55 protein-coding genes, 1 tRNA gene and 2 pseudogenes (1 of these 58 running past the window's edge) are annotated in these 55,703 nt (G+C 70.1%); 40 read left to right on the top strand and 18 right to left on the bottom strand.

The window, feature by feature from the left end:
- The 3 genes from H577_RS0112195 to H577_RS16400 all read right to left on the bottom strand — a co-directional run.
- A protein-coding gene (locus H577_RS0112195; RefSeq protein WP_036284983.1) for a sensor histidine kinase crosses the window boundary here: on the bottom strand, positions 1-1,484 show its 5' portion. 193 nt of this gene lie to the left of the window's left edge; the window shows 1,484 of its 1,677 coding nt (coding positions 1-1,484); it begins with the start codon at positions 1,482-1,484; the stop codon falls past the left edge of the window.
- 85 nt (positions 1,485-1,569) lie between these two features.
- Positions 1,570-2,262: a response regulator transcription factor gene (locus tag H577_RS0112190; protein WP_029146182.1), complete on the bottom strand. Its 693-nt coding sequence runs from the start codon at positions 2,260-2,262 to the stop codon at positions 1,570-1,572.
- 7 nt (positions 2,263-2,269) lie between these two features.
- Positions 2,270-3,001 carry a helix-turn-helix transcriptional regulator gene (locus H577_RS16400; RefSeq protein ID WP_051191998.1) on the bottom strand — a complete coding sequence of 244 codons (732 nt, stop codon included), beginning with the start codon at positions 2,999-3,001 and terminating at the stop codon, positions 2,270-2,272.
- Positions 3,002-3,101: 100 nt separating this feature from the next.
- On the opposite strand from H577_RS16400, the gene folE reads away from it, so the two are divergent.
- Genes folE through H577_RS16395 form a run of 4 tightly spaced genes read left to right on the top strand, consistent with a single transcriptional unit; the run spans position 3,102 to position 6,558 of the window.
- Positions 3,102-3,695, top strand: a complete 594-nt coding sequence (gene folE, locus H577_RS0112180; RefSeq protein ID WP_029146181.1) for a GTP cyclohydrolase I — start codon at positions 3,102-3,104, stop codon at positions 3,693-3,695.
- A gap of 19 nt (positions 3,696-3,714) precedes the next feature.
- Positions 3,715-4,938 (top strand): NAD(P)/FAD-dependent oxidoreductase, encoded by a 1,224-nt coding sequence (locus H577_RS0112175; protein ID WP_029146180.1) that lies wholly within the window; start codon positions 3,715-3,717, stop codon positions 4,936-4,938.
- Entirely contained in the window at positions 4,938-5,831 is an 894-nt protein-coding gene (gene folP, locus H577_RS0112170) for a dihydropteroate synthase (RefSeq protein ID WP_036285003.1), read from the top strand. The genes H577_RS0112175 and folP overlap by 1 nt, the downstream gene beginning before the upstream one ends.
- Positions 5,832-5,850: 19 nt before the next feature.
- Positions 5,851-6,558, top strand: coding sequence for a pyrimidine reductase family protein (locus H577_RS16395; protein WP_036284980.1), 708 nt, complete (start codon positions 5,851-5,853; stop codon positions 6,556-6,558).
- Here the strand turns inward: H577_RS16395 and H577_RS16390 are convergent.
- The 4 genes from H577_RS16390 to H577_RS0112145 are packed head-to-tail and all read right to left on the bottom strand — an operon-like array spanning position 6,546 to position 11,130.
- Positions 6,546-7,409: a class I SAM-dependent methyltransferase gene (locus tag H577_RS16390; protein ID WP_211217930.1), complete on the bottom strand. Its 864-nt coding sequence runs from the start codon at positions 7,407-7,409 to the stop codon at positions 6,546-6,548. The genes H577_RS16395 and H577_RS16390 overlap by 13 nt on opposite strands.
- 59 nt (positions 7,410-7,468) lie before the next feature.
- Positions 7,469-9,112 (bottom strand): DNA repair helicase XPB, encoded by a 1,644-nt coding sequence (locus tag H577_RS0112155; protein ID WP_029146178.1) that lies wholly within the window; start codon positions 9,110-9,112, stop codon positions 7,469-7,471.
- A gap of 11 nt (positions 9,113-9,123) precedes the next feature.
- Positions 9,124-10,854 carry a helicase-associated domain-containing protein gene (locus H577_RS0112150; RefSeq protein WP_029146177.1) on the bottom strand — a complete coding sequence of 577 codons (1,731 nt, stop codon included), beginning with the start codon at positions 10,852-10,854 and terminating at the stop codon, positions 9,124-9,126.
- Complete coding sequence (locus H577_RS0112145) at positions 10,855-11,130, bottom strand: hypothetical protein (protein WP_029146176.1); 276 nt, start codon at positions 11,128-11,130, stop codon at positions 10,855-10,857. It abuts the gene before it with no gap.
- 121 nt (positions 11,131-11,251) lie between these two features.
- Between H577_RS0112145 and H577_RS0112140 the strand changes: the two genes are divergently transcribed.
- Entirely contained in the window at positions 11,252-11,632 is a 381-nt protein-coding gene (locus H577_RS0112140; protein ID WP_029146175.1) for a cold-shock protein, read from the top strand.
- The gene (locus H577_RS16385) at positions 11,616-12,212 is read left to right on the top strand and encodes a DUF3027 domain-containing protein (protein ID WP_084516200.1); all 597 of its coding nucleotides are present in this window, start codon (positions 11,616-11,618) and stop codon (positions 12,210-12,212) included. The genes H577_RS0112140 and H577_RS16385 overlap by 17 nt, the downstream gene beginning before the upstream one ends.
- A 29-nt stretch (positions 12,213-12,241) precedes the next feature.
- On the opposite strand, the gene serC is transcribed toward H577_RS16385, so the two are convergent.
- Complete coding sequence (serC, locus tag H577_RS0112130) at positions 12,242-13,360, bottom strand: phosphoserine transaminase (protein WP_029146174.1); 1,119 nt, start codon at positions 13,358-13,360, stop codon at positions 12,242-12,244.
- Positions 13,361-13,637: 277 nt separating this feature from the next.
- On the opposite strand from serC, the gene H577_RS17715 reads away from it, so the two are divergent.
- A complete protein-coding gene (locus H577_RS17715; protein ID WP_156876648.1) occupies positions 13,638-15,110 on the top strand; it encodes a hypothetical protein in 1,473 nt (490 codons plus the stop codon).
- 164 nt (positions 15,111-15,274) lie between these two features.
- Here the strand turns inward: H577_RS17715 and H577_RS18290 are convergent.
- Positions 15,275-15,460, bottom strand: a pseudogene (locus H577_RS18290) (IS1634 family transposase); the annotation flags it as partial.
- A gap of 109 nt (positions 15,461-15,569) precedes the next feature.
- On the opposite strand from H577_RS18290, the gene H577_RS0112120 reads away from it, so the two are divergent.
- From H577_RS0112120 to H577_RS17100, 4 genes are all read left to right on the top strand, one after another.
- Positions 15,570-16,352: an AbiTii domain-containing protein gene (locus H577_RS0112120; protein WP_029146172.1), complete on the top strand. Its 783-nt coding sequence runs from the start codon at positions 15,570-15,572 to the stop codon at positions 16,350-16,352.
- A 66-nt stretch (positions 16,353-16,418) separates the two neighbouring features.
- The gene (locus H577_RS0112115; protein ID WP_029146171.1) at positions 16,419-17,231 is read left to right on the top strand and encodes a GIY-YIG nuclease family protein; all 813 of its coding nucleotides are present in this window, start codon (positions 16,419-16,421) and stop codon (positions 17,229-17,231) included.
- 8 nt (positions 17,232-17,239) lie between these two features.
- Positions 17,240-17,980: a DUF5677 domain-containing protein gene (locus tag H577_RS0112110; protein ID WP_029146170.1), complete on the top strand. Its 741-nt coding sequence runs from the start codon at positions 17,240-17,242 to the stop codon at positions 17,978-17,980.
- A gap of 48 nt (positions 17,981-18,028) precedes the next feature.
- Entirely contained in the window at positions 18,029-18,376 is a 348-nt protein-coding gene (locus H577_RS17100) for a hypothetical protein (RefSeq protein ID WP_029146169.1), read from the top strand.
- Between the two features lie 61 nt (positions 18,377-18,437).
- On the opposite strand, the pseudogene H577_RS18285 reads toward H577_RS17100, so the two are convergent.
- Positions 18,438-18,883 (bottom strand): annotated as a pseudogene (locus tag H577_RS18285) (IS1634 family transposase); the annotation flags it as partial.
- Between the two features lie 110 nt (positions 18,884-18,993).
- Between H577_RS18285 and H577_RS0112095 the strand changes: the two are divergent.
- From H577_RS0112095 to H577_RS0112070, 6 genes are all read left to right on the top strand, one after another.
- Positions 18,994-19,692, top strand: coding sequence for an iron-dependent transcriptional repressor DtxR (locus tag H577_RS0112095; protein ID WP_029146167.1), 699 nt, complete (start codon positions 18,994-18,996; stop codon positions 19,690-19,692).
- Between the two features lie 225 nt (positions 19,693-19,917).
- On the top strand, positions 19,918-20,757 hold the full coding sequence (locus H577_RS0112090; RefSeq protein WP_029146166.1) for a M23 family metallopeptidase: 840 nt from the start codon (positions 19,918-19,920) through the stop codon (positions 20,755-20,757).
- A gap of 259 nt (positions 20,758-21,016) precedes the next feature.
- Entirely contained in the window at positions 21,017-21,514 is a 498-nt protein-coding gene (locus H577_RS0112085) for an HNH endonuclease (protein ID WP_029146165.1), read from the top strand.
- 143 nt (positions 21,515-21,657) lie between these two features.
- Entirely contained in the window at positions 21,658-22,338 is a 681-nt protein-coding gene (locus H577_RS0112080) for a hypothetical protein (RefSeq protein ID WP_245570396.1), read from the top strand.
- A gap of 1 nt (position 22,339) precedes the next feature.
- Positions 22,340-23,875, top strand: a complete 1,536-nt coding sequence (locus tag H577_RS0112075; RefSeq protein WP_029146163.1) for a Y-family DNA polymerase — start codon at positions 22,340-22,342, stop codon at positions 23,873-23,875.
- A 27-nt stretch (positions 23,876-23,902) separates the two neighbouring features.
- Positions 23,903-27,406, top strand: a complete 3,504-nt coding sequence (locus H577_RS0112070; RefSeq protein ID WP_029146162.1) for an error-prone DNA polymerase — start codon at positions 23,903-23,905, stop codon at positions 27,404-27,406.
- Positions 27,407-27,426: 20 nt separating this feature from the next.
- Here H577_RS0112070 and H577_RS0112065 read toward each other — a convergent pair.
- A tRNA-Arg gene (locus H577_RS0112065) sits at positions 27,427-27,499 on the bottom strand.
- A gap of 483 nt (positions 27,500-27,982) precedes the next feature.
- Between H577_RS0112065 and prmC the strand changes: the two genes are divergently transcribed.
- The 13 genes from prmC (at position 27,983) to H577_RS0111995 (ending at position 39,381) form a co-directional block, all read left to right on the top strand.
- Entirely contained in the window at positions 27,983-28,858 is an 876-nt protein-coding gene (gene prmC / locus H577_RS0112060; protein ID WP_029146161.1) for a peptide chain release factor N(5)-glutamine methyltransferase, read from the top strand.
- 340 nt (positions 28,859-29,198) lie between these two features.
- A complete protein-coding gene (locus tag H577_RS0112055; RefSeq protein ID WP_029146160.1) occupies positions 29,199-29,882 on the top strand; it encodes an L-threonylcarbamoyladenylate synthase in 684 nt (227 codons plus the stop codon).
- Positions 29,879-31,021, top strand: coding sequence for an MraY family glycosyltransferase (locus H577_RS16375; protein WP_036284975.1), 1,143 nt, complete (start codon positions 29,879-29,881; stop codon positions 31,019-31,021). Before H577_RS0112055 ends, H577_RS16375 begins: the two co-directional genes overlap by 4 nt.
- A 25-nt stretch (positions 31,022-31,046) precedes the next feature.
- Positions 31,047-31,538 carry a Cg1360 family ATP-synthase-associated protein gene (locus tag H577_RS16370; protein WP_036284972.1) on the top strand — a complete coding sequence of 164 codons (492 nt, stop codon included), beginning with the start codon at positions 31,047-31,049 and terminating at the stop codon, positions 31,536-31,538.
- A gap of 131 nt (positions 31,539-31,669) precedes the next feature.
- Positions 31,670-32,494, top strand: a complete 825-nt coding sequence (atpB, locus tag H577_RS0112040; RefSeq protein ID WP_051191997.1) for a F0F1 ATP synthase subunit A — start codon at positions 31,670-31,672, stop codon at positions 32,492-32,494.
- A gap of 44 nt (positions 32,495-32,538) precedes the next feature.
- Positions 32,539-32,778: an ATP synthase F0 subunit C gene (gene atpE / locus H577_RS0112035; protein WP_029146158.1), complete on the top strand. Its 240-nt coding sequence runs from the start codon at positions 32,539-32,541 to the stop codon at positions 32,776-32,778.
- A gap of 26 nt (positions 32,779-32,804) precedes the next feature.
- Positions 32,805-33,356: a F0F1 ATP synthase subunit B gene (locus H577_RS0112025; protein WP_029146157.1), complete on the top strand. Its 552-nt coding sequence runs from the start codon at positions 32,805-32,807 to the stop codon at positions 33,354-33,356.
- Positions 33,356-34,144, top strand: coding sequence for a F0F1 ATP synthase subunit delta (locus H577_RS0112020; RefSeq protein ID WP_029146156.1), 789 nt, complete (start codon positions 33,356-33,358; stop codon positions 34,142-34,144). The genes H577_RS0112025 and H577_RS0112020 overlap by 1 nt, the downstream gene beginning before the upstream one ends.
- 63 nt (positions 34,145-34,207) lie before the next feature.
- A complete protein-coding gene (gene atpA, locus H577_RS0112015) occupies positions 34,208-35,848 on the top strand; it encodes a F0F1 ATP synthase subunit alpha (RefSeq protein ID WP_029146155.1) in 1,641 nt (546 codons plus the stop codon).
- Positions 35,849-35,868: 20 nt separating this feature from the next.
- A complete protein-coding gene (locus H577_RS0112010) occupies positions 35,869-36,768 on the top strand; it encodes a F0F1 ATP synthase subunit gamma (RefSeq protein ID WP_029146154.1) in 900 nt (299 codons plus the stop codon).
- 23 nt (positions 36,769-36,791) lie between these two features.
- Positions 36,792-38,240 carry a F0F1 ATP synthase subunit beta gene (gene atpD, locus H577_RS0112005; RefSeq protein WP_029146153.1) on the top strand — a complete coding sequence of 483 codons (1,449 nt, stop codon included), beginning with the start codon at positions 36,792-36,794 and terminating at the stop codon, positions 38,238-38,240.
- Between the two features lie 2 nt (positions 38,241-38,242).
- Entirely contained in the window at positions 38,243-38,503 is a 261-nt protein-coding gene (locus tag H577_RS0112000) for a F0F1 ATP synthase subunit epsilon (RefSeq protein ID WP_029146152.1), read from the top strand.
- 128 nt (positions 38,504-38,631) lie between these two features.
- Positions 38,632-39,381: a YaaA family protein gene (locus H577_RS0111995; protein WP_029146151.1), complete on the top strand. Its 750-nt coding sequence runs from the start codon at positions 38,632-38,634 to the stop codon at positions 39,379-39,381.
- 11 nt (positions 39,382-39,392) lie between these two features.
- Here H577_RS0111995 and H577_RS0111990 read toward each other — a convergent pair whose 3' ends face one another.
- Positions 39,393-39,902, bottom strand: a complete 510-nt coding sequence (locus tag H577_RS0111990) for a DUF4870 domain-containing protein (RefSeq protein WP_029146150.1) — start codon at positions 39,900-39,902, stop codon at positions 39,393-39,395.
- Between the two features lie 113 nt (positions 39,903-40,015).
- On the opposite strand from H577_RS0111990, the gene H577_RS0111985 reads away from it, so the two are divergent.
- Complete coding sequence (locus H577_RS0111985; protein ID WP_036284993.1) at positions 40,016-40,984, top strand: aldo/keto reductase; 969 nt, start codon at positions 40,016-40,018, stop codon at positions 40,982-40,984.
- Positions 40,985-40,993: 9 nt separating this feature from the next.
- Here H577_RS0111985 and H577_RS0111980 read toward each other — a convergent pair whose 3' ends face one another.
- Complete coding sequence (locus H577_RS0111980) at positions 40,994-41,587, bottom strand: TetR/AcrR family transcriptional regulator (protein ID WP_425411320.1); 594 nt, start codon at positions 41,585-41,587, stop codon at positions 40,994-40,996.
- 55 nt (positions 41,588-41,642) lie between these two features.
- On the opposite strand from H577_RS0111980, the gene H577_RS0111975 reads away from it, so the two are divergent.
- The 3 genes from H577_RS0111975 to paaZ are packed head-to-tail and all read left to right on the top strand — an operon-like array spanning position 41,643 to position 45,279.
- Positions 41,643-42,398, top strand: coding sequence for an enoyl-CoA hydratase/isomerase family protein (locus H577_RS0111975; protein WP_211217929.1), 756 nt, complete (start codon positions 41,643-41,645; stop codon positions 42,396-42,398).
- Entirely contained in the window at positions 42,395-43,246 is an 852-nt protein-coding gene (locus tag H577_RS0111970; protein WP_029146147.1) for a 3-hydroxyacyl-CoA dehydrogenase family protein, read from the top strand. The genes H577_RS0111975 and H577_RS0111970 overlap by 4 nt, the downstream gene beginning before the upstream one ends.
- On the top strand, positions 43,243-45,279 hold the full coding sequence (gene paaZ / locus H577_RS0111965) for a phenylacetic acid degradation bifunctional protein PaaZ (protein ID WP_029146146.1): 2,037 nt from the start codon (positions 43,243-43,245) through the stop codon (positions 45,277-45,279). Before H577_RS0111970 ends, paaZ begins: the two co-directional genes overlap by 4 nt.
- Positions 45,280-45,348: 69 nt before the next feature.
- Here the strand turns inward: paaZ and H577_RS0111960 are convergent, their stop codons facing one another.
- The 5 genes from H577_RS0111960 to paaI all read right to left on the bottom strand — a co-directional run bounded on the left by H577_RS0111960 (position 45,349) and on the right by paaI (position 50,836).
- The gene (locus tag H577_RS0111960) at positions 45,349-46,794 is read right to left on the bottom strand and encodes an MFS transporter (RefSeq protein ID WP_029146145.1); all 1,446 of its coding nucleotides are present in this window, start codon (positions 46,792-46,794) and stop codon (positions 45,349-45,351) included.
- A gap of 233 nt (positions 46,795-47,027) precedes the next feature.
- Positions 47,028-48,503: a DUF222 domain-containing protein gene (locus H577_RS16365; protein WP_281166864.1), complete on the bottom strand. Its 1,476-nt coding sequence runs from the start codon at positions 48,501-48,503 to the stop codon at positions 47,028-47,030.
- A gap of 401 nt (positions 48,504-48,904) precedes the next feature.
- Positions 48,905-49,114, bottom strand: a complete 210-nt coding sequence (locus H577_RS17710) for a hypothetical protein (RefSeq protein WP_156876647.1) — start codon at positions 49,112-49,114, stop codon at positions 48,905-48,907.
- A 26-nt stretch (positions 49,115-49,140) separates the two neighbouring features.
- Positions 49,141-50,394, bottom strand: a complete 1,254-nt coding sequence (gene paaK / locus H577_RS0111945; protein ID WP_084516204.1) for a phenylacetate--CoA ligase PaaK — start codon at positions 50,392-50,394, stop codon at positions 49,141-49,143.
- A gap of 22 nt (positions 50,395-50,416) precedes the next feature.
- Positions 50,417-50,836: a hydroxyphenylacetyl-CoA thioesterase PaaI gene (gene paaI / locus H577_RS16360; protein WP_051191995.1), complete on the bottom strand. Its 420-nt coding sequence runs from the start codon at positions 50,834-50,836 to the stop codon at positions 50,417-50,419.
- An 88-nt stretch (positions 50,837-50,924) separates the two neighbouring features.
- Here paaI and paaA point away from each other — a divergent pair, with 88 nt between their 5' ends.
- The 6 genes from paaA (at position 50,925) to H577_RS0111910 (ending at position 55,559) form a co-directional block, all read left to right on the top strand.
- A complete protein-coding gene (gene paaA / locus H577_RS0111935) occupies positions 50,925-51,878 on the top strand; it encodes a 1,2-phenylacetyl-CoA epoxidase subunit PaaA (RefSeq protein ID WP_029146143.1) in 954 nt (317 codons plus the stop codon).
- Complete coding sequence (gene paaB / locus H577_RS0111930) at positions 51,875-52,180, top strand: 1,2-phenylacetyl-CoA epoxidase subunit PaaB (RefSeq protein ID WP_029146142.1); 306 nt, start codon at positions 51,875-51,877, stop codon at positions 52,178-52,180. Before paaA ends, paaB begins: the two co-directional genes overlap by 4 nt.
- On the top strand, positions 52,177-52,992 hold the full coding sequence (paaC, locus tag H577_RS0111925) for a 1,2-phenylacetyl-CoA epoxidase subunit PaaC (protein ID WP_029146141.1): 816 nt from the start codon (positions 52,177-52,179) through the stop codon (positions 52,990-52,992). The genes paaB and paaC overlap by 4 nt, the downstream gene beginning before the upstream one ends.
- Before the next feature lie 143 nt (positions 52,993-53,135).
- Complete coding sequence (gene paaD, locus H577_RS0111920) at positions 53,136-53,588, top strand: 1,2-phenylacetyl-CoA epoxidase subunit PaaD (RefSeq protein WP_029146140.1); 453 nt, start codon at positions 53,136-53,138, stop codon at positions 53,586-53,588.
- Positions 53,588-54,778, top strand: coding sequence for a 1,2-phenylacetyl-CoA epoxidase subunit PaaE (gene paaE, locus H577_RS0111915; RefSeq protein WP_036284965.1), 1,191 nt, complete (start codon positions 53,588-53,590; stop codon positions 54,776-54,778). Before paaD ends, paaE begins: the two co-directional genes overlap by 1 nt.
- A gap of 10 nt (positions 54,779-54,788) precedes the next feature.
- A complete protein-coding gene (locus H577_RS0111910; RefSeq protein ID WP_029146138.1) occupies positions 54,789-55,559 on the top strand; it encodes an enoyl-CoA hydratase/isomerase family protein in 771 nt (256 codons plus the stop codon).
- The last annotated feature ends 144 nt before the right edge of the window (positions 55,560-55,703 follow it).

Here is a 55,703-nt window from a genome sequence, read left to right as displayed (position 1 = left end):
CCGGTCTCACGGGTGCGGGAGGTGTCGGCGCGCCAGAACCGCTGGAAGATCTGCTCCCGGATCTGCGGCGGGATGCCGTCGCCGTGGTCGGCGATCGCGATCCAGCCCATCCCGGCGGTGCCGTCCACGCCCACCGCCAGGTCGATGGGGGAGTCGTCGGGCGTGTACCGCCGGGCGTTGGCGAGCAGGTTCGCCACCACCTGCCGGATGCGGTTCTCTTCGCCCAGCACGATCGGCGGGGCTCCGGCCGGCTGCGGTGCCGGTACCGGCGCGGTGGCCGCGGGCTCGGCCGGTGCCGGCTGCTTGGGTCGCCGGCGCAGCAGGTTACGAGCGGATGCCACCCGCCGTGGCGCCGATGACGGCTTCTTCGCGCCCGCGTCCGCCACGGTGGCGGTGATCGGCGCGGTGGGCAGCTGCAGCGCCGGCAGCTCGTCGGCGACCGCCGTGGTGGTGTCGGTCACCGACACCTGGCGTCGTGGCGAGGCCGCCCGCACGTCCAGCGCCGCATCGCGGGCGATCGGGCGCAGGTCGACCGGGGCGAACGCGATCTCTTCGCGCCGCTCGTCGAGCCGGGTCAGCGCCAGCAGGTCCTCGACCAGCGACCCCATCCGGATCGCCTCTTTCTCGATGCGTTCGAACGCCGTGGCGACGTCGTCGTCGCTGCGGATCGCGCCCATGCGGTACAGCTCGGCATAACCGCGCACGGTGACCAGTGGCGTGCGCAGTTCGTGGCTGGCGTCGCCGACGAACCGGCGCATCTGCCGCACGGCGGCGTCCCGCTGGCCGAGCGCGGCGTCCAGCCGCGCCAGCATGGCGTTGATCGCGATCTTCAGCCGCCCGACTTCGGTGTGCTCGGGCTCGACCTTCGTCATCCGCTGACTGAAATCACCCGCCGCGATCGACATCGCCGTCGCCTCGACCTGCCCGAGGCTGCGGAACGCGAGCGTGACCAGGCCGCGCGTGACCAGCGCCCCGATGAAGATCGTCAGCAGCGCCAGCACGCTGTAGATGCCCAGGAACGTGCCCACGATGCGGTTCACCGACGAGGTCGGCAGCGCCACCAGCTGGGTGAACAACGGGGCGTTCGTGCCGAGCACGAACGAGGTCACGCTCGCGCGGAAGTCCACGCCCGCCGTGCCGGGGATGCTGAACGGCGCCGTGCCCTGGATCGTGGCCTGCCGGGTGGACATCTTCTGCGGGAACACCGGGGTGTTCTCGCCGTGCGGGCCGACCGAGGCCAGCATCGACCCGTCGGCGGCGTAGACCGCCACGTAATAGCCCGAGTAGTCGATCGGCCCCGACGTGTTCGGTGTGAACCGGATGTCGCTGCCGTCCACCGTCACGTCGAACGCGCTGCGTGCGACATCCGTCGTCGCCAGCTGCTGCACCTGCGAGTCGAGGCTGGCATCCAGCGCCCCGCGCAGGAAGATCATCGTGCCCATGCCCGCGGTGAACAGGCCGATCGCCAGCACCGCGACGGTCACCCCGGTGACCTTCGCGCGCAGGCTCAGCCCACGCCACCACCCGGTGACCGCATCGGGCTCACGCTCTGACAGGGCCCCTCCCGTCTCAGGCGGGCTTTCCGGCCTTCAGCATGTAGCCGAAGCCGCGCTTGGTCTGGATGAGCGACTCGGACGCGTGCGGGTCGATCTTGCGACGCAGGTACGAGATGTAGCTCTCGACGATGCCGGCGTCGCCGTTGAAGTCGTACTCCCACACATGGTCGAGGATCTGCGCCTTGCTCAGCACCCGGTTGGGGTTGAGCATCAGGTAGCGCAGCAGCTTGAACTCGGTGGGGCTCAGTTCGATCTGGGCGTCGCCGACGAACACGTCGTGGGTGTCCTGGTCCATGGTCAGCTCGCCCGCACGGATCACCGACTCCTCGTCGGTCTGCATGGTGCGGCGCAGGATCGCCTGGATGCGGGCGACGATCTCGTCGAGGCTGAACGGCTTGGTGACGTAGTCGTCGCCGCCGGCGTTGAGACCTTCGATCTTGTCCTGCGTCTCGTCCTTCGCGGTCAGAAACAGGATGGGGGCGGTGTAACCGGCCCCGCGCAGCCGCTTGGTGACGCTGAACCCGTTCATGTCGGGCAGCATGACGTCGAGGATGATGAGGTCGGGTTCCTCTTCGAGGACGGCCGAGATGGTCTGCGCGCCGTTGGCGACGGCCCGCACCTGGAAGCCTGCGAACTTGAGGCTGGTGATCAGCAGGTCGCGGATGTTCGGTTCGTCGTCGACGATGAGGATGCGCGGTGCGGTCATGTGCCCATTATGGTGACCCGGACCGTGTGCGTGTGGGATGTTCGCCGGAAGCGGCACGATTGTGCGCCTGTGCCGAGGGGTCGGGGAGCGCCCGCACCTGCACGCAGCAGTGCCCTTCGCGCGGGCTCAGCTGCGGGGTGCGCCGATCGCCGGTGGCCGCGACCATGCCCTGCACCAGGGCGAGGTTCGCCGTGCACACCAGGTCGGTGTGCCGGGCGGCGAGCGCATGGAACGGGCAGTTCTGCAGCAGCACCCCGCCGCAGCCGTCGTCGGCCGGCTCGTACCCGCACGCGGTCAGCGCGGCCTCGGTGCTCGCGCAGTCGGCGCCGATCTGGGCGCCCAGGCCGTGCGCCTGTGCGGCGATGGCCTCGCGCACCGGGATGCCGTCGGCGTCCGCCTGCTCGGCGGCCCGGGCGAGCAGTTCGCCGGCCAGTTCGTAGTGCCGTTCCGGGATGGAGCCGGCCAGTTCGCCCGCCACCGCACGGTAGAGCTTGGCCGGACGCCCGGCGCCCGGTCCGCTGCGCCCTGACAGGCGCCGGTACTCCACGGCGAGCAGTCCCGCCGCGGCGAGCCGGTCGAGGTGGAACGCCGCGGTGGAACGGGGGACGCCGGCGGCGGAGGCCGTGGCATCCCGCCCCATCGGCTCGGTCGCCTCGGCGACCGCCGCGTACACGCGGCGCCGCACCGGATCGCCGAGCAGGCCAAGCGCCTGTGCCCGGTTGTGCGAGATCACGCCCATGACCCCACCCTACTCTAAAAAAGCGAATCTTGACAGAAGAATCTGCAGGGCCTAGCGTCGGACGTGGGTCGCTTCCGCCGCGGCCCGGAAGGGGGTCGTCATGTCCGTGTCCGTCCCGCCGTTGGCGGCGCTCGAGGATGTCGCCGACGAGGACTGCGTCGACGTGGCGGCGGCCGAGCAGGCCGTCGCCGATCTGCTGCGCGCACTCGGCCGCGACATCGACTCCCCACATCTGGCCGACACCCCGCGTCGCGTGGTCGCCGGGCTTCGCGAGATGATCGAGCCGCGCCCGTTCACGCTGACCACGTTCCCCAACGACGCCGGGTACGACGAGCTGGTGCTGGTGCGTGACATCCCGTTCTCGTCGCTGTGCGAGCATCATCTGCTGCCGTTCCGCGGCGTCGCCCACGTCGGCTACCTGCCCGCCGAGCGCATCGTGGGACTGTCGAAGCTCGCGCGGGTCGTCGAGCTGTTCGCCCGCGACCTGCAGGTGCAAGAGACCCTCACCGCGCAGATCGCCGACCATCTGCAGACGCACCTGGCGCCGCGCGGTGTGGGTGTGGTGCTCGAGGCCGAGCACCTGTGCATGTCGCTGCGCGGAGCGCGCGTGGCCGGCAGCACCACGGTCACCAGCGCGTTCCGCGGCGCGCTGCAGGCCGACCAGACGCTGCGGGCGCGCTTTCACGCCCGCTGATCGATCGAGAGGAGACACCATGGCAGGCATGGTCATCATCGGAGGAGGACTGGCCGCCGGCAGCGCCGCCCAGACACTGCGCGAGCAGGGCTACGACGGCGAGGTGACGGTGATCGCCGACGAGCCGTACACGCCGTACCAGCGCCCGCCGCTCTCGAAGGGGTTCCTGAAGGGCGACGAGGGGCTGGATGCCGTCATCCTGCACCCCGACGACTGGTATCGCGAGCAGCGGGTGGACGTGCGCACCGCGACCGCGGCGACCGGGATCGACGTCGTCGCGCACACCGTGACGCTCGCGGACGGGTCGACGCTCGGCTACGACAAGCTGCTGCTGGCCACCGGTGCCACACCGCGCGCGCTGCCCATCGCCGGACACGACCTGCCCGGCGTGCACATGCTGCGCCGGCTGGACGATTCGAAGGACCTCCACGCGCAGCTGGCCGGCGGCGGCAAGCGGCTCGTGCTCATCGGGTCGGGCTGGATCGGCATGGAGGTCGCGGCCACCGCGCGGCAACTGGGCAACGAGGTCACCATCCTCGAGCGCGACCCGGTGCCGCTGGCGGTCGCGCTCGGCGACGAGATGGGCACCGTGTTCCGGCGGCTGCACGAAGAGCACGGCGTCGACCTGCGCACCTCGGTGAACGTCGAGCGCATCGAGGGCACCGACCGGGCCACCGGTGTGGTCGTCGACGGCGAGACGGTGCCCGCCGACCTGGTGCTCATCGGCGTCGGTGCCGTGCCGAACACCGCGGTGGCCGAAGCGGCCGGCATCGAGGTGGACCGCGGCATCCTCACCGACGCGTCGCTGCGCACCAGCGCGCCCGACGTGCTCGCCGCCGGCGACGTCGCCAACGCGATGCACCCCGTGCTGAAGCAGCGGCTGCGCAGCGAGCACTGGGCGAACGCGCTGAACTCCGGTCCGGTCGCGGCGCGCGTCATGCTCGGTCAGGAGGCGGTGCACGACGCGATCCCGTACTTCTACACCGACCAGTACGATCTGGGCATGGAGCTCAGCGGCTACGCGCCCCTGATGAAGGACGCGCGGCTGGTGACCCGCGGCGACGTGGGAGGGCGCGAGTTCATCGCGTTCTGGGTCGCCGACGGAAAGGTCGTCGCCGGCATGAACGTCAACGTCTGGGACGTGAACGAGACCGTGCAGAAGCTCATCGCGTCGGGCGCGCGCATCGACACCGCAGCGCTCGCCGATGCGGATGTGGCCTTGGACTCGCTGGTGCCCGCGTGATCGTCACGCCGCGGCTGCGGCATCCGGTGCGCCGCATCGGTGATCGCGACATCGACTTCTCGCGGCGGCTCGCGGTGATGGCGATCGTCAACCGCACCCCCGACTCGTTCTACGACCGGGGCGCGACGTTCGCGCTCGAGGCCGCGGTGGCATCGGGGCGCGCGGCGTTCGAGGCGGGCGCCGATGTGGTCGACGTCGGCGGGGTGAAGTTCGCGCCCGGGCCGCCGGTGCCGGTCGCCGAAGAGATCGACCGCGTGGTGCCGGTGGTGCGGGCGCTGGCACCGTTCGGGCCGGTGAGCGTCGACACGTTCCAGCCCGAGGTGGCCCGGGCGGCGATCGACGCCGGTGCGGCCGTGATCAACGACACCACCGGCGTGCACGATCCGCGGATCGCCGACGTCGTCGCCGACAGCGACGCGACGCTGGTGGTGGCGCACAGCCTGGCCGCGCCGCGCACCCAGCTGCCGCTACCGCACTACGACGATGTGGTCGCCGAGGTGCGCGACTTTCTCGAGCACCGTGTCGCGGTGGCACGCGAGCACGGTGTGCCGGCCGAGCGGATCATCGTCGACCCCGGGCACGACCTCAACAAGAACACCCGGCATTCGCTCGAACTGACCCGGCGGTTGGGCGAGTTCGCCGACATCGGTCTGCCGATGCTCGTCGCGTTGTCGAACAAGGACTTCATCGGCGAGGCGCTCGGCCGCGACCGTGACCAGCGCCTGCACGGGTCACTGGCGGCGGCGGTGTTCTGCGCGACCCAGGGGGCGCGCATGGTGCGGGTGCACAATGTGCGCGAGACAGTCGACGCGCTGCGGATGGTCGAGGCGATCCTCGGCTGGCGCGAACCGGCGTACCTGCTGCACAACATGCGGTCGGAGGGAAACGAATGACCGGCCCGGAGGGAAACGAATGAACCCGACCCGTGACCAACTCTTCGCCGCCTACGCGCTGGACGACCGGCGCACGCCACGGGTGCGCATGAACTTCGTGTCGAGTGCCGACGGCGCCGCCACCCTGCACGGGCGCAGCGGGGAGCTGGGCGGGCGGACCGACCGTGCGCTCATGGAGGTGCTGCGCGCGCAGGCCGACGTGATCCTCGTCGGAGCAGGGACCGTGCGGGTCGAGGGATACGGCGGGGTGGCGCCGCAGGAGGAGGATGCCGCGTGGCGGCGCGCGCACGGGCTCTCGCCCGCGCCGCGGCTGGCCGTCGTCAGCGGCGAGCTGAACCTTGCTCCGGGCGATGCGGTCTTCGCCGACGCTCCCGTCCCGCCGATCGTGGTGACCCGGGCGTCCGCGCCCGCGGCGCGGCGGGCAGAGCTCGAGTCGGTGGCCGAGGTGCTGGTCTGCGGGGATGCCACGGTGGACCTCGTCGCGATGACCCACGCCTTCACGGCGCAGGGGATGCCGCAGGTGCTGTGCGAGGGCGGACCGCACCTGTTCGGCTCGCTGCTGGACGCCGGGCTCGTCGACGAGCTGTGCCTGACCGTGGCGCCGCACGTGGTGGGCGGGGGAGCGGGCCGCATCGTGCAGGGCGCCGCCGAAGCGCAGCACGACCTCGCCTTGCGGGGCGTGCTGCGCGACGACGACGGCTTCGTGTTCCTGCGCTACGCGCGCTGAGCCGGCGCGCCGGTCGTCTCGCGCACCGCGTGGACGAGGCGCACCAGCCGCATCGGCGTGAGTGCGTCGGAGCGGGGCCAGAAGCCCGGGCCCGCGGCATCCGTCTCGTCGCACGCCTCGCGCACCGCCCAGCCGGCGTCGGCCAACCAGTCGGTGATCTGGTCGGGCGAGGGTGTGCAGTGCCACGGCTCACCGGAACGCCCGGCGACCGCGGCCACCGCCTGGGCATACCCGGCACCGGCCGCGTCGCGCAGGGCGGGCGGCACGATGTGGTCGAAGACCAGGTGGGAGCCGCCGGCCAGAGCGCGTAGGCCGGCGAGCACCCCGCGGACGGCGGCCGCGTCGAGGTACATGCTCACCCCGAGCCATGACACGAACGCGGGTCGATCGGGGTCGAACCCGGCCGCGCACAGGGCGTCCACCGGCGAAGCCGAGGCGAGGTCGACCGGCACCGGGGTGCCCGCGTCGGCCAGGCCGGCCCGCGCGAACAGCGCGCGCCGGTGTGCGAGCACCCCGGGAAGGTCGACCAGCCACGCGTGCGTTCCCACCGGCATCCGGTGCGCGGCGGTGTCGAGCCCGGCGCCGAGCACGACCAGCTGATCCACCCCGGACTCGGCCAGGCGGGCTTCGGCGAACGCGCTGCGCACGCAGGCGGCCAGCCGGGCCGACGCCAGGACGGGGGCGTCCGGCTGCGCTCGGTGATAATCCAACGGCGAGGGATGGTCGTGGTCGACCAGGGCGGCGGCGATCTCGTCGATCAGCAGATGCGGGGGCGCGTCGACGAGAGGATGCGCGGCCCGGGCCGCGGCCGACATCAGGGCGGTGGTACTGACGGTGGTGTTCGGTTCCATCTCAACCTATTACCAGACCTGCACCGCACCGCCGGCGTGCCACGCCGCCGGCGCTCGGATCAGGCCGCGGCGAGGGTGTCGGCGTCGAGGATCGTGTAGCTGTAGCCCTGCTCGGCGAGGAACCGCTGCCGGTTCTGCGCGAAGTCCTGGTCGACGGTGTCGCGGGCGATGAGCGTGTAGAAGCTCGCGGTGTGCCCGGACTGTTTCGGCCGCAGCAGGCGGCCGAGCCGCTGCGCCTCCTCCTGGCGGGATCCGAACGACCCCGACACCTGGATGGCGACGGATGCCTCGGGCAGGTCGATCGAGAAGTTCGCGACCTTCGAGACCACCAGCAGCTCGATCTCGCCCTCGCGGAACGCCCGGTACAGTTCCTCGCGCTCGTCCACCGGCGTCGCACCGGTGATCTTCGGCGCGCCCAGCGCCTCGGCGAGCACGTCGATCTGGTCGAGGTACTGGCCGATGACGAGGATCCGTTCACCCCGGTGCCGGGCGACGAGCTCGCGCACCACGCCGATCTTCGCCGGAGCGGTCGCCGCCAGCCGGTACCGCTCGTCGTCGGCCGAGGCCGCGTACTCCAGCCGGTCGCCTTCTGGCAGATCCACCCGCACCTCGTAGCAGACGGCGGGTGAGATGAAGCCCTGCGCCTCGATCTGCTTCCACGGCGCGTCGAACCGCTTCGGCCCGATCAGGCTGAACACGTCGCCCTCCCGACCGTCTTCGCGCACCAGCGTCGCCGTCAGCCCCAGCCGGCGCCGCGCCTGCAGGTCGGCGGTGAGCTTGAACACCGGCGCCGGCAGCAGGTGCACCTCGTCGTAGACGATGAGCCCCCAGTCCAGCGCGTCCAGCAGTGCCAGGTGGGCGTACTGGCCCTTTCGCTTCGCGGTGAGGATCTGGTACGTCGCGATGGTGACGGGCTTGATCTCTTTGACCTGCCCGGAGTACTCGCCGATCTCGGCCTCGGTCAGCGACGTACGCCGCAGCAGCTCGTCGCGCCACTGCCGGGCGCTGACCGTGTTGGTCACCAGGATCAGCGTCGTCGTCTTGGTCTGCGCCATCGCCCCGGCGCCCACGAGCGTCTTTCCGGCCCCGCACGGCAGCACCACCACGCCCGAGCCACCCTCGGTGAACGTCGAGACCGCGGTGCGCTGGTACGGCCGCAGGTGCCAGCCGTCCTCGACGAGGTCGATGGGATGCGGCGTGCCCGGCGTGTACCCGGCACGGTCCTCGGCGGGCCAGCCGATCTTCAGCAGCTCCTGCTTGATGGCGCCGCGCGCCCAGGCGTCCACGACGAACGTGTCGGGCGAGGGGTGGCCGATAAGCAGCGGTTGGATGCGCTTGTTCTTCGACACCTCGGTCAGCACCGCGGCATCCGTCGACCGCAGCACCAGGTCGCCGTCGTCGCCGCGCTCGATGACCAGGCGCCCGTACCGGTTCACCGTCTCGCGGATGTCGACGGCGACCGAGGTGGGAACCGGGAACTTCGAGAAGCGGTCGAGGGTCGCCAGCATGTCGTCGGCCTCATGCCCGGCCGCCCGCGCGTTCCACAGCCCCAGTCGGGTGATCCGGTAGGTGTGGATGTGCTCGGGTGCGCGCTCGAGCTCGGCGAAGATCGCCAACTCGTGCCGCGCGGTCTCGGCATCCGGGTGCGCCACCTCGAGCAGCACCGTGCGGTCGCTCTGGACGATGAGGGGGCCGTCGGACATAAGGGTCCATTCTACCGGGGTCGTACCCGGACGATCCCCGAGACCGGCAGGGTGCGCTCGATGTCGGCCGCACGGTCCAGCCCCCGCAGTCGGCCGCCACCGAGGCCCGTCGCCTCCATCGTGAAGTCGCGTTCGGTGCCGTCGGGCATGCGCACGGTGACGGTGATCTCGCCGCGGGTGCGCACCGCCTGTTCGAGTTCGCGCACGAGCCATGCCGCGTCGGCGTCGTCGGCGCTGTGCGCCAGCAGCCGCTCGGCCACCGGCAGCAGGGCGGCGGCCGCTTCGTCGGCCGGCACCGGCACCGGGTCGCGGCGGCGGCGCAGTGGCTCGGCGCGGCCGGCGGCATCGCGCGCCACCACCGGATAGCGGGCGTCGGCGAGCGTGAAGAACACGGCGTCGCGCCCCACCCGCGAGACCAGCGCGTCACCGTCCTCGGTCAGCCCGATCGCGTGCAGCGACTGGTCGACCGCGATGGTGCGCAGCAGCTGCGGATCGGAGCTGGTCACGCGTGTGCGGCCGGTCGCGGCATCGGTGGCCACCTGCACCGAACCGTGTCGCGCGGTGGCCTCGGCGATGAGGTAGTCCAGCGGCTGCGGGATGCCGGTCAGCGACAGGCCGGCCAGGAACGTGCGCAGGGATGCCGCGTCCTCGCCACCGGCGACGGCCGCCGCGATCGTGTCGGCGGTGAACCGGTACGTGGATGCCTGGGCCCGCGACTCGCGGGTCGCCATCGTCTGCAGGCGCAGATCCAGTGGCGAGCGCAGGGGACCGGGGGCGATCGCGGTGAGGTCGGCCTGCAGGTAGATGCGGTCGATCTCGGCGGGCAGCAGCGTGGTGAGGGCTGCCTGATCGGGGGTGGCGCCGGTCCGCAGCGGGGCGGTCCAGGCGGGCTCGGTGCCGTCGGCCGCGTACAGTCCGGCCCGCACCGCCTGCCGCCACAGCGTCGCCGCCAAAGCCTGCCAGGTCTCATCGAGCGGGGCGGCGTGCGGCCACTGGGTCGGAGGCGGGTAACCGCCGCCGTCGGTCCGAAGCGGCCCGGGCAGCGCCGCAACCCAGCCCGTCGCGAGCGCCGCCCAGCGATCCGCGATCGTGCCGCGCAGCCACGCGGCGCCCACCGTGGTCTGACGCCACTGCCGGTCGACCAGGGCGAGCAGACGGGCATCGGCGGCCAGCGCGACCAGATCGTCGAGCTCGGCCGGGCTCTCGACCAGGTGGCCGTCGACCAGACGGCGGCGGTCGACGGCGGTGATCGCGCCGGTGCCGGTGACGTTCACGGGGTCGTCGGCCGCCCGGGCGACGAGGTCGGTGACGGCGCGGACGGTGTCGGCGGCACGCTCGGCCGCCTGCGCGGCGGCGACGGCATCGCCGCCGGCCGGTTCGGCCGTGGCGACGGCCTCGAACGCCTCGGGATGCGCGGCCCGGGCGGCGTGCACCCGGTCGGTGACCGCACCCAGGGCCGTGCCGTCGGCCCGCAGCAGCGCGGCCGCCTCGAGCCTGTCGCGCACCCCGGGGTCGGCGGCGGAGCTGGCTGCGGCATCCACCCCCTGCAGCGCGACGCGGGGCAGCTGCCGCAGCGCCGCATCGATCGAGGCGGGCTCGAGCAGCCCCTCGGCCGCGTCGAAACAGTCGCGCCAGCCGACCTGGGCGGACACCCCCCGTGCGTGCAGCACCTCGGCCAGCCGTTGCGCACGGAGCCCGGCCAGCAGCGTCGCCAGCTCCCGCGCGTCGGACAGTGCGGCCACTCAGCGCGTCCGGTCGGCCTTGTTCGCCCGGGACCGGCGCACGAAGCTCATGATCACGACCGTCAGGATCATCAAGAAGGCGGCGATCGGGGCGACGTAGACGATCGTGCCGATGGTGCGCCACAGCGGCGTGCTCTGGTCGGTGTGCACAGCCGTGCCGATGATGATGGCGAAGAACAGGATGACCGACACGGCCAGCAGGCCGAGGGCGGTGTACGAGAGGATGCGGTCGATCCGGCGGACCGGGACGTCCCCGGACGGTGTGGGCGCGCTCATCGGATCCAGCCTACCGCCGCGCGCACGTGCCGTAGGCTGGAGGCCGGGACCTTCGGGTCCTTCCACATTCCCATGCACGTCTGCGCGCGGAAGGCGCGCGCACCGTTCCAGCGAGGTAGTCATGCCCACCGGCAAGGTCAGGTTCTACGACGAAGAGAAGGGCTTCGGCTTCATCTCTTCGGATGACGGTCAGGATGTCTTCCTGCACGCCACAGCCCTGCCCGCAGGAGCGACGGTCAAGACGGGCACGCGGGTCGAGTTCGGCATCGCCGACGGCCGCCGCGGCCCGCAGGCGCTGTCGGTGCGGCTGCTCGAAGCCCCGGTCAGCCTGGCGAAGAAGTCCCGCAAGCCCGCCGACGACATGGCCGTGATCGTCGAAGACCTCGTCAAGCTCCTCGACACGATCGGCGGTGACCTGCGCCGCGGACGCTACCCCTCGGGTGCGCACGCCACGAAGGTCGCCGCCCTGCTGCGCAAGGTCGCCGATGACTTCGATGTCTGACCCGGCGTCCGACGGCGCGCCCGAGGGGGGTACGGCCTTGCCCGTCGACGGGGCGGCGACGGATGAGGCGGCGACGCCCATTCCGGATGAGCGGCTGCTGGCCGCGCACGATCTGGCCCTCGCCGCGCTGCACGAGATCACCGCACCGGCGACGGTCGGCGACCCCGCCGGCTACACGGTCGAGCCCGACGGTGTGGTCTCGCTGCTGTTCGACAATCGGATGCCGGGATACCCGGGCTGGTTCTGGACCGTGAGCCTGGCCGCGGCCGGGGAGGCCGAGCCGACCGTGCTCGAGGCCGAGCTGCTGCCCGGCTCCGGCGCGCTGCTGGCTCCGGAATGGGTGCCGTGGGCGGTGCGTCTGGCCGAGTACCAGGCCCAGCAGCGGGCGGCGGCCGACGAGGATGCCCGGGCCGAGGCATCCGTCGACGCGGACGACGAGCTCGACGACGTCGACGACCTGGATGCGGCCGACTTCGACGAGGACGGCTCACCGATCCTGCACTCGGGCGACCTGGACGGCGTCGACATCGACGAGCTCGACGAGCAGCCCGGCGACGGGCCGGACGACGACGAGGACTGACGCCGCTCGACGACGAGGACCGACGACTCTCAGCGGGCCAGGTGCTCGACCGTGTAGTCGATGCAGCGGGTGAGCGCGCGCACGTCATCGGGCTCGATCGCCGTGAACGTCGCGATGCGCAGCTGGTTGCGGCCGAGCTTGCGGTACGGCTCGGTGTCGACGATGCCGTTCGAACGCAGGCTCTTGGCGACGGATGCCGCGTCGACCGCGTCGTCGAAATCGATGGTCACCACCACCGGTGAGCGATCCTCGACCCGGGCCGCGAACGGGGTCGCGAAGCTCGACGCCTCGGCCCACGCGTACAGCACGTCGGACGACTCGCGGGTGCGCGCGGCCGCCCAGGCCAGGCCGCCCTGGCCGTTCATCCAGTCGATCTGCGCGTCCATCAGCAGCAGGGTGGCCAGCGCCGGGGTGTTCAGCGTCTGATTCAGCCGGGAGTTGTCGACCGCGGTCTTCAGGTCGAGGAACGCGGGGATGTAGCGGTCCGACGCGGCGATCCGCTCGATGCGCTCGATCGCAGCGGGCGAGACCGCGGCGAACCACAGCCCGCCGTCGGCGGCGAAGTTCTTCTGGGGGGCGAAGTAATACACGTCGGCCTGCGTGATGTCGACGTCGATGCCTCCGGCGGCGCTGGTCGCGTCGATCACGGTGAGGGCGCCGGCGTCGCCGTGCACGCGTCGCACCGGGGCCGCCACACCGGTCGAGGTCTCGTTGTGCGGCCAGGCGTACACGTCGACGCCGTCGACCGGCTCGGGCTCGGCGCGCGTGCCCGGCTCGGCGCTGCGCACATCGGGCGCCTGCAGCCAGGGGGCCGCGGCGGCCTTGGCGAACTTGCCGCCGAACTCGCCGAACACCAGGTTCTGCGCGCGCTGCTCGATCAGGCCGAAGGCCGCGGCATCCCAGAACGCCGTCGACCCGCCGTTGCCGAGGATGATCTCGTACCCGTCGGGCAGCCGGAACAACTCGGCCAACCCGCTGCGCACGCGCCCGACGAGGTCCTTGACCGGTGCCTGCCGGTGGCTGGTGCCCAGGATCGCCGCCCCCGGGCCGGCCAGGGCCTGCACCTGCTCGGCCCGCACCTTCGACGGGCCGCACCCGAAGCGTCCGTCGGCGGGCAGCAGGTCGGCGGGCAGCGCAACGTGGGTCATGGCTCGATTGTAGGCGGGACGGATGCCCCGGCCCGGCCGCATGACGGCGCCATACGCCTGGGTAAGGACGCGATCACCAGCGCGTTCGCCGATGAGCTGGCGCGAAGCGCCGGCCACGAGGAATGGGTTGACCCCACAGGGAGGCAACGAAGTGTACGCGTCTGTCAGCCCATCGGTACGAGTCGCCGCGGAACACCACTCAGTAAGATTGAGGCCAAGGCATCGCGGTTGCGAGTGCCTGAATTGAGGCGGTTGATGGGGTGGCCAAGGGGGAACCGTGGGGATAATCAAGCAGAGTCGCTCAGCTCTTGCCATCGTGGATGCGCTTCCCGACCGCCTCGAGACTGGGCTGTGGGAATTCCTGAAGACACCGAACGGGACACCGTTCTTTCGCTTCTCAATGCGACCACCAGCGCAAGCATCGCTGCTTCCGATGCGACGTTCGTGGAAGTTCATTGCGATGATCCCGGGGATGCCCGAGGTCGCGTCGGACATTGCTCTGATCTCGACAGATGGAGCGAACATCGTGGCAGCCCTCGCCCGTGCACTTGGTCGGCTGGCACGTGAGGCAAAGCACACAAGCCCTGAGTACTCAGCTGGACTGCTGCTCCACTCATATCTGTACGGAGTCGCTGTGAGGGAAGCAGAAACCGTCCTCCTGTCGGGCGAGAGCCTGGCTGATGATGAAATGGCTCACAATCGACTTGATTCAGCCCGTGAGCTCTTGTCTGAGTGTCTCTTGGCCGCGCAAGGGCTCTCGGACAATAACTCTGCGGCGCGCCTGCGCCAGAAGATGAGCTGGATCGCAGACACCCAAAGAGCCGGGGCGTTGAAGGCCGGGGTGGAACGTGAGAGGCATGTGCTCGCGGAAGACGCTCCATCATTGATCTCCGCTCAGCATGTGGAGCTGGCGGGAACAGTCACGCCCGCTTCCAGCCGCGCTGCGCACCAGGCTCAGCACATACCTTTGCCGAAGACAGTCACCGAGACAGGTCCTTCTGTTCCGACGGCTGGCAGGGCCGGACAGAGAGCAGATGATCACCGCAAGAATGTCGACGCTGCAATGGATGACTTCTATGGCGGGTATTACGAGAACGAGGAGGAGGAGGAAGCTGCGGCGGACGCGTACTGGGCAAAACACCTCCGGTTTCATAAAGAGGTGTTTCCCAGCACCGTAGAGGGGCGGTTCCTCGCATCGTTCGGCCTTGCAGCCGAGTGCATGCACCAACTGGATCCGGGTGACATGAACCCCTTGTTCGAGGTAGAGGACGTACCGGACATCGTTCTCGCCGGCTCAGGGTTCTCAGAGGAAAATCTGCATGTGTCAGTGGCCGCCGATACACTCGCGTCACCTCCCGTGTGGCAGATCCTCCTTACACGCTATGAGCTGGAAGACACCGTGTGGTCGGAGTGCGAGGTTGAGAAGCTCATCGTCTGCGGCACAGCAGTACATCGTATGGAGGCTGCGGCCAACATCACCTCGGGGCTCATTTCCGTCGCCGGCAAGCGAAGCGGACAGGATCGGCGCATCCTCCTCGAAGCAGCTGCCACCTGGGCGGCCATGGTCTGCGACTTCGACAAGTCCGTTTCAACTCTGCTCACTCTCCAGGAAGAGTTCCCCGATAGTGACGTGCCGTCCAACTGGTCGGCGCTCATCGATCGGATCGAGAATCACCCGCTCGCCACGCAGGAGCAGTACGACCGTCTAACGCGCTCGTGGACCAAAGACGAGTCAGCGGAAAGCGAGTGACACCGAGGGCTTCGTGGCGTGACGACATTGGTGTCGGGCGCTGGTCCGCGGACCTGCCCTCCAGATTGGGTTGTCGGCGCCCCCGCACACGCTTTCTGCATGCGCACCACGTTCGGCCTGAGTCGTGCCACTCTAGGACCCGTTGGTGAGCGGAGTGCGGTGAGGCCTTGAACGGTGATCACGACATCACGCAGGGAGCGCAGGGCGCAGGTGATGCGCTTGACGCTGAGTCCGGCGCGGATTTGGAGGTGCCGGCTGATCCCGAGGGCGCAGAACACGATGGTGAGGCGCGCGTCGATCGAGTACTTCTCGTGGTGGAACATCGGCCGTGCGCGCAGATCGCTCTTGGCACCTCAGTGGGGTCAATACCCGTTTTCTATTCCACAACAAGGCACCTCTGTTGCCGGCCAGTGAGCCTCGCACGCCCGTACTGTCCGAGGTTGCCGAGATACTAGCCTCGTGGGTAGCAAGAAGCGGGGCGGGCTGATGGGCCAGATCGAGCGTGATCTGCTCGATGAGAAACCATTGGACACGCTGCTGCGCAAGCTCATCCTGCTCGGCGGTAACGCGGGCTCACCCGAACTACGCGAGTGGGCCTCGCGGGAGCTTCGCGGATATGGGCGAGACGAAGAGCTCCCGTCGTACCGGACGGTCACTGCGCCGCTACAGGTCGACGGGGCAGTCCCGGGTGGCTTCGTGCACCACGAGACGATCGGCTCAATGGACATTCCTGACTTCGCTCGTGACGACATCAACGAACAAGTTCCGCTCCGCATGGGAGTGCGCGAGATCCGCAGCATGGTCGAGCAACACGGTGACGACCGAATGGTGAAGCTCCAGCCCCCGGGCTCTGCGGATCTCGTTACCTACATCAATGGAACGCGTCGAATGAACGGCCGCATCGTGGCCCTGTACTGGAGTGTCAGTACGATCGCGATCGAAGGCGTCCTCGACCAAGTCCGCACTCGGCTTGCCGAGCTCATCGCGGAACTCCGTTCCAGCACGCCCGTGGGCGAGGCACTCCCGACACCCGCACAAGCCGCCAATGCGGTGAACCTCGTCATCAACGGACGCGGTAACCGCGTCAGCATCGCACAGGCGTCGAACGGGGGATCGATCGCATCCGAACCGGAGTCGGAGACACCGCGCTTCTGGACAACGGCACGCCTCATTGGCGCCGGCGTCGTCGGATCCGCGACCATTGTCGCCGCCGTTATCGCAGTACTGCAGTTCACGCTCTGAATCTCCCGCCAAAGAGGTCGGTGGCAACGGATAGCGTGAAGGAATACCTGACGAGGAGCTAAACCAATGCCGCTGACACTTGGCCCCCTACTGATCGACGCGGGCATCGATCCCGCCCAGGCGCTCGTGATTCGCCACGCATACGTGCGCGAGCACGAGGACAGCGGACTGGCCGGCATCCATGCGGACTCCACCGACGCCGAGATCCTGGAGTACACGCGCAACCAGTCGGCGAACACCATGCGATTCCCGGCGAACCCGCCCCGGGTCTGGGTGGTCTTCATCCGAGAGGGCGGTGACCAAGCCCGGCTCTGGTCGGTAGTCGAGAACCGCGGCGAGACCTCCAGTGACGGCATCCGCCGCGTCTTCGATGTCGCCCAGACCGAACACATGGAAGATCTCCGAAACCGTCTGGTGGTTGGGTGGAAGTCTCCGCGCACCTGGCGCATGAAGGGCACGACGGCCGCACACTATCCGGTGGTCGGGATCGCGGATGCGCAGCCGATTCCGTTTCCTGGCTTCGACCGCCTCGTGCTCAGCCACGCGCAGCTGCAGGCGGTCATGCGGGAGCACCGCTACGCCTCCTGGCGGACGGCGCTGTCGTCTGTCTTCGGGATCTACCTCATCACGGACACCCGCGACGGCCGGCACTACGTAGGCAAGGCGGACGGCGAAGAGAGTATTCGGCAGCGCTGGCACGCCTACGCCACCAACGGGCACGGCGGCAACGTCGAATTGCGCGGTCTCGACCCTTCGACATTCCGATTCTCGCTGCTACGGGTTTTCGATCCGTCGACGCCGTCACGAGACATCGACGCCGCGGAGAGCCACTTCAAGGACGCGCTGGACTCGCGACGGCACGGGCTGAATCGGAACTGAGGTGGGTTATGACCAGACCGACTGAGGCTGAACTCGAAGCCTGGATCGAGGAGTGCGTCGCACATCTACGCGACGCTGAGAGCTTCGACGTGCTCAGCCCGCACGCCAATGAGTTCCTGCTGCTCTACGGCGTCATTGCCCGCACCGTCCGGTACGCAGATGCCTACCTTGTCCTCTGCCGTGCGGGCTACTCCTCCGAAGCGGTGGCGCTTGCGCGAGCCGCGCTGGAGCACACGATCACGCTGCAGTGGATCTTCATCGTGCAGGGCGGTGTCGAACGTTTCCGAGTCACCGCCGCACACGACCGCATCAAGCACTATTCAAAGCTGGCTGACTGGCTGAAGAATGACGAGCTCGCGGAAGAACTGACGAAGCTCGACCCGCCGCCAGAAGGCAAGCAACTGCCGCCGTTCATGGAGATGGTGCGCAGTCTTGACCAAGACAAGTCCCTGGAGACGAGCTATCACATCCTCTCTCAGCAGGTGCACGTCACTCACGCGGCCGTGACGAGCTTCATCACGCCTGGCGAAGACGACGAGCTCCATATCCAGTACGACCAGGCCTATGGCTACCGGTATCAAGCGACGTACGTCACCGCAGCCGCCTGCATGCTCGCACGATGGGTCGTTGCGCGTCTGACAAACAACACTGAGCTACTAAGCAAGCTCAACTCCATCTCCGACGAACTGCTCCTTCCAATGACGCTTCTGGATAACGTCGTCCCCGAAAAGCGACGCAAGGGGCTCTGAGCCGTTTCTCAGGAGAACAAGGTCTGGGGTCCCTCGTAGCCTGGCAACATGCAAGAACTCTTCGACCTCGCCTTCGCGCGTATCGATCGTGCAGAAGCAAAGCGACGCGAGTTTTCAACGGCATGGGCGGACTACATCGCGGTACACCCGTGGGACATCGATTTGCGCGAGGTCGCGCCGTGCTCCTTCGAGGTCCTGGCGGTGATGCGAGAGGCGGCGCCGATCGAACTCTCCATGATCTTCAACGAGTGGCTGGCGGCGCTTCGCGCGGCCCGACACCGGACTCTATGCCTGGGCTGCGGCAGCGACCTGCCAGAACCCACCCCGAGGCCCGAGCGCATTCAGTACCCGATCTGCTCCACGCCGGAGGAATTTCGCATTGACGGCGCTCGTTGAAACTCCCCATTCTGCTCGTCGAAGTTCCCCAGTCCTGGGTCGCTCCCGCTCGTGAGGCGGGCCTCCCTTGGCGCTGGTATGCGGCTTTCGCGAACCCAGCCCGTCGATCCTCGCTGACGCTCTTGGCGAGGGTGCGCCAGATCGTCCGCAGCGATGGGGACCGGATCCCGAGGTCGGCGAGCACCCGGATCGTGTCGACCTTCGACGCCGGCTCGATCACCCGCGCCGGCACCAGCCGTTTGAACGCGTCCGTCCGACCTTGTCGAACCCGAGATCGGCGTACGCCTGCTCCAGGACCTCCCACAGCACCCGAGACCGCGGCCCGATCACCATCAGCGGCGCCGTCACCTGCGCCGGGACCAGCGCGTCCAGATCGAACGCGAGCTGCTCGCCCTGGATCTTCGTCTTCGCGACCTCGACCAGCACCGCGAGCTGCTCGTCCGTATGCGCGGAACCGACATGCTCCACGATCGTGCGGACCCCGCGATGCTTCGACACGATCTGCACCGCCCCCGCGGCGGTGCCGCCGGCCTCGGCCGCATGACGGCCGCCGGGCCGGGGCGGATGTCGGTGCGACGACTAGGCTGGAGGCGGGACGGCGACGCGGAGAGGACACCATGACCGACCTCATCGACACCACCGAGATGTACCTGCGGACGATCCTCGAACTGGAGGAGGAGAACATCGTGCCGCTGCGCGCGCGCATCTCGGAACGGCTCGGGCACTCCGGACCGACCGTGTCGCAGACCGTCGGCCGCATGGAGCGCGACGGACTCGTCGTGGTCTCGGACGATCGTCGGCTGGAGCTGACCGAGACCGGCCGGCACAAGGCGGTCGACGTGATGCGCAAGCACCGGCTCGCCGAGCGGCTGCTCTCGGACGTCATCGGCCTGGACTGGGCCTACGTGCACGAAGAGGCGTGCCGGTGGGAGCACGTGATGAGCGAGCAGGTCGAACGCCGGCTCATCGAGCTGCTCGGGCACCCCACCGAGTCGCCGTACGGCAACCCGATCCCCGGGCTCGACCAGCTCGGCGGGGTCGCGTCGATGGACTTCGAACAGGGCGTGGTGGGCCTGGTGCGCAGACTGGATGCCGCGGGCGGACCGATCCGCGGCACCGTGCGTCGCCTGGCCGAACCGGCCCAGGTCGACCCCGAATTGCTGCGCGAGCTGCGCGGCGCCGGCGTCGTGCCCGGAGCGGTCGGCGACTTCCGCTACAGCGAGGGCTACGTGCTCGTGCAGATGGACGGCGCCGAGGACGGGCTCGAGCTGCCGGTCGAGGTCGCGTCGCACATCTTCCTCGTCGACGAAGGCTGAGGTTCTCCACAACCCGGCCGGGTGGGCGTGACTTCTTCGTTACATTCGGGTAGCCTCGAACGGTCCACAGGCGAGAAGCCCGCCGACGGATGCTGTACGGATCGCCTCATCGGCTCGTCGTCCGTGCGGTCAAGCTTGCACAGCGTGTCCCGACACCCGTGCCCGTGATGCAGTCAGACGAGCCGGGGCCCATCCCGACCGGACCCGCAGGCCACGGAGGTCAGCTTGGCTGAACAGAACCACCCGGCAGAAGTCGAGGCAACGCGGCCCGGTCGCCGCGCGCTGCGGGCCGCCCAGCCCGCTCGCGGCGGCACCCGACCCGCGCCGGCCGGTGCCCGCCGCTCGGCGGGCCGACGACTCGCCGTCGTCGGCGTGATCGCCGCCCTGGTCGGCACCGTCTCGATCCCGGCGTTCGCCGCCGCAGGATCGACGCCCGAGGCCCGCACCATCCAGCAGGCGGCGTTCGACGATGCACAGTCGGTGGTCGTGGCATCCGAAGCCAAACCCGCTGGCCTCGCCCGCAGCAGCTACTCGGCCACCACCGCCGACGAGATCGCGAAGAAGAAGGCCGAGGCCGCGGCGGCCGCCCGCGCGCGGCAGGCGAGCCTGGCATCGGTGCAGTACTCGCCGGTCAAGATCGACCTCAACATGGTCGGCCCCGGCACCGGCTCGATCCGTTGGCCGCTGGCCAAGATCAACCACATCGGTGAGGGCTTCGGGGCCCGTGGCGGCGAGCACCAAGGAGTCGACCTGCTCACCAACGGCGGCACCCCCATCTATGCCGCCACCTCGGGCACGGTGAACGTGTCACAAGAGAGCTTCGGCGGGTACGGCGTGTGCATCACCATCGACACCGTCATCGGCGGCAAGCGGGTGAGCACCCTGTACGGGCACATGCGGTACGGCAGCCGGCAGGTGGTGCACGGGCAGAAGGTTCAGGTGGGGCAGGTCATCGGCCTGGTCGGCAGCACCGGCCGATCCACCGCGAACCACCTGCACTTCGAGGTGATCATCAACGGCAGCCATGTCGACCCGCTGGCCTGGCTGCGCGCGAATGCCGGCTGAGGGGCTACTCTGATCCCGGACGCTCGATCGCAGCGGAAGGGACGTCGATGGAGAGCACACCACGCATCCGCACCATGGATGCGCTCGGCCTGCTCGTCCTCCGGCATCGTGGGACCGGATGCCGCACCTGGGTGCGGCGCGGGGCGTCGTCGTGAAGACGGCGCCTTTTCCATATCCGTCCGCACCCCTCTCGTCGCGCCCGCGCGCCCTCGAGTCGATCGTCCGGGAAGCCGTCTCGGACCGTTCGTGAGGATGGCTGATGCGCACACTGGTGCTGAACGCAGGATATGAACCGCTGGCCGTGGTCTCGTTCCGCCGGGCTCTGGTCCTGGTGATGAACGAGAAGGCGATGATCGTCGAGCGCGTCGAGGGCGAGCCCGTCCATGCCGTGCACAGCGACTTCGACAGACCCGCGGTGATCATCCTCACCCGTTATGTGCGCATCCCGTCCGCCCGGCGGGTGCCGGTGACCCGGCGCGGCGTGCTGCGGCGGGACGGGTTCCGCTGCGCCTACTGCGGAGGCCACGCGGCCACGATCGACCATGTGCTGCCGCGCTCGCGCGGTGGTGCGGACTCGTGGGAGAACCTTGTGGCCTGCTGTCAGCGCTGCAACAACGTGAAGGGTGATCGCACGCCGGCGGAGATGTCGTGGTCGCTGCGGGTGTCGCCGCGCCCGCCGCGCGGCCCGCAGTGGTCGGTGCGCGGGGTGGAGCGCACCGACCCGCGTTGGGAGCCGTACCTGGCGCTCGCGGCCTGACCGGCGGGTGCCGGGGCGGGTGACGGTCCTGCCCGCACACTGTCGAACATAGCCGACGGAAAGCCGCCCTGACGATGTCGGAAGGGGTGTCTATCGTCGTTCTCGCGGTTGAACATCTAGAACATGCGTTCTAGCATGGAGAAGTGAGGGCGATCATGTCGGCACCGGCCACGGCTCAGGTCTCGCTCCTGCGTTCGCGACTCGAGCAGCTGCAGGGGCGACGGCTTGACGCGCCCGTGCTGCCGGTGCCTCCGGCCTTGGCCGACCTGCTGCCCGGGCGGGGTCTGCGTCCCGGTCAGGCGTACACGGTGGCCCCGTCCGGCTCGTTGCTGCTGGCGCTGCTGGCGCGGCCGTCGCGCGAGGGGTCGTGGTGTGCGGTCGTGGGCATGCCCGAACTCGGAGCCGAGGCGGCCGAGCAGTTGGGCGTCGACCTGAACCGGTTGGTGCTGATCCCCGATCCCGGCCCGCGCTGGCTGGCGGTCACCGCGACCGTCGCCGACGTGCTTCCGGTGGTGGCGGTGCGCCCGGGCGGCCGGGTCTCGGCGGGCGAGACCGCGCGGCTGTCGGCGCGGCTGCGTGAGAAGGGCACGGTGCTGCTCGTGCAGGGCGTGTGGCCGCAGGCCGAGGCATCCCTCGCCGTCGACACCGCCGAATGGTCCGGGGTCGGCGACGGGTACGGATTCCTGCGGCGACGGGCGATGACGGTGAGCGTGACCAGCAGGCGTTGGGCAGCCCCGCGGCGGGGGCGGATGCTGCTGCCCGACGACACCGGAGGACTGACCGCGGCGCCGCCGCAGCCCGAGCGGATGCGGGCGGTGGGGTGAGATGCCGGCGCCCGTACGCAGCCTCGTGCTGTGGTTTCCGGACTGGCCGGTGACCGCGCTGCTGCGGGAACGGCCGGGGCAGTCGCCGGTGGCGGTCGTGCACGCGAACACCGTGGTCGCCTGCTCCGCGGCCGCCCGCGCCGACGGGGTGCGCCGCGGTCAGCGTCGCCGCGACGCACAGGCCCGCTGCCCACGGCTGCAGGTGGTGCCCGCCGACCCCGGTCGCGACCAGCGGGTGTTCGCCCCCATCGTCGCCCGCATCGAGCAGTCCGCCCCGGGGGTGCAGATCATCCGGCCCGGACTGTGCGCGCTGCGCGCCCGGGGGCCGGCCCGCTATTACGGCGGTGAGAACGCGGCCGCATGCGAGATCCTCGACGTGCTCGCCGAGCACGAGGACCTGCCGGGGGTGCGTGCCGGCGTCGCCGACGGACCGTTCACCGCCGAACAGGCCGCCCGTGCCACCCGCGCCGATGCTCCGGTGCGGGTGGTGCCGGTGGGTGAGGCGGCCGCGTTCCTCGCCCCGCTGCCGGTGACCGCCCTGGGCGACGCCGATCTCGCCCACCTGCTCGGCCGGCTCGGCGTGCACACGCTGGGCGGGTTCGCCGCCCTCGACGTCGAGCGGGTGCGCGAGCGGTTCGGCCCGCACGGGCTGCGCCTGCACGCCTTGGCCGCCGGTGCCGACTCGCAGCCGGTGACACCGCGCACCCCGCCGCCCGACCTCGACCGCGAGGTGGCGTTCGAACCGGCCGTCGACGTGGCCGAGCAGGTGGCGTTCGGCATGCGCATCGCAGCCGACGAGTTCATCGCGGGCCTGGGCGCGGTCGATCTGGTGTGCACCGAGCTGCGGGTTCAGCTGCGCTCAGAGCGGGGGGAACGCAGCGAACGGGTCTGGTTGCACCCCGGGGCGTTCGATGCGGCGGCGGTCGTCGACCGTGTGCGCTGGCAGCTCGCCGAAGACGCGCAGAACCGGGTGCTGCGCAGTGGGGTGGCACACGTGCGGATCTCGCCCGACGCGGTGGACGCGGCATCCCATCACCAGCCGGCGGTGTTCGGCAGCGCCGGCGACGAGCGCGTGCACCATGCGCTCTCGCGTGTGCAGGCGATGCTCGGCCACCGCGGGGTGCTCACCCCGGCGGTCGGCGGTGGGCGCTGGCTGAGCGAACGGCAGGTGCTGGTGCCGTGGGGCGACCGGCCCCGGGTGGACGGCGGCGACCGGCCCTGGCCGGGCAGCCTGCCCGCCCCGGCCCCGGCGACCGTGTTCGCGCAGCCGTACCCGGTGGATGTGACCGCCGCCGGCGGCGGCGTGGTGGTCGTGGACGAGCGCGGCACGCTCACCGCCCCGCCCGCCCAGCTGACCGAGGCCGGTCGCCGGCGTCGCATCATGTCGTGGGCGGGGCCATGGACGGTGGACGAACGGGGGTGGGATGCCGTGCGGGCGCGCCGCGCGCATCGGTTCCAGGTGGTCGACGCCGAGCAGAACGCCTGGCTGCTGGTCTGCGAGGACGGACACTGGGCGGCGGAGGCGCGCTATGACTAGGGGGCCGGGCACGAGGGGGCCGGGCTGATGGGCTTCCACAATCCGTCCGTCCCGTGGTCCGAACTGGAACGGGTGCTCAGCGACCGGCGTCGTCCCCGGTCGGTGCCCGCCGATGCGGACGGCGGTGACAGCCCCGCCTGGTCGCGCAAACGCGGCCCGTACGTGCCGCCGCCGATCGCACGTCCTACCGACGCCGTGCCGTACGCCGAGCTGCACGCACACTCGTCGTACTCGTTCCTGGACGGCGCCTCGTCTCCCGAAGAACTCGTCGAAGAGGCCGAACGGCTCGGCCTGCACGCCCTGGCGATCACCGACCACGACGGGTTCTACGGCGTCGCCCGCTTCGCGGAGGCGGCGCAGGCCCGACAGGTGAAGACCGTGTTCGGTGCCGAGCTGTCGCTCGACCTGCCCCGGCGGCAGAACGGTGCGGCCGACCCCGCCGGGGTGCACCTGCTCGTGCTCGCCCGCGGCGTCGAGGGATACCACCGGCTGGCCGGCGCGATCACCGCCGCCCAGCTGCGCGGTGCCGAGAAGGGCCGCCCGGTCTACGACCTCGACGACCTCGCCGTCCGGGCGGGCGGGCACTGGGCGATCCTGACCGGATGCCGCAAGGGCCCCGTGCGGCGCGCGCTGGCCGAGCGGGGGCTGACCGGGGGAGAGGATGCCGCCGCAGCCGAGCTCGACCGGCTCGTCAGCCGGTTCGGGGCCGACGCCGTCAACGTCGAGCTCATCGACCACGGCGACCCGCTCGACACCACCGTCAACGACCTGCTCGCCGCTCTCGCCGCGCAGCGCGGTCTGCCCGTGGTGGCGACGAACAACGTGCACTACGCCGCGCCCGAACGCCGGCACCTGGCGGCGGCGATCGCGGCGGTGCGTGCGAACCGCAGCCTCGACGAGCTCGACGGCTGGCTGCCCGTGCACGCCGGCGCCCATCTGCGTTCGGGCGTCGAGATGACCGCCCGGTTCGCCCGTTACCCGGGCGCGATCGCGCGCAGCGTGGCCCTGGCCGACGAGCTCGCCTTTCCGCTGCAGAAGGTCAAGCCCGCCCTGCCGAGCCAGCAGGTGCCCGACGGGCACACCCCGATGTCGTATCTGCGGCAGTTGGTGTGGGATGCGGTGCCGGGCACGTATCCACGGCTGCGGCCGGAGCACCGCGCCCGCATCGAGAAAGAGCTCGACATCATCGAACGCAAGGACTTCCCCGGCTACTTCCTGATCGTGCACGACATCGTGCGCGAGGCGCGGCGCCGCGGCATCCTGTGTCAGGGCCGTGGTTCGGCCGCCGCCAGTGTCGTCTGCTACCTGCTGAAGATCACCGCCGTCGACGCCATCAAGTACGACCTGCCGTTCGAGCGGTTCATCTCCACCCTCCGCGACGACGAGCCCGACATCGACGTGGACTTCGACTCCGACCGGCGTGAAGAGATCATCCAGTACGTGTTCGGAAAGTACGGTCGCGACCGTGCCGCGCAGGTGGCGAACGTCATCCAGTACCGCCCCAAGAACGCGGTGCGCGACATGGCCCGGGCGCTCGGCTACTCGCCCGGGCAACAGGATGCCTGGTCGAAGCAGGTGGAGCGGTGGGGCGCGCTCATCGACACCGGGGCCGACCACGACATCCCCGACCAGGTGATCGAGTACGCGGCCGAGCTGCTGAAAGCCCCCCGGCACCTGGGCATCCACTCCGGCGGCATGGTGCTCACCGAACGGCCGGTCGGTGAGGTCGTGCCCATCGAGCATGCGCGCATGCCGGGCCGCACCGTCATCCAGTGGGACAAAGACGACTCGGCATGGATGGGTCTGGTCAAATTCGACCTGCTGGGGCTCGGGATGCTGGCGGCCTTGCAGCACTGTTTCGACCTCGTGTGCGCAGCCACCGGCGAGGAATGGGGGCTGGGCACGATCCCCAAGGAAGAGCCCGCCGTCTACGACATGCTGTGCCGCGCCGACTCGATCGGGGTGTTCCAGGTCGAGTCGCGGGCGCAGATGGGACTGCTGCCTCGGCTGCAGCCGCGCTGTTACTACGACCTCGTGATCCAGGTGGCGCTCATCCGCCCCGGGCCGATCCAGGGCGGCGCCGTGCACCCGTTCGTGCGGCGCAAGCTCGGCCGCGAGCCGGTCACCTACCCGCACCCCGCGCTGCGGCCGGTGCTGGAGCGCACCCTCGGGGTGCCGGTGTTCCAAGAGCAGCTCATGCAGATGGGCATGGCCGTGGGAGACCTGAGCGCCGAAGACGCCGATGTGCTGCGCCGGGCGATGGGATCCAAGCGGGGCGTGGAGCGCATCGAGTCGCTCAAACAGAAGCTGTACCAGGGCATGGCCGCCCACGGCCTGGTGGGGGATGCCGCTGATGCGATCTACGAGAAGATCCAGGCGTTCGCGAACTTCGGCTTCGCCGAGTCGCACGCGCTGTCGTTCGCGCTGCTGGTGTACGCCTCATCGTGGCTGAAGCTGCACTATCCGGCCGCGTTTCTGGCCGGGCTGCTGCGCGCACAACCGATGGGGTTCTATTCAGCGGCCTCGCTGGCCGCCGACGCCCGCCGGCACGGCGTCGAGGTGCGCCGGCCCGACCTGCACCTTTCGCACGCGCATCCCGCACTCGAGCCTCTCGAAGAGCCCACGGTCGCTCCGCGAGGGCCGCAGGCCCGAGTCGAAACGCGGTCGGACGGCGTCGTTTCGGCTCGCTTCGCTCGCTCAACGAACGGGCAAACGGTCGGGCCGACGACCGGCCTGGACTCCTGCCTCGATCCCGAACAGCCGCCGGTCGGCCCGTTCGATCCTGACGGCCCCGACCGATCACCCGCGCACCGGCGCGACGGCGGGTTCGCGGTGCGGCTGGGCCTGGCCGCGGTGAAGGGCATCGGCCTCGAGTTGGCCGAGCGCATCGTCGCCGAGCGCGACGCGCGCGGGCGCTACCGCGACATGCGTGACCTGGTGCGCCGGGTGGGGGTGACCGCCGCGCAGTTGGAGGCACTGGCCACTGCGGGGGCGTTCGAGTGCTTGGGGTTGACCCGGCGCGAGGCGATCTGGCTGGCCGGCGCCGCCGCGCAGGACCGCGCTGAATACCTGCCCGATTCGATGGTGTCGGTGCAGCCGCCGCTGTTCGCCGACCCGACGAGCTACGAACGACTCGCCGCCGACCTGTGGGCCACCGGGCTCTCGACCGACGACCATCCGCTGACCCACTTCCGCTCCGGGCTCGACGCCCGCGGGGTGCTCACCTCGCGCGAGCTGCACACCCACGAGACCAGCCGTCGTGTCGAGGTGGCCGGGCTGGTCACCCATCGGCAGCGTCCGGCGACGGCATCCGGGGTCACGTTCCTCAACCTCGAAGACGAGCACGGCATCGTCAACGTGGTGTGCTCGGTCGGGGTCTGGAACCGGTATCGCCGGGTGCTGCGTGACGCGCCCGCGCTCATCGTGCGGGGGATGCTGGAGCGTTCGCCGGAGGGTGTCGTCAACATCCTCGCCGATGGCGTCGAAGACCTGCGGGTCGGCGTCGCGCATCGCTCCCGCGACTTCCAGTGAGTGCGGTGCGCTCGAGAGCGTGCCCCCGAGAGGAATCGAACCTCCGACGCGCGGCTTAGGAGTCCGCCGCTCTATCCACTGAGCTACGAGGGCGCGCAGATCATCCTACGGGAGCCCCCCCGGCACCGGTCCCGCCTGCGCGGGTCGCAGAAGACGCCGCCTGCCATGGCGTGAGGCGGCATGTTCTGCGACCTGGGTGCGGGTGGGTCGCAGAAGGCGCCGCCCAACCCGGCGCGAGGCGGCATGTTCTGCGACCCAGGTGGGAAGGGGTCGTAGGTGGCGCGGTCGCAGAAGGCCGCCGCCTGTCACGGCGCGAGGGGGCATGTTCTGCGACCTGGGGTGTGGACGGGTGGCAGGAGGCGTGGTCGCAGAAGACGCCGCCTGCCGCGGCGCGAGAGGGCATGTTCTGCGACCTGGGTGTGGGCGGGTCGCAGAAGGGGCCGCCCGGCCCAGCGCGAGCGGACATGTTCTGCGACCTGAGTGAGGCCCCGGGTGCGACCTGGCTGCTCGCCGGCCGCAACGGCGGAGATACGCGCGCGGGTGGGACGACCCGCCCGCGGGTAGGCTGGGACGCCCATGGATGCCGCAGCCTTGACCTCGTTGCGCGCGGCGCTGGGCGCCGCGGCATCCGTTCTCGCCGACGCCGGTGTGCCCGACTCGGCTGTCGACGCCGAACTGCTGCTCGCGCACGTGCTCGGCACCAGTCGTGGGGGAGTGCAGGCGGCCGCCATCCGCGGCGACGCGCTCGACGCCGCACAGGCCGCACGGTACGACGCCCTCGTCGCCCGCCGCGCCGGGCGTGAACCGCTGCAGCACCTCACCGGGCGCGCCCCGTTCCGCCACCTCGAGCTCGAGGTCGGCCCCGGCGTGTTCGTGCCCCGGCCCGAGACCGAGGTCGTCGCGCAGCTGGCGATCGACGCGCTGGGCGCCGTGGCATCCGCCCACCCCCGTGCGATCGACCTGGGTACCGGCAGCGGCGCGATCGCGCTCGCCCTGGCCACCGAGGTGCCGCACGCCGAGGTGTGGGCGATCGAGCGCAGCACGGATGCCGCAGCCTGGGCCCGCCGCAACATCGAGCGTCACCCCGCCGCTGGCGTGCACCTGGTCGTCGGCGACCTCGCCGACCCGCCCGCAGAGCTGATCGGCACCGTCGACGTCGTCGTCTCGAACCCGCCGTACGTGCCCGACGACGCGATCCCGCGCGACCCCGAAGTAAGCCTGTTCGATCCGCCGCAGGCCCTGTACTCGGGGCCGGACGGGCTGGACGCGGTGCGCGTGCTCGGCAGCGTCGGGATGCGTCTGGCCCGACCGGGTGGGGTCATCGTGATCGAGCACGGGGAATGGCAGGGCGAGCCGATCCGCGACATCCTCGCCGCCGCCGGCTGGCGCGATGCCCGCACGCATCGGGACCTGACCGGACGTGACCGCGCCACCGTCGCGACCCGCCCCTGACCCGCCGCCGCCGGCCGCGCGGCCCGCTCCCATGCATCGGGACCTGACCGGACGTGACCGCGCTACCGTCGCGACCCGCCCCTGACCCGCCGCCGCCGGCCGCGCGGCCCGCTCCCACGCATCGGGACCTGACCGGTCGCGACCGCGCTACCGTCGCGACGCGCCCCCGATCCGCCGCCGCCGCCGGCGCGCTGCCCGCACGCATCCGGACCTCACCGGACGCGACCGCACCACCCGGCGCCACCCCCGCCCCCGTGTCGCCCCACCCCCGCACCCCGCACCACCCATACCGCGCCGTCATCGGGGCGGCCCCATCGCGCGTCGCTACACTGGACGGGTCATGTCCCCCCTCTACGACTGCGATGTGCCCGAGCAGCTGCTGGCCGGCATGCGCCAGGCCCGCCAGGCGATCAGCCGCGGCGAGCTGATCGTCATGCCCACCGACACCGTGTACGGCGTCGCCGCCGACGCGTTCGACCCGGCCGCCGTCGCCCGACTGCTGGCGGCCAAGGGACGCGGCCGGCAGCAGCCGCCCCCGGTGCTGGTCGCCGGCCGGCCGATGATGCAGGCGCTGGTCTTCGAGGTGCCCGATCCGGTGGAACAGCTCATCGAGGCGTTCTGGCCGGGCGGGCTCACCGTCGTGCTGCCCTCACAGCCGTCGCTGAGCTGGGACCTCGGCGACACGCACGGCACCGTCGCGGTGCGCATGCCCGACCACCGCATCGCGCTGGAACTGCTCGAAGAGACCGGTCCGCTCGCCGTCTCAAGCGCGAACCTCACCGGCCGGCCCGCCGCGATCGCCGCCGACGACGCCCGAGACATGCTCGGCGAGAGCATCGCCGTCTACCTCGATGCCGGGTTCAGCCGCACCGGGGTCGCCTCGACGATCGTGGATGCCACGACCCTGACCGGTGGCGCCGACCCGGTCGTGCGCGTGCTGCGCGAGGGGGCGATCGGCCGCGACCGGCTGCGAGAGGTGATCGGCGACCTGCTCGAACCCGACCCGACCGGTGACGACGGGTGAAGCAATACGTCTTCACCATCCTGTTCACCGCCACCGTGACACTGATCCTGGCGTGGACGGTGTGGCGGATCGGCTTGAAGTACAAGCTCTACCCGGCGATCCGGGAACGCGACGTGCACCGCACCCCCACGCCGCGCCTGGGCGGCATCGCCATGTTCCTCGGCGTCGTCGCCGCGTTCGCCGTCTCGGCGTTCACCCCGTACTTCCAGATCTTCTGGGCCAACCCGCGTCAGGTGTGGGCGATCCTCGCCGCCATCGCGCTCACCGTGCTGGTCGGCGTGGCCGACGACCTGTGGGACCTGGACTGGATGATCAAGCTCGCCGCACAGTTCCTCGCCGCCGGCGTCATCGCCTGGTTCGGCCAGCTGCAGATCTACTCGCTGCCCATCGGCGGCATGACCGTGCCCTCATCGGCGACCAGCTTCATCCTCACCGTGTTCGCGATCGTCATCGTCATGAACGCGGTGAACTTCATCGACGGGCTCGACGGGCTCGTCGCCGGAGTCTGTCTGATCGCGAACGTGATCTTTTTCGCGTACTCGTACTTTCTGGTGCGCGACTCGGGCGCCTCGAGCTACTTCAACCTGGCCTCGTTCATCGCGTGCGTGCTCGTCGGCGTGTGCCTGGGGTTCCTTCCCCTGAACTGGCACCCCGCCAAGATGTTCATGGGCGACTCGGGCGCGCTCATGCTCGGTCTGCTCATGGCCACGAGCGCCATCGCCACCACCGGGCAGTTCGACCCGGCGACGTTGGACCCCGACGAGTTCGGCCGCTCACAGCTGTTGGGCGCGTTCATGCCGATCCTCGTCCCGGTCGCCGTGGTCATCCTGCCCCTGCTCGACTTCGGCTCCGCCGTCATCCGCCGGTACTGGCGCGGGCAGTCGCCGTTCTCACCCGACCGCAAGCATCTTCACCACCGCATGCTCGACATGGGCCACTCCAGCCAGACCTCGGTGTTCATCTTCTACGCGTGGACGGCGATCATCGGCCTGTCGATGCTGCTGATGTACATCGGCGTCGGCCACAATTGGCCCGGGCAGTACTGGATCGGCGTCGCCTTCGGCGTCGTCGGCGTCGCCGCCTGCCTGGTCGTCACCTTCACCCCGGGCCACCGGCGCCGGGCCACCCGCGCCTCATAGACCCCTTCGCCCCACAGGAGCCCCGATGAGCACCCCGACCGGTCCCCGCCGCGTGACCAGCACCCCGGTGCTGCGCGCCACCCTGATCTGGTCGGCGGTGGTCACCGCCGCGCTCGCCGTGATCGGCGCCGTCGTCGGCGGCATCGTCGCCGGGCCGCACGGCGTGTTCAGCGCCCTGGCCGGCATCGTGCTGGCAGCCCTGTTCCTCGGCATCACCGGCGCGAGCATTCTCATCGCCAACCGCTGGTTCGGCGACCCGCTGTACGTCCCGATCTTCTTCGGCATCGTGCTGGGCGGCTGGCTGCTGAAGTTCGTCGTCTTCATCGTCGTTCTGCTCGTGCTGCGCGGGCAGCCGTGGATCCAGCCGACGGTGTTCTTCGTCGCGATCGTCGCCGGGGTGCTGGCATCCCTGGTCATCGACGTCGTCGTGCTCACCCGGATGCGCATCCCGGCGGTGGCCGTGGAGCTGCCCACCGAGGTGCCCGACGACGAGGACCCCGGCCGGGATGTGCGCTGAGCGGGACATGAGAGTCCGCTGAGTTTGATAGGGTAGAGGAGCACCCGCCCGCTCGCGTCCGAGGTCCCGAGCTGACGTGCGGATGCGTCTCATCGACCATCGTCGCAACGGTCTCGACCGGTGCCCCGAAGTTGGAGCCAGCGCTGTTTACTCAAGCTGCGACCCTGATCGCGAAAGCCGCGGATTCCGATGGCGGGTTCCATCCGCCGTCGATCGACGAGTTCTTCCCGCCGGTCGTGCTGTTCGAGGGTACTCCGTTCGCGCTGACCCGCATCAACCTCATCCAGATCATCGCGACGGTCGTGCTGATCCTCATCTTCGTCATCGGCACCCGTCGCATGAAGCTCGTGCCCGGCCGCTTCCAGAGCGTCGTCGAGATGGGGCTGGACTTCGTGCGCAACGGCATCGCACACGACCTGCTCGGCCGCAAGGACGGCAACCGCTTCCTGCCGATCCTCACCACGATCTTCTTCATGGTGCTGTTCATGAACTTCACGGGTATCATCCCGGGTCTGAACATCGCCGGCACGAGCATCATCGCCATCCCCCTGCTGCTGGCGATCGTCTCGTACGTCACGTTCATCTACGCGGGCGTGCGCAAGAGCCCGAAGAAGTTCTTCAAGAACTCGCTGTTCCCCAGCGGCATCCCGGCCGGCATCAACATCTTCGTCGCCCTGCTCGAACTGCTCTCGACGTTCGTCATCCGCCCCGTCACCCTGACGCTGCGTCTGCTGATGAACATGATCGTCGGCCACCTGATGCTGGTGCTGTTCTTCTCGGCGACCTGGTTCTTCTTCTTCACCGCCGGCAGCTGGTGGAGCCTGCTGGGCGCGGGCACGCTCGCGTTCGGCTTCGTGTTCACCATCTTCGAGATCCTGGTGGCCGTCCTCCAGGCGTACATCTTCGCAATCCTCACCGCGGTCTACATTCAGCTCGCGATCGCGGACGAGCACTGAGCGGGCCGGCACACGCCGACCCACCCAACGAAAGGAAAAATCCCGTGGAAGCTACTACGGTTCTGGCCGCCGTGAACGGCTCGATCGCGACCGTCGGCTACGGCCTGGCCGCCATCGGTCCGGCGATCGGCATCGGCATCGTCGTCGGCAAGACGATCGAGGGCGTCGCGCGTCAGCCCGAGCTCGCCGGCCGCCTTCAGGTCCTCATGTGGATCGGTATCGCATTCACCGAGGCGCTGGCCTTCATCGGCATCGCCACCGGCTTCATCTTCGGCTACAACTGAGCCCCCTCTTCACGTAAGGAGACAGGATGCTTCCGGCTCTTGTCACTCTGGCCGCGGAGAAAGAGACCCACAATCCGCTGCTGCCCGAGGTCTACGACCTCGTCTGGGGTGCGCTCTGCTTCATCGCGATCCTGGTCGTGTTCTGGAAGTTCGTGCTGCCTCGCATGCAGGACATGCTCGACCAGCGCGCCGCCGCGATCGAGGGCAACATCGAGAAGGCCGACGAGGCGCAGCGGCAGGCCGAGGCGGCCCTGGAGCAGTACACCGCCCAGCTCGCCGAGGCGCGCACGCAGGCCGGTGAGATCCGCGAGGCGGCCCGTGAGGACGCCAAGAAGATCGTCGCCGAGGCGAAGGATGCCGCGACCGTCGAGGCCGCGCGCGTGACCGCCGCCGCCCACGCGCAGATCGAGGCCGAGCGCCAGTCCGCACTGGTCTCGCTGCGCAGCGAGGTCGGCACCCTGGCGCTGGATCTGGCCGGCGGTGTGATCGGCGAGACGCTCTCGGACGACGCGAAGGCCCAGGCCGTCGTCGACCGGTTCCTGGCCGAGCTCGAAGCCTCGCAGAAGGTGTCGAAGTAATGGGCAGCGCGACCACTCAGGCAATCGCGGCATCGAACGAGGCCCTGGCTGCCGCGTCCGGTGTCGACCTCGGCGTCGCCGGCGAGCTGTTCGCCGCGGGACGCGCCCTGGCCGACACGCCGCAGCTGAGCGGCGCGCTGGCCGACTGGGGTGCCGACGCCGACGCCCGCGCACAGCTCGTGCAGACCGTGTTCGCCGGGCTCGGTCAGACCGCGCGCACCCTGCTTGCGGCCGTCGCCCGGCAGCGGTGGTCGAGTGCCGCCGACCTGATCGACGGCGTCGAAGAGCTCGCGGTGCGTGCGGCACAGGCGTCCGACCCGGACGCCGACGTCGAAGGCGAGCTGTTCCGGTTCGCCCGGGTGATCGCCTCAGACTCCCGTCTCGAGTTGGCCCTCGGCAGTCGCCTGGGCGAGCCCGCGCAGAAGGGTGCGCTCGTTCAGTCGCTGCTTTCCTCGCGTGCCAGCGCGGCGACCACGCTCATCGCGGCGTCGATCGTGCAGCGCCCGCGGGGGCGCCGGGTGCGCGAGCTGCTCGCGCGCGCCGAGCGCATCGTGGCCGCGGCGCGTGGGCGCACGGTCGCGACGGTCACCAGCGCGGTGCCGCTCGGTGCCACGCAGCTGCAGCGCGTGGCCACCATGCTCCAGACCACCTACGGCACCGACATCTCGGTCAACGCCGTCGTCGACCCGGCCCTGGTCGGCGGACTGCGCGTGCAGATCGCCGACGACGTGATCGACGCCAGCGTCGCGTCGCGTCTGGCCGATCTGCGGCAGCGCCTGGCCGGCTGACACAGACTTCCCGTCCCCGGACGGTGACTTCGGGGCCGAGGCCCCTCGAACAAAAGGAAGACAATGGCAGAACTCTCCATCAGCCCCGACGTCATCCGTGACGCGCTGAAGGATTTCGTCGCCGCGTACGAGCCCACCGGCGCGGCGGCGACCGAGGTCGGCACGGTCGTCGACACCGCGGACGGCATCGCCCATGTCGAGGGCCTGCCCGGCGTCATGGCCAACGAGCTGGTCACCTTCGCCGACGGCACCCAGGGCCTGGCCCTGAACCTCGACGAGCGTGAGATCGGTGTCGTCGTGCTCGGCGACTTCGCCGGCATCGAGGCCGGTCAGCAGGTCACCCGCACCGGCGAGGTGCTCTCCGTCGCCGTCGGCGACGGCTACCTCGGCCGCGTCGTCGACCCGCTGGGCAACCCGATCGACGGCCTCGGCGAGATCGAGACCACCGGCCGCCGTGCCTTGGAACTGCAGGCGCCCGGCGTCATGCAGCGCAAGAGCGTGCACGAGCCCCTGCAGACCGGCATCAAGGCCATCGATGCCATGATCCCCGTCGGCCGCGGACAGCGCCAGCTGATCATCGGCGACCGTCAGACCGGCAAGACCGCGCTGGCGATCGACACGATCATCAACCAGAAGGCGAACTGGGAATCCGGCGACGTGAACAAGCAGGTGCGCTGCATCTACGTCGCCATCGGTCAGAAGGGCTCGACGATCGCGTCGGTCAAGGGCGCGCTCGAAGACGCCGGAGCGATGGAGTACACCACCATCGTCGCCGCGCCCGCGTCCGACCCGGCCGGCTTCAAGTACCTCGCCCCGTACACCGGGTCGGCCATCGGCCAGCACTGGATGTACGACGGCAAGCACGTGCTCATCGTGTTCGACGACCTGTCGAAGCAGGCTGAGGCGTACCGTGCGGTGTCGCTGCTGCTGCGCCGCCCGCCGGGGCGCGAGGCCTACCCCGGTGACGTGTTCTACCTGCACTCGCGCCTGCTGGAGCGGTGTGCGAAGCTCAGTGACGAGCTGGGCGCCGGCTCGATGACGGGACTGCCGATCATCGAGACCAAGGCCAACGACGTGTCGGCCTACATCCCGACCAACGTCATCTCGATCACCGACGGGCAGATCTTCCTGCAGTCCGACCTGTTCAACGCCAACCAGCGTCCGGCCGTGGATGTCGGCATCTCGGTGTCGCGTGTCGGCGGTGACGCCCAGGTCAAGTCGATCAAGAAGGTCTCGGGCACGCTCAAGCTTGAGCTGGCTCAGTACCGCTCGCTCGAGGCGTTCGCGATGTTCGCGTCCGACCTCGATGCGGCATCCCGTCGCCAGCTCGAGCGCGGTGCGCGACTGACCGAGCTGCTCAAGCAGCCGCAGTACTCGCCGTACCCGGTCGAGGAGCAGGTCGTCTCGATCTGGGCCGGCACGAACGGCAAGCTCGACTCCATCGAGGTCGAAGACGTGCTGCGGTTCGAGCGCGAGCTGCTGGACTACATCCGTCGCAACACCACCATCCTCGACCGGCTGCGCGAGACCAACGTGCTCGACGACGAGACCGTCGCCGAGCTCGAGAAGGTCACCGACGCGTTCATCCCCGAGTTCCAGGGCGGTTCCGGCCGTTCGATCGCCGCCCCCGGCAGCGAGGAGCACGAGGCGGCGGATGCGGCCGACGTGAACCAGGAGAAGATCGTCAAGGGCCGTCGGGGCTGAGGCGCCGGAGGACGTAAGCCATGGGCGCACAACTGAGGGTCTACAAGCAGAAGATCGCTTCTGCTCAGACGACCAAGAAGATCACGAAGGCGATGGAGCTCATCGCGGCTTCGCGCATCCAGAAGGCGATGGCGCGCGTGCGCGCCGCGTCGCCCTTCGCGCGTGCCGTGACCCGGGCCGTGTCGGCCGTCGCGACCCACTCGAACGTCGATCACCCGCTCACGCGCGAACCCGAGCACATCCGGCGCTCCGCCGTGGTCATCTTCTCGTCCGACCGGGGACTGGCCGGGGCCTTCAACTCGCAGATCCTGCGTGAGGGGCTCGAGTTGGCCGAGCTGCTGCGCAGCGAGGGCAAGGAGCCGGTGTTCTACCTGATCGGCCGCAAGGCGGTGGGCTACTTCCAGTTCCGCCGGATGAACGCGGCCGCCGAATGGGTGGGCGACACCGACACCCCGCGGTTCACCTGGGCCGAAGACATCTCGGCGACCCTGCTCGACGCGTTCGAGCGCGGCGGCGAGGACGGCGGCGTGGACGAGATCCACCTCGTCTACAACCGGTTCGTCAGCATGATGACGCAGAGCCCCGAGACGGTGCGCCTGCTGCCGCTGGAGGTGGTCGAGGCATCCGCCGACGACGCCACGTCGGCCGTCTACCCGTTGTACGAGTTCGAACCGGATGCCGCAACCGTGCTGGACGCGTTGCTGCCGGTGTACATCCAGAGCCGGGTCTTCAACGCCCTGCTGCAGTCGTCGGCCGCCAAGCACGCCGCGACGCAGAAGGCGATGAAGTCGGCCAGCGACAACGCCGACAAGCTCATCACCGACTACACCCGCCTGCGCAACAACGCGCGTCAGGCCGAGATCACGCAGCAGATCGCCGAGATCGTCGGCGGTGCCGACGCCCTGGCGAGCGGCAAATAGACCCCACCGAAAGAGAAGAAGCCATGAGCCTCACCGCACAGGAGACGGAAGCCCCGGTCGTCGGGCGCGTCGCGCGCGTCACCGGCCCTGTGGTCGACATCGAGTTCCCGCACGATGCGATCCCGGACATCTACAACGCGCTGAAGACCACGATCACGATCGGCGACACCTCGAGCGAGATCACCCTCGAGGTCGCCCAGCACCTGGGCGACGACCTGGTCCGCGCCATCTCGCTCAAGCCCACCGACGGCATGGTCCGCGGCCAGGAGGTGCGCGACACCGGCGGCCCCATCTCCGTCCCGGTCGGAGACGTCACCAAGGGCCACGTGTTCAACGTGACCGGTGACGTGCTCAACGCCGAACCGGGCGAGAAGATCGAGATCACCGAGCGCTGGGGCATCCACCGTCCGGCACCGAGCTTCGACCAGCTCGAGTCGAAGACGCAGATGTTCGAGACCGGCATCAAGGTCATCGACCTGCTCACCCCGTACGTGCAGGGCGGCAAGATCGGCCTGTTCGGCGGCGCGGGCGTGGGCAAGACCGTGCTCATCCAGGAGATGATCCAGCGCGTCGCCCAGGACCACGGCGGTGTGTCGGTGTTCGCCGGTGTCGGGGAGCGCACCCGTGAGGGCAACGACCTCATCCACGAGATGGAGGAGGCCGGCGTCTTCGACAAGACCGCGCTGGTGTTCGGCCAGATGGACGAGCCGCCAGGGACGCGTCTGCGCGTGGCCCTGTCGGCCCTGACCATGGCCGAGTACTTCCGCGACGTGCAGAAGCAGGACGTGCTGCTGTTCATCGACAACATCTTCCGGTTCACGCAGGCCGGTTCCGAGGTGTCGACCCTGCTCGGCCGCATGCCGTCGGCTGTGGGTTACCAGCCCAACCTGGCCGACGAGATGGGCGTGCTGCAGGAGCGCATCACCTCGACCCGCGGCCACTCGATCACCTCGCTGCAGGCGATCTACGTGCCGGCGGACGACTACACCGACCCGGCGCCGGCGACCACGTTCGCGCACCTGGACGCGACCACCGAGCTCAGCCGTGAGATCGCGTCGAAGGGTCTGTACCCGGCGGTCGACCCGCTGACCTCGACCAGCCGCATCCTCGACCCGCGCTACATCGGTGCCGACCACTACCGGGTGGCCACCGCGGTCAAGCAGATCCTGCAGAAGAACAAGGAACTGCAGGAGATCATCGCGATCCTCGGTGTCGACGAGCTCAGCGAAGAGGACAAGATCGTCGTGGCCCGTGCCCGCCGCATCCAGCAGTTCCTCTCGCAGAACACCTACATGGCCAAGAAGTTCACCGGTGTCGAGGGCTCCACAGTGCCGATCAACGAGACCATCGAGTCGTTCGACGCCATCGTCAAGGGCGAGTTCGACCACGTGGCCGAGCAGGCGTTCTTCAACGTCGGCGGCATCTCGGACGTCGAGGCCAAGTGGGCGCAGATCCAGAAGGAGAACGGCTGATCATGCCGCTGCAGGTCACTCTCGTCTCCGCCGAGGCGGAGGTCTGGTCGGGTGAGGCGTCCCTCGTGGTCGCCAAGACCGTCGAGGGCGAGATCGGGTTCATGGCCGGTCACGAGCCGGTGCTGGCGATCCTCGCCTCGGGCCAGGTGCGCATCACCACCGCCGGCGGTGAGAAGATCGTCGCCGACGCCGCGGACGGCTTCGTGTCGGTCGAGAACGACCAGGTGACCATCGTGGCCGGGGAGGCCGCGCTCGCGTCCTGACCGCCTGCGTCGAGGTCGTGAGATCTCGCCGAGAGCACATCGAACTGCGCGCGGTTCGATGTGCTCTCGTCGTTGTGATGTGCAGCCGCCGAGCGCGCGGGCTGCGAGAACTGCGAGAAGGAGTGCTCGTGCTGCTGCTGTTGCCGCCGTCGGAGACGAAACGCCCCGGCGGGCGTCGTGCGCCCCTCGCCATGGATCGGTTGGCCTTCCCGCAGCTGACGCCGCAGCGCGAGCAGGTCGTCGACGCACTCGTGGCCCTGTGCGCGGACGAGGACGAGGCCGCCCGGGTGCTGAAGCTCTCAGACCGGCAGCGCGGTGACATCGCCGACAACGCGGTGTTGTGGACGGGGCGGACGATGGCGGCGGTCGACCGCTACACGGGAGTGCTGTTCGACGCGCTGGACGCGCCGACCCTGGATGCGGCGGCGCGGCGCTGGCTCGGCGCGCACGCGCTGATCCACTCGGCGCCGTTCGGGCCGGTCGGGGCGCTCGATCACATTCCGGCCTACCGTCTCGCCGCCGGGACGAGCCTGCCCGGGTTGCCGCCGCTGCGCAGGCTGTGGGCGGATGCGGTGACCGCCGCGCTCGCCGACAGCCGACCGCGGTTCGTGCTCGACCTGCGCTCCGAGGCGTATGCCGCGCTGGGGCCGGTGCCGGAGTCGGTCGAGAGCGTCTACCTGCGGGTGGTGACGCCGAGCCCGGACGGCGCCGTGCGCGCCCTGAACCACTTCAACAAGCACGCGAAGGGCGCCCTCGTCCGGCAGCTGGCGACCGAACGCCCGCGCATCGGCTCGACGGCGGCGTTCCGCCGCTGGGCCGAGGCGGCCGGTCTCGTGTTGCAGGACGGGGCGCCCGGCGAGCTCGCACTCGTGGTCTGACGCGGAGCGGCCTACTTGATGAATCGGAAGTTGAACGGGTAACGGTAGCTGCCGCCGCCATTGACCTTGACGCCGCCCATGATCGAGAAGATCACGTTGACAACCCACCAGGCCCAGGGGATCAGGCTCAGCAGCGGGGGGATCGCCCACATCCCGGTCGCCCACATGACGCCGTTGATGATGCCGATGACGATCGAGAGACCGATCATGATGATCGTGAACGTGATCTGCCAGTTCAGGGCCTCTTTGGCCTCGACGTTCGTGCGCGGGCCGCGGTCCTTCAACAGCAGCCAGATGATCAGCGACGGCAGGAAGCCGATGATGCCCCCGATGTGCGCCCACATCGCGGCCTGCTTGTCGGACTCGGCCGACAGCGGGGCTGCGGGCGCGGCGTACTGCGGCGGCTGAGCGTACGGCTGTTGCGCGCCCGGCTGACCGTACGGCTGTTGCGCGCCCGGCTGACCGGTCGGGGCCTGTGGGCTCTGCGGCTGGTCGGGGTTCGGGAGGTTCGGGTCACTCATGGCGTCTTCCTTTCCTCGACGATGAGGGGGAGGGAGGGGGCGTTCCTGAACATATCCCGAGAATGTGTACGGTGCAACAGTGCCGCGCCGACCACTAGCGTGGAACCGTGACGATGGTGGCGCAGCGCCGAGTGGGCGCATCGGGACTTCTGGTCAGCGCGGTCGGGCTCGGCTGCAACAACTTCGGCCGCGCCGGTACGGCCACCGAGACCCTCGAGGGCACGACGGCCGTGCTCGACGCCGCGATCGAGGCCGGGGTCACGTTCCTGGACACCGCGGAGATGTACGGCAAAGAGCCGGGCCTGAGCGAGACCCTGATGGGCCAGGCGCTGCGCGGCCGGCGCGATCAGGTCGTCATCGCCACGAAGTTCGGCCACGCGTCGGCCCCGTTCGACTACCCCGGGTCGACCGGGTCACGGTCGTATGTGCGCCGCGCGGTCGAGGCATCCTTGCGTCGTCTGCAGACCGACTGGATCGACCTGTACCAGCTGCACACCCCCGACGACCAGACGCCGATGGACGAGACCCTCGACGCCCTGACCGACCTCGTGCGCGAGGGCAAGGTGCGCTACATCGGGCACTCGAACTTCTCGGGGTGGCAGCTTGCCGAGGCGCACTTCGTGGCCCGCGAGCGGCACGATGTGCCGTTCGTCTCGGCGCAGAACGAGCTGAGCCTGCTGCATCGCGACGCCGAGCGCGACGTGCTGCCGGCGGCGGCACGGTACGGCCTCGGGTTCTTTCCGTACTTTCCGCTGCAGAACGGCCTGCTCACCGGCAAGTTCACCCGCTCCGGCGGTCCCGACGACACCCGCATCATGCGGCAGCGCCCGCATCTGTGGCAGAACGCACCGTGGGACGCGCTCGAGGCCTACCAGGCGTTCTGCGACGCACGCCTCATCACGATGCTTCAGGCCACCTTCGGTTGGCTGCTGTCGCACCCGTCGCTGTCGAGCATCATCGCCGGCGCCACCCGGCCCGACCAGGTGCGCGCCAACGCCGCCGCCGGTGGCGCGTGGACCCCGGATGCCTCGGACCTCGCCGCGATCGATGCGATCTTCCCGCCGCCCGGCGGCGCGGCCTGAGCGACGTGCTCAGCGGGTGCGCAGGCCGTCGAGCGTGACGGTCAGCACGTCGGCGGCAAGCTGGTCGGCGCCCTCGGGCCCGGTGGGCCGGTACCACTCGACCAGCGAGTTCACCATGCCGAACGCCAGCCGGGTCGCCACCGACGCGTCGATGTCGGCGCGCACCGACCCCTCGGCCTGCGCGGCGCGCACCAGCGCGGTGACCTTCTGGTCGAACGCGCGACGCCTCTCGAGCGCGACCCGCTCCACCGCGCTGTTGCCGCGCACCCGCAGCAGCAGCGTCACGAACGGCAGCCGCGCCGCCAGAACGTGGACGGCACCGCGCAGCACCGCCCCCAACCGCTCGGTCGCCGTGCCGGTCGTCGCCTCAGGGGTGAGCAGCACCGCCTCCAGCCCGCCCAACGCCTGCTCGAGCGCCACGGCGAGCAGCTCCTCTTTCGAGTCGAAGTGGTGGTACAGCGCCGACTTGGTCAGCCCGAGGCGATCGGCCAGATGCGCCACGCTGGTGGCGTCATAGCCCTGCTCGTTGAACACGGCCACCGCCACCTGAAGGATCTGCGCCCGGTCGTAGCCGGGCCGTCCGCGCCGGGCCGGTTCGCTCACGATGCCAGTCTGGCACGGCTGGGAGATTTCCTGAACGATCGGTAAGGTATTCGGTGTGGGCAAGGACGCGACACATCCCGGCGGTGAGCCGCTGCTGATCGAACGCCGCGACGACCGGGTCGTGGCGACGCTGAACCGACCGCATGTGCGCAACGCCATCGACCAGGACCTGGTCGACCGGCTGCACGCGCTGTGCGCCGAGCTCGAGGCATCCCCGCGCCTGCTCATCCTCACCGGTGCCGGTGGCGTGTTCGCGTCGGGCGCCGACATCGCCCAGCTGCGCGAGCGCCGTGCCGCCGACGCGCGTGCCGGCATCAACACACGGGTCTTCCAGCGGGTCCGTGAGCTGCCGATGCCGGTGATCGCCGCGATCGACGGGTATGCCCTCGGCGGCGGCGCCGAGCTCGCGTACGCCGCCGACCTGCGCATCGGCACGCCGGGAGTCAAGATCGGCAACCCCGAGACCGGTCTCGGCATCCTCGCCGCCGCCGGGGCCACCTGGCGACTGCCCGAACTGGTGGGCGAGGCGCGGGCGGCCGAGCTGCTCTACACCGGCCGCATCCTGAACGCCGACGAGGCGCTCGCCTGGGGGCTGCTGTCGGCGGTGCATCCGGCCGACGGGCTGATGGATGCCGCGCACGCACTCGCCGACCGGATCGCCGCGAACGACCCACTCGCGGTGCGGCACACCAAGACCGCGCTGCGCAGCACGGCGCACCCCGACATCGACCTCGAGCTGCAGGCCGAGCTGTTCGAAAGCCCCGAGAAGACGCGGCGGATGACCGCGTTCCTGGAACGGAGGACGCGATGATCCCCTCCCGGGTCGGCGTGATCGGCGGCGGCCGCATGGGCGCCGGCATCGCGCACGCCTTTGTGTGCGCGGGCGCGCAGGTGGTCGTCGTCGAGCGCGACGCGGCGGCGCAGGATGCCGCGGCCGCCCGCGTCCGCGAGATGGTCGAGCGATCGGCCGCCCGCGGCACCCTGGATCGCGATCCCGGCGAGGTCGCGGCATCCGTCACCGTCGCCGTCGACGCCGCAGCGCTCGCCGGCTGCTCGCTCGTGGTCGAGGCGGTGCCCGAGGATCGGGCACTGAAGGCCGACGCGTTCGCACGGGCCGAGGCGGTCATCGACCCCGACGCGGTGCTCGCCTCGAACACGTCGTCGATCTCGATCGACGCGCTCGCCGGCTCGGTGCGGCACCCGGAGCGGTTCTGCGGCATGCACTTCTTCAACCCGGTGCCGTCGTCGAAGCTCGTTGAAGTGGTCACGGGCGCCGCGACCGACCCGGCCGTCGTCGACCGGGTGCGCGCCGTCGTCGAGGACCTCGGCAAAACGGCCGTCGTGGTGCGCGACGCGCCCGGGTTCGCGTCGAGCCGGCTCGGGGTCGCGCTCGGGCTCGAGGCGATCCGCATGGTCGAAGAGGGCGTGGCCGGCCCCGCCGACATCGATGCGGCCATGGAGCTCGGCTACGGGCACCCGATGGGGCCGCTGCGCACCACCGACATCGTCGGCCTCGACGTGCGCCTGGGCATCGCCGAGGAGCTGCACGCCCGGCTGGGCGAGCGGTTCGCGCCGCCGGAGCTGCTGCGGCGCATGGTCGCCGACGGACACCTGGGCCGCAAGAGCGGCCGCGGATTCTACGAATGGAGCCAGCGATGACACTCCCGAGCTTTGTGAGCGGCGCCTGGTGGACACCCGCCGACGACGCCGGCGCCGCCGTCGTGCGTGATGCGTCGACCGGCGACGAGATCACGCGGGTCTCGACCGCGGGCATCGACCTGGGCGGGGCGCTGGAGTACGCCCGCACCGTCGGGCAGCGCAGCCTCGGCGGACTCACCTTCCACCAGCGCGCGGTGCTGCTCAAGCGGTTCGCGCAGGTGCTGACCGAACGCAAGGCCGAGCTGTACGCGCTGAGCGCCCGGGCCGGGTCCACGACCCGCGACGCGATGATCGACGTCGACGGCGGCATCGGCGTGCTGTTCACCTACAGCTCGAAGGGCCGCCGTGAGCTGCCGAACGCGCAGCTGTACCTCGACGGCCCCGCCGAGACGCTGTCGAAGGACGGCACCTTCCTCGGCCGGCACGTGTACACACGGTTGCCCGGCGCGGTGGTGCAGATCAACGCGTTCAACTTTCCGGTGTGGGGGCCGCTCGAGAAGTTCGCGCCCGCGTTCCTGGCCGGCGTCCCCACGATCGTCAAGCCCGCGACGCCGACCGCGTACATCACCGAGGCATGGGTGCGGATGCTGGTCGAGACGGGCCTCGTGCCCGACGGGGCGCTGCAACTGGTGTCGGGGGCGGTGCCGGGCCTGTTCGACCTGCTGCGGCTCGGGGATGTGGTGGCCTTCACCGGCTCGGCGTCCACCGCGGCCGCGTTGAAGGCGCAGACCCCCGACGGGGTGCGCTTCATGAGCGAAACCGACTCGATCAACGCGTCGGTGCTGGGGCCGGATGCCACGCCCGGAACACCCGTGTTCGACGCGTTCGTACGACAGCTCATGGTGGAGTTGACGGCGAAGACCGGGCAGAAGTGCACGGCGATCCGCCGGGCGATCGTGCCCGCGGCATCCGTCGCCGACGTCGCAGCCGCGCTGGAGGCCAAGCTCACCAAGGTGGTGATCGGTGACCCGCACGCCGAGGGCGTGACCATGGGACCCGTGGTCTCGCTGGCGCAGCGCGACGAGGTGATGCGCGGCGTGCGCAAGCTGGTCGACGCCGGGGGAGAGGTGATGGTGGGATCGACCGCCGCGCCCGAGGTGATGCGCGCCGACGGCACGGTCGGGTCGGCGCCGGACGGCGCGTTCGTCGCTCCGGTCGTGGTGGGCTTCGGACCCGACGCGCCCGACGTGGTGCACGAGGTGGAGGCGTTCGGACCGGTCACCGCGCTGATCGGGTACGACACGGTCGAGGAGGCCGCTGAACTGGTCGGTCGTGGCGGCGGGTCGCTGGTGACCAGCGTCGCCACCGACGACCGCTCGTTCGCCGCGGCGCTGCTGCCGCTGATCGGGCCCTACAACGGCCGGGTGCTGTTCCTCGACTCGGTCGACGCACGCACCTCGACCGGGCACGGGTCGCCGGTGCCGCACCTGGTGCACGGCGGTCCGGGCCGCGCGGGCGGCGGTGAGGAGCTCGGCGGCGTGCGCGCGGTGCTGCACTTCATGCAGCGCACCGCCGTGCAGGGCTCGCCGCAGATGCTCACCGCGGTGACCGGGGTGTGGCATCCTGGCGCCGACGTGTCGGAGGGCGAGCATCCGTTCCGCAAGCCGCTGTCGCGGCTGCGCATCGGCGACCGGATCGCGTCGGGCGAGCGCGAGGTGACGCTCGAGGACATCGAGACGTTCGCGCACTTCACCGGCGACACGTTCTATGCGCACATGGACGAGGCGGCCGCCGCGGCCAACCCGTTCTTCCCGGGCCGGGTGGCGCACGGCTACCTGCTGGTGTCGTTCGCGGCGGGGCTGTTCGTCGACCCGGATCCGGGGCCGGTGCTGGCCAACTACGGGCTCGAGAACCTGAGGTTCGTCACCCCGGTGTCGCCCGGCGATCGTATCCGCGTGGAGCTGACCGCCAAGCAGATCACCCCGCGTGAGACCGACGACTACGGCGAGGTGCGCTGGGACGCGGTGATCCGCAACCAGAACGACGACCTCGTCGCGTCGTACGACGTGCTCACCCTCGTCACGAAGGAGTGACGGCGCGCGGATGCCGGCGGAACCGGTGTTGAGCGAACCGGCGCAGCCGACGAGCCGACACGCCCGCGCCTACTCCGCCTTCGACAGCGGATCGGCGATGTCCTCGAGCGAGCGGCGTTCGGCGTCCACCCCGAGGAACACCTCGACCAGGCCCGCGGCGATCATGAGCCCGGCGCCGATGAAGTAGCCGACGGCGACGGCACCGATGCCCTGCTCCACAAGACGGCCGAACAGCAGCGGCCCCACGATGCCACCGAGGCCGGTGCCGACGGCGTAGAAGAACGCGATGGCCATGGCCCGCGTCTCCATCGGAAAGATCTCGCTGACCGTGAGATACGCCGCGCTGGCGCCGGCCGAGGCGAAGAAGAAGACCACCACCCAGCAGACGGTGAGCCACGTGGCATCCAGCAGTCTCAGGTCGAAGAGGATGCCGGTGCCCACCAGCAGCACACCGCTGCCGATGTACGAGGCCGAGATCATGAAGCGCCGCCCGACCGAGTCGAACAGCCGCCCGAGCAGCACCGGACCGAGGAAGTTGCCGATCGCGATGGGCACGAGCGACCACGGCGCGATGTCGTCGGGCACCTTCAGGAGCGTGGTGAGCACGAGCGCGTAGGTGAAGAAGACGGCGTTGTAGAGGAACGCCTGACCGATGAACAGCGACAGCCCGAGCACGAACCGCTTCGGGTACATGGTGAGGGCGACGCGGACGATCTCACCGAACCCGGTGGAGCGGCGCTGGTGGATCTCGATGGCCGCGTCGTCGTGGACGGGGTCGAGGGTCTGGCCGGTTTGGTCTTCGACGGAGCGCTCGATCTCGGCGACCTCGTGTTCGGCCTGCTCGTCGCGGCCATGGATGAACATCCAGCGCGGTGACTCGGGCACGTTGCGGCGCACCAGCAGGATGGTGAGGCCGAGCACCGCGCCCAGGCCGAACGCGAGCCGCCAGCCGAGCCCGGCGGGGAAGACCGCGGTGTTCAGCAGGAACACCGTGAGCACGGCGCCGAACGCTGTGCCGAGCCAGTACGAGCCGTTGATGGCGAGGTCGACGACGCCGCGCCGGCGGGCCGGGATCAGCTCGTCGATCGCGGAGTTGATGGCGGCGTACTCGCCGCCGATGCCGGCGCCGGTGAAGAAGCGGCACGCGAAGAAGTAGATCGGGGTGAACGAGAACGCGGTGGCGACCGTCGCCACCAGGTACAACCCGAGGGTGAGCATGAACAGCTTCTTGCGGCCGAACCGGTCGGTGAGGTAGCCGAAGAACAGTGCACCGACGCAGGCGCCGGCGACGTAGATCGCCGCGGCGTCGCCGACCTGGCTGGCCGTGAGGCCGAGTCCGCTCGATTTCTCGGTGAGCCGGCCCGCGATGGCCCCGACGATCGTGACTTCGAGGCCGTCGAGGATCCAGACCGTGCCGAGGCCGATGACCACGAGCCAGTGCCATCTCGCCCAGGGCAGCCGGTCCATGCGGGCGGGGATGGTGGTCGAGATCGTCTTCAGCTCTGACTCGGACATGCGCTCAGAATGGACCGGGAGTGCAGGTTGCGAAAGCGTCTTGACACGGTGCCTTGATGCGTGTCATTCGGTGGGAATCGTGCGGCGGGAAGCGTTCGGGGTCGACTCGGCGGCGCCGCGCGGCGTGCGGGATCAGAATGACGGCGGGAACCGTTCGGTGGGAACCGTTCGGTGGGAACCGCTCGGTGGGAATCGTTCTAGGCCGACTCGGCGGCGCCGCGCGGCGCGCGGGATCAGAACGGCGGCGGGTCGGGTGCGTCGGGGGTTGTGTCGGTGAAGCGCACCATCGGCGCGGGGATGTCGGTGTACACGCGCCCTGTCGGGCTCGTCCACTCGAGCACGCCATCCGCGAGCTGTCGCACCTTCCAACGGGTGTGGTGTTTGAGGATGTGATGGCCTTTGCACAGATGCTCGAGGTTGCATCGGCAGGTCGGTCCGCCGTCGCGATATCGGTCCGTATGGTCGATCTCGCAGCGCCAGACCGGCTGGCGGCACCCGGGGAAGCGGCAATGCTCGTCGCGAGCGGCGAGGAGGCGCTTGAGGTGTGTGTTCGGATCGTGCCGATCCACACACAGAACGCCCCCGGAGTAGGGGTCCGTGAACATCCGATCCCAACTGTGGACGGCACCGGCGAGTGCGCGTGCGGTGGCGGCGTCGATGGGTCCGGAGCCCGCCAGCGTCGCCGAGGCGGCGACATCGGGCCGTGTGGGCGTGGGAATGCGCCGGAATGCGTCAGGGATGTGCGGATCGGCGAGGATGTCGCCGTCGCCGCTCGTGGCCGCACCGGTGGTGTCGATCGATGGATCGAGGAGTTCGGCGGGGACGGTCACCTGCACGTGCGCCGTGATCTTCTCGAAGACATCGGCCGGTCCATGCCCCGTGGGCACCGACGTGAGCAGCAGATCGCTGAGCACGTCGGCCCGGATCTGGTCGAGCGAACGTTCATCACCCGGCGCTGCGCCGTGGTCGCCGTGATCGACATCGGGGGAGCCGGTGTCGGCCCCTGCACCGGCGCCGGACTCGCTGTCGATGCCGCCCGTGCCGTCGGTGCTGCCCGTGCTGTCGGTGCCGGCCGCGCGATCTCCGTCTGTTGCGGCTGCGCCATCGCTGTCTGTTCGGGCCGCGCCAGCGGCTACGTCGGTCGAAGCGTCGGACGCAGCATCCACGCGTTCACCCGCACCGTGTTGCACGGTCTTGGCCATCTGAGTGATCCGGTCGAAGATCGCGCGGGCGAGCGTGGCCGGAAGATCGGCGAACAACCGGGCCATGCCGTCGTCGAGGTCGGTGATGCCGACGCGGCGACGGCGCTTCGCGCGCGCGTGCCGCTCGTCGATCGAGTCGGGGTCGAGTCGGTCGGCGATCGACCGGCATGCGGCGGCGAGCCGCCCGGCGGTGAGATCCTCTGCCCGGAGCAGCGACTGCGTCTCGAAGGCCGCGCGCACCGAACCGGTCGGGAGAGAGGCGCCGACGTCGACGATGGTGCGGGCACGGACGCGATCGATGCGTCCGTCGCGCAGTGCCGCGTGTACGGCGGGGAAGTCGTGCACGAGCGCGGCGGCATCGCCCATCCGTGTCTGCATGGTGCGATCGGATACGCGCAGCGCAGCGGCGATCTCTGCCGACAGTTCACGCCACGGGAGCTGCCGGTCATCGTCGATTCCGCGGGCGGTCATCGTCTCGGCGACCACGTCGACGGCGGCCGAGAGCATCGATGCCTCGAGCGCGTGCAGCGCCGCGACCTGCTTGTGCACCTCGGTGAGCCCTTCGACGAGAGCGTCGACGGCAGGAAGATCGATGTTCGACGCGTCGGCGAGCCAGGCCAGGCGCCCGGCATGGGCTGCCTGCTCGGGGTCGTTCACCGGCTTTTCTTCCATGCCTCCATGGTCGCATCAACCTCCGACATTGATAGAAGAAAGGTACGTGTCCGATGCGTCGAGAGTGGGGAAAGCGCCCCACGAGCTGACGCATCGATAAGCCGAGGCACGACTACATTAGTAGATCAGTTCAGTATCCGTCCGTCACGGTGGCCGTTCTCGGGCGCGCATCGCAGTTCGACGATCGGCCGCACACCCCGGCTGCGGCATCCCGCCGCCCGTGCGTGGTCGACAGCTCACGGCGTGCCCTGCGGACGACGGGGCCACGCAGCGCGTCGCGGCCGCAGACCCCAGGCCGCGGCATCCCGCCACCGCTGCGCGGTCAGCAGCTCACGGCGTGCCCCGCGGACGACCCGGCGCCGCAGCGTCTCGCGGCCATCGCGACTGGGACGGCCACCCCGGTCGCGGAGGTTCTCGTCGCCGTGTCGGGTGAGATCGCGTGGCATCCGAGCATCCCGCGGCCTGCGCAGCCCTACCGCAGGTCGTAGACGCGCTTGTACTTGCCCTCGCTGCGCGGCAGCGCCCCGGGCTCCTCCAGCTGCACGGCGACAGTGGCGCCCAGGAAGCCCTTGATGCGCCGCTGCAACACCTCGGTCGCCGTCTGGCAGACCTCGACCGATAGCGCCGGGTCGCGTTCGATCCGCACGGTCATGGTGTCGAGCCGGCCCCGCTTGCGCAGTTCGATCACGAAGTGTGGAGTGAGTGCCTCGATGCCCAGCACGACCTCTTCGATCTGCGTGGGGAACAGGTTCACCCCGCGCAGGATGATCATGTCGTCATCGCGGCCGGTGATCTTCTGGATGCGTCGCATGCCCGGCCGCGCGGTGCCCGGCAGCAGTCGGGTGAGGTCGCGTGTGCGATAGCGGATCACCGGGAACGCCTCTTTGGTCAGCGACGTGAACACCAGCTCGCCCGGCTCGCCGTCGGCCACCGGCTCGCCGGTTTCGGGGTCGATCACCTCGGGCAGGAAGTGGTCCTCCCACACGTGCGGGCCGTCCTTGGTCTCGACGCACTCGTTCGCGACGCCCGGGCCCATCACCTCGCTGAGCCCGTAGATGTCGACCGCGTCGATGCCCAGCCGCCGCTCGATCTCGCCGCGCAGCTCATTCGTCCACGGCTCGGCGCCAAGCACCCCGATGCGCAGCGACGTCGACGCCGGGTCGATGCCGGCCGCCTCCATCGCGTCCGCGATCGTGAGCAGATAGCTCGGCGTGCAGGTGATCACCTCGGGCTCGAAGTCCTGGATCAGCTGCACCTGTCGCGCCGTCTGCCCGCCCGAGATCGGGATCACCGTCGCGCCCAGCAGTGCCGCTCCGTCGTGCAGCCCGAGCCCGCCGGTGAACAGGCCGTACCCGTACGCGTTGTGCACCTTCATCCCGGGCCTCACACCCGCCGCCCGCAACGACCGCGCCACCAGCTGTGCCCACCGCTGCAGGTCGCCCTCGGTGTAGCCGACGACGGTCGGGCGGCCGGTGGTGCCCGACGAGGCATGGATGCGGCGCACCCGGTCCATCGGTACGGCGAACATGCCGAACGGGTAGGTGTCGCGCAGGTCGGCCTTCGTCGTGAACGGCAGCAGTCGCACGTCCTCGAGGGTGCGGATGTCGTCGGGTGCGACGCCGGCCGCGTCGAACTTCTCCCGGTACAGCGGCACGTTCTCATACACATGCCGCACCGTCCACTGCAGCCGCTGCAGCTGCAGCTCACGCAGCTCGTCGCGGCTCATCCGCTCCTCGGGATCCAGGAAGTCAGCCACGGGGTGCCTCCTCGATCGTCCGGTTGGTGGTCAGCGACCGGCCGCGGAACTCGGCGACCACGTCACCGGTCTCGTCGGTGACGGTCACGTCGTACAGTCCGCTGCGCCCGCTGACCACGCGTCGCACAGCGGTCGCGGTGAGGGTCTGCCCCTCGCGCGTGGACTTCAGGAAGGTGATGTCGGCGCCGGCGGCGACGGTGACCCGTTCGTCCTCGTTGCACGCGATCGCGAACGCGGTGTCGGCGAGGGCGAACACCATGCCGCCGTGCGTGATGTCGAAGCCGTTCAGCATGTCGGCGCGCACGCGCATCGACACCACCGCCCGGCCCGGCTCGTCGACCTCGACCTGAAGACCCAGCGCCATCGAGGCGTGGTCTCGCTGCATCATCGTCCGGACCACGGCATCCGTCATCGTCTCTCCCCCTTGACGCACCCTTGCGCGGGGGTCAGTATGCCATAATTACTGAACGAGCGGTAGGTAATTACCCAAGGAGTCGACGATGACGATCCCCGCAGTCGAGGCCGACGAGCAGGCCGCATTCGACGCCCTGATCGAGGCGGACCAGCGCATCGAGCCGCGTGACTGGATGCCCGAGGCGTACCGCAAGACGCTCATCCGGCAGATCTCACAGCACGCGCACTCCGAGATCATCGGCATGCAGCCCGAGGGCAACTGGATCACCCGCGCCCCGAGCCTGAAGCGCAAGGCCATCCTGATGGCAAAGGTGCAGGACGAGGCCGGCCACGGCCTGTACCTGTACTCGGCCGCGCAGACCCTGGGCATCACCCGCGACGTGATGACCGAGCAGCTCATCGACGGCAAGGCGAAGTACTCGTCGATCTTCAACTATCCCACCCCGACCTGGGCCGACATGGGCGCCATCGGCTGGCTGGTCGACGGCGCCGCGATCTGCAACCAGGTGCCGCTGTGCCGCTGCTCGTACGGACCGTACGGCCGCGCCATGGTGCGCATCTGCAAAGAGGAGTCGTTCCATCAGCGGCAGGGCTTCGAGATCCTGTTGACGCTCATGCAGGGCACTGAGGCGCAGCAGAAGATGGCGCAGGATGCCGTGGACCGCTGGTACTGGCCGAGTCTGATGATGTTCGGCCCGCCCGACGACGAATCGCCGAACTCGGCACGCTCGATGGCGTGGAAGATCAAGCGGTTCAGCAACGACGAGCTGCGGCAGCGGTTCATCGGGATGCTGGTGCCCCAGGCCGAGGTGCTCGGGGTCACGCTGCCCGACCCCGAACTGCGGTGGGATGAGTCCAAGCAGCAGTGGCACACCAGCCCCATCGACTGGGACAAGTTCATGGAGGTGCTCGCCGGGCGCGGCCCGATGAACGCGGTGCGCATCCAGAACCGGCGCACCGCCCACGAAGAGGGCGAATGGGTGCGCGAGGCCGCCGCCGAATACGCCCGCAAGCAGCAGCTGAAAGAGGCCGCGGCATGACCGTGTCGGGCGCCGACGAGCGCGAGACCTGGCCGCTGTGGGAGGTGTTCGTGCGCGCCGGGCGTGGCCTGAGCCACGTGCACGTCGGGTCGCTGCACGCGCCCGACGGCGACATGGCGGTGCGCAACGCCCGTGACCTGTACACCCGCCGCGGCGAGGGCGTGTCGATCTGGGTGGTGCCCTCGGACGCCATCACCACCAGCGACCCCGACGCCAAGGGCGCCTACTTCGAGAGCCCGGCCGGCAAGAACTACCGCCACGCCACCTACTACACCGCCAGCGAGGGGGTGCCGCACCTGTGACCGAGAACGTGCACATCTTTGTCGACGAGGTGGAGCTGGCCGCCGAGCTCGCCGGCGACGAGAGCCGGGTGGCGACGCCGGATGCCGCGGAGTATGCGCTCTGGCTGGGCGACGACGCCCTCATCCTGGCCCAGCAACTGGGCGCCTGGATCGCGCATGCGCCGGAGCTCGAAGAGGATGTGGCACTGGCCAACATCGCCCTCGACCAGCTGGGCCACGCCCGCAGCCTGCTGCGCTACGCCGGCACCGCCGACGGGCGCAGCGAGGACGACCTGGCGTACTTCCGCGACGAACCCGAGTTCCGCTGCGCGTGGCTCTTCGAGCAGCCCAACGGCGACTTCGCGCACACCATCGCGCGGGGGCTCGTGGCCGCGGTGTACCAGTACGCGCTGTACGACGCGCTGCGCGACTCCACCGATCCGGTGCTGGCGGCCGTCGCCGGCAAGGCCGTGAAAGAGGTCGAGTACCACCGCGACCACGCGATCCAATGGACGCTGCGGCTGGCGGGCGGCACCGACGAGTCCCGCCGCCGCATGGTGCAGGCGGTCGACGACGTGTGGCCGTACGTCGACGAGCTGTTCCGCGACGAGCCGCTCATCGACCGGCTCGACGGCGTCGCGGTGCGTCCGTCGAGCCTGCGCGGCCCGTTCGACGAGGTGATCGGAGCGGTGTTCGCACAGGCGCAGCTCGAGGTCCCGACACGGTTCACATCGTCGGCCGGCGGGCGGCACGGCCGCCACTTCTCCACGCTCGGATACCTGCTCGCCGAGATGCAGGTGCTCGCCCGGCAGCACCCGGGGGCGACGTGGTGACCGCGCAGAGGTCGTTGAGCCAGGAGCGCGGCGCGGGTGTCGATTCGTCTCGCTTCGCTCACTCAACGACAGGGGAGGCCGTCGAGCGCTCTGGCGCAGCCGGCGGGTCGAAACGCCCCGACCCGACCGATCGTGCCTGGGCCGTGGCATCCGCCGTCTGTGACCCAGAGGTGCCGGTGCTGACCATCGCCGACCTCGGCGTGCTGCGCGACGTGCGGGTCGACGGCGACGCGGTGACCGTCACGATCACCCCCACCTACTCGGGTTGCCCGGCCATGGACACGATCCGCGACGACGTCGTGCTCGCCCTCACCGAGGCCGGGTTCGCCGACGTCGAGGTGCGCACGGTGCTGGCGCCGGCGTGGACCACCGACTGGATGAGCGCCGAAGGCAAGCGCAAGCTCACCGACTTCGGCATCGCCCCGCCCACCGGCCATCGTCCGGCCGGGCCGATCCCGGTCGCGCTCGCGGTGCGCTGTCCGCACTGCGGCTCGCTGAACACCCGCGAGATCTCGCGGTTCGGGTCGACCTCGTGCAAGGCGCTGTACGAGTGCCGCGCGTGCCTGGAACCCTTCGACCACTTCAAGGTGCATTGATGGATGCCGAAACCTCGGGCGCCCCGGTTGCGTCCGACGCCGCCGAGGCCGAGCGCATCGCCGACGCGTTCCTCGCCGGCGCCGTCGGCGGCCCCACCGCCCGGCGTGCCGCGCGCTTCCACACCCTCGACGTCGCAGAGGTGCGGCCTCTCACCGACGACGCGGTCGAGGTGACCTTCGCGGTGCCCGACGAACTGGCCGGCGACTACGACTACCTCGCCGGACAGCATGTCGCGCTGCGGGTGCAGCTGGACGGGCAGGAACTGCGCCGCTCGTACTCGCTGTGCCGGCCGCCCCGCCGCGGCGCGATCAGCGTCGCCATCAAGCGCGATGTCGGCGGTAGGTTCTCGACCTGGGCGCAGACCGAACTGCATCCCGGCGACCGCATCGACGTGATGAGCCCGCAGGGCTCGTTCACCACCCGGCTCGAAGACCTCGACGGCCGCCACCTGGTGGGCATCGCCGCGGGGTCGGGCATCACCCCGCTGATGGCGCTGGCCACGACGGTGCTCGCGCGGTCGGCGACATCCCGTTTCACTCTCATCTACACGAACCGGTCGCGCACCGACGTCATGTTCCTCGACGACCTCGCCGACCTGAAGGACCGCTACCCGTCGCGGCTCGCACTGCACCACGTGCTCTCGCGCGAGCAGCGCGCAGCTCCCTTGCTGTCGGGACGCATCGACGAGCAGAAGCTGAACACCATGCTCGACGTGCTGGTGCCGCCCGACACCGTCGACGAGTGGTTTCTGTGCGGCCCGTTCGAGCTGGTGCAGCTGTGCCGCGACACGCTCACCGCGCGCGGGGTCGACCGCCGGCACATCCGGCACGAGCTGTTCACCACCGGCGAGCCGGGGCAGGCCATGCCGAACGCCGGCCGCCCGGTCACCGTCGCCGAGAACGAGCCGGTGTGCCACATCCGGTTCACCCTCGAGGGGCAATCGGCGACTGTCGACAGCCCGCGCAGCGCGCACGAGACGATCCTGAACGCGGCGCTGCGGGTGCGGCCCGATGTGCCGTTCGCGTGCGCCGGCGGGGTGTGCGGCACGTGCCGGGCGCGACTGGTCGAGGGCGACGTGCGGATGACCGAGAACTATGCCCTCGAGCCCGACGAACTCGAACGCGGGTACATTCTGACGTGCCAGTCCCACCCGACGACCGAGTCCGTCGTCGTCGACTACGACGTGTGAGGAGCCTGCCGTGATCGACGTGCACATCGCCGACGACGTCGCCGAGATCGTGCTGAACGCCCCCGCCAAGCGCAACGCGCTGGACGAGGACGCGCTGCGCGAGCTGGACGCGGCCTACGCCGAGGCCGAGCGGGCCGGGGTGCGGGCGCTGCTGCTGCGCGGTGAGGGCCCGGCGTTCTGCGCCGGCCGCGACATCTCGGGCGTCGATCCGGCCACCGACGACGTGCCCGGCTACCTGGACGGTCTGCTGACGCCGCTGATGCGGCGGATGGCGTCGTTCCCGGCGCCGACGTTCGCGGCGGCACACGGCGCCTGCCTGGGGGTGGGCCTGGGGCTGCTGATCGCGACCGACGTGGTGTACGTGGCGTCGTCGGCGAAGATCGGGTCGCCGTTCGCGGCGCTGGGTGCGGCCCTGGACTCGGGCGGGCATGCGCTGTTCACCGAGCGGCTCGGCCCGCACAAGACCCTCGACCTGGTCTACACCGGCCGGTTGATGAGCGGCGACGAGGCCGTGGCCTCGGGTCTGTTCTCGCGGGTGTTCCCTGACGATCAGGTGCAGGATGCCGCATCCGCCGCTGCCCGGGCCGCCGCCGCCGGCGCGACCGCCGCGTTCCTGGCGAGCAAGATGATCGTCGCCCGGGTGCGCGACGAGCGGATGAGCCTGTGGGACACGATCGCCGCCGAGACCGTCGCGCAGACCCAGCTGGCCGCCACCGAGGACTACCGCGAGGGGTTCGCCGCGTTCCAGCAGAAGCGGCGGCCCGCCTTCCGCGGGCGCTGACCGGGGCAACCGGGCCCCGTTCCCGGGCACGCGCGCGCCCGGCACACGGCCCAGGGCGTACTGCCGACGCGTGCCGCGTGCACAACTGCGGGGATTTTCGGCGACACGCCGGGGACGGATGCCGCAACCGCGGCGTGTCGCGCA

The organism is Microbacterium luticocti DSM 19459 (genome assembly GCF_000422405.1).
Lineage (GTDB): Bacteria > Actinomycetota > Actinomycetes > Actinomycetales > Microbacteriaceae > Microbacterium > Microbacterium luticocti.
The sequence above is the reverse complement of the archived record's forward strand: the minus strand, read 5'-3'. Positions and strand labels throughout refer to the sequence as shown.

Coding starts and splice junctions, on each gene's coding strand:
- H577_RS0112190 (WP_029146182.1), bottom strand. CDS start 2,262: ATGACCGCACCGCGCATCCTCATCGTCGACGACGAACCGAACATCCGC.
- H577_RS16400 (WP_051191998.1), bottom strand. CDS start 3,001: ATGGGCGTGATCTCGCACAACCGGGCACAGGCGCTTGGCCTGCTCGGC.
- folE (WP_029146181.1), top strand. CDS start 3,102: ATGTCCGTGTCCGTCCCGCCGTTGGCGGCGCTCGAGGATGTCGCCGAC.
- H577_RS0112175 (WP_029146180.1), top strand. CDS start 3,715: ATGGCAGGCATGGTCATCATCGGAGGAGGACTGGCCGCCGGCAGCGCC.
- H577_RS16395 (WP_036284980.1), top strand. CDS start 5,851: ATGAACCCGACCCGTGACCAACTCTTCGCCGCCTACGCGCTGGACGAC.
- H577_RS16390 (WP_211217930.1), bottom strand. CDS start 7,409: ATGGAACCGAACACCACCGTCAGTACCACCGCCCTGATGTCGGCCGCG.
- H577_RS0112155 (WP_029146178.1), bottom strand. CDS start 9,112: ATGTCCGACGGCCCCCTCATCGTCCAGAGCGACCGCACGGTGCTGCTC.
- H577_RS0112145 (WP_029146176.1), bottom strand. CDS start 11,130: ATGAGCGCGCCCACACCGTCCGGGGACGTCCCGGTCCGCCGGATCGAC.
- H577_RS0112140 (WP_029146175.1), top strand. CDS start 11,252: ATGCCCACCGGCAAGGTCAGGTTCTACGACGAAGAGAAGGGCTTCGGC.
- H577_RS16385 (WP_084516200.1), top strand. CDS start 11,616: ATGACTTCGATGTCTGACCCGGCGTCCGACGGCGCGCCCGAGGGGGGT.
- serC (WP_029146174.1), bottom strand. CDS start 13,360: ATGACCCACGTTGCGCTGCCCGCCGACCTGCTGCCCGCCGACGGACGC.
- H577_RS0112115 (WP_029146171.1), top strand. CDS start 16,419: ATGCCGCTGACACTTGGCCCCCTACTGATCGACGCGGGCATCGATCCC.
- H577_RS0112110 (WP_029146170.1), top strand. CDS start 17,240: ATGACCAGACCGACTGAGGCTGAACTCGAAGCCTGGATCGAGGAGTGC.
- H577_RS17100 (WP_029146169.1), top strand. CDS start 18,029: ATGCAAGAACTCTTCGACCTCGCCTTCGCGCGTATCGATCGTGCAGAA.
- H577_RS0112095 (WP_029146167.1), top strand. CDS start 18,994: ATGACCGACCTCATCGACACCACCGAGATGTACCTGCGGACGATCCTC.
- H577_RS0112085 (WP_029146165.1), top strand. CDS start 21,017: ATGCGCACACTGGTGCTGAACGCAGGATATGAACCGCTGGCCGTGGTC.
- H577_RS0112075 (WP_029146163.1), top strand. CDS start 22,340: ATGCCGGCGCCCGTACGCAGCCTCGTGCTGTGGTTTCCGGACTGGCCG.
- H577_RS0112070 (WP_029146162.1), top strand. CDS start 23,903: ATGGGCTTCCACAATCCGTCCGTCCCGTGGTCCGAACTGGAACGGGTG.
- prmC (WP_029146161.1), top strand. CDS start 27,983: ATGGATGCCGCAGCCTTGACCTCGTTGCGCGCGGCGCTGGGCGCCGCG.
- H577_RS0112055 (WP_029146160.1), top strand. CDS start 29,199: ATGTCCCCCCTCTACGACTGCGATGTGCCCGAGCAGCTGCTGGCCGGC.
- H577_RS16370 (WP_036284972.1), top strand. CDS start 31,047: ATGAGCACCCCGACCGGTCCCCGCCGCGTGACCAGCACCCCGGTGCTG.
- H577_RS0112025 (WP_029146157.1), top strand. CDS start 32,805: ATGCTTCCGGCTCTTGTCACTCTGGCCGCGGAGAAAGAGACCCACAAT.
- H577_RS0112020 (WP_029146156.1), top strand. CDS start 33,356: ATGGGCAGCGCGACCACTCAGGCAATCGCGGCATCGAACGAGGCCCTG.
- atpA (WP_029146155.1), top strand. CDS start 34,208: ATGGCAGAACTCTCCATCAGCCCCGACGTCATCCGTGACGCGCTGAAG.
- H577_RS0112010 (WP_029146154.1), top strand. CDS start 35,869: ATGGGCGCACAACTGAGGGTCTACAAGCAGAAGATCGCTTCTGCTCAG.
- atpD (WP_029146153.1), top strand. CDS start 36,792: ATGAGCCTCACCGCACAGGAGACGGAAGCCCCGGTCGTCGGGCGCGTC.
- H577_RS0112000 (WP_029146152.1), top strand. CDS start 38,243: ATGCCGCTGCAGGTCACTCTCGTCTCCGCCGAGGCGGAGGTCTGGTCG.
- H577_RS0111990 (WP_029146150.1), bottom strand. CDS start 39,902: ATGAGTGACCCGAACCTCCCGAACCCCGACCAGCCGCAGAGCCCACAG.
- H577_RS0111985 (WP_036284993.1), top strand. CDS start 40,016: ATGGTGGCGCAGCGCCGAGTGGGCGCATCGGGACTTCTGGTCAGCGCG.
- H577_RS0111970 (WP_029146147.1), top strand. CDS start 42,395: ATGATCCCCTCCCGGGTCGGCGTGATCGGCGGCGGCCGCATGGGCGCC.
- paaZ (WP_029146146.1), top strand. CDS start 43,243: ATGACACTCCCGAGCTTTGTGAGCGGCGCCTGGTGGACACCCGCCGAC.
- H577_RS0111960 (WP_029146145.1), bottom strand. CDS start 46,794: ATGTCCGAGTCAGAGCTGAAGACGATCTCGACCACCATCCCCGCCCGC.
- H577_RS16365 (WP_281166864.1), bottom strand. CDS start 48,503: ATGCTCTCGGCCGCCGTCGACGTGGTCGCCGAGACGATGACCGCCCGC.
- H577_RS17710 (WP_156876647.1), bottom strand. CDS start 49,114: ATGCCACGCGATCTCACCCGACACGGCGACGAGAACCTCCGCGACCGG.
- paaK (WP_084516204.1), bottom strand. CDS start 50,394: ATGAGCCGCGACGAGCTGCGTGAGCTGCAGCTGCAGCGGCTGCAGTGG.
- paaI (WP_051191995.1), bottom strand. CDS start 50,836: ATGACGGATGCCGTGGTCCGGACGATGATGCAGCGAGACCACGCCTCG.
- paaA (WP_029146143.1), top strand. CDS start 50,925: ATGACGATCCCCGCAGTCGAGGCCGACGAGCAGGCCGCATTCGACGCC.
- paaB (WP_029146142.1), top strand. CDS start 51,875: ATGACCGTGTCGGGCGCCGACGAGCGCGAGACCTGGCCGCTGTGGGAG.
- paaE (WP_036284965.1), top strand. CDS start 53,588: ATGGATGCCGAAACCTCGGGCGCCCCGGTTGCGTCCGACGCCGCCGAG.